This is a genomic window from Marinitoga sp. 1137, assembly GCF_001941525.1.
GTDB classification, from domain to species: domain Bacteria; phylum Thermotogota; class Thermotogae; order Petrotogales; family Petrotogaceae; genus Marinitoga; species Marinitoga piezophila.
In genome coordinates this window covers 806,013-863,683 of record NZ_CP009471.1, presented here as the reverse complement: position 1 = coordinate 863,683, position 57,671 = coordinate 806,013, and the positions used below count along the sequence as shown (strand labels likewise).

Below are 57,671 nucleotides of genomic sequence, written 5' to 3'. Positions count from 1 at the left end.
ATTCGCTATGTGGAAATGTACCAATTAAAGAACGGATTATAGGAATAAATATTGTCACAATAGGAACTGCCCCCATAAATGCTGCCAAAAATCCGGAACTCCATAATACTATTAAGAGCAATAAATATGGATGTGAAATAAAGTTATATATTAGATTCGTTATATCCTCTATAACATGAACATCTTCTAAGGCCTTTACAATGGCAAATAGTCCAACAAAGAAAAACAACGTATCCCATTCTATTTCATGCGATATTTCGTCAAAGTCCATTTTTGATATTAATAACATAATTGCACCGCCGGTTAAAGCAATTAAGGCTGCTTCGTAATCGAGATATTCATGTATAAAGAATCCAACAATTACCAGAGCAAAAACGATTAAACCTTTCTTTAAAAGAGGATAATTTACAATAGCCTTATTAGGATCTGCTTTCATAAGATTATCCAGCTTGCTTTTTTCAACATCTTTAAGTTCTTTATGAATATTCAAAAAGTATATTATAGATAAAAAGAGAACAATAAAAGAAGGAATGGACATTACAATTAAAAATTCCAGAAAGCTTTTTCCTGAAGCGCTTCCTACGAGGATATTTGGTGGGTCACCTATCATTGTGGCTGTACCGCCAATATTTGCAGAAAATATCATAGGAAAGAGAAAGGTTTCTGGTTTAACTTCAATTTCCTGACAGATATAAATAATTACAGGAGAAAAAAGAATTAAAGTCGTTACGTTATCAAGAAAACTTGAAAGTATAGCAACTGCAAGCATTGTAAAAATAAAGATAGAAATAACATTTCCGTTGGATTTTTTGACGATGTATATAGCGATAGCCTGAAACAAACCTGTTGTTTTTAAAATTCCCACAATAATCATCATTCCAAGCAAAATTCCCAGAGTGTTAAAATCGATAAAATCACCGGCATTTGAAACCCTGAGAGTATCAGAAACCTTTACAAGTGAAATTAATAATCCCATACTAAATGCAACAACAGCTTTATTTCCCTTTCCAAAGATAATTAGATAGTAAGTAAAAAAGAAAATAATCAAAGCAATAACTTTTGGTAGCATAAAATTCCCCCTAATTTTGTGAGTTGGATTAATTTTTCCATAATTAAATTATAGGAAAATATTAACACTAAGTCAAGGGGAGGTGAATTTAAAAATTAAAATAGTTAGATATACGAATATTTGTAAAATAGAGAAAAAAATAGTATAATTTATATGTATTTCATATTTATATTCTATATAAATAAAAGGAGGATGTTGCCATGAAGATGTTTCATAGATATCTACTTTATTTTTTGATTATTGGTCTTTTACCTATTCTTGCGCTTTTTCTTGTTGTATTAAATGGAAATAAGAAAGTAATGCATTTTAATTCCCAATCACGTTATGAACTCATTGAAAGTTCAGTTTCAAGGTTTTTTCAAAATGAATTTGAACAATTATCGGATATTGCAAAGAAATATGCACTGGATATTGAATTAAAAGAAGCACTAAAAAACGAAGATAGAGAAAAGGCAAAAGAAATTCTAGTAACAGCATTTGAAACTCTGAAACCTATTGGAATAAAGGTTCTTGAAGTTGAGGATAAAAATGGAGTGGTATTTTATAGAGGACATCATCCTGGAAAATTTGGAGATAACAAAAGTGAAGTTGTAGGTGTAAAACTGGCATTACAGGGAAAAGCAAACTATGGATTTGATTTTGGAAAAAGTGGATTTGGATTAAGAACTTTTGTACCAATAATGGATAATGGAAATGTTATAGGTGTTGTTCAAACTGGAATTCCATTTTCAAAAGAATCATTGGATTTATTTAAAAAGATGCTAACAACAGATATGGCAGTTTATACAAAAGATGGGTTATATGCAACAACAAGTGATGAATTTACGCTTAATAAGGATAAAATTCTACCGATATTCAATGAAATTGGTGATAAAAAATATGAATTAATACATAGCGATAAAAAAGGAATTTCATATTTAGTATTACCTTTAAGGGAACCAAATGGTAATTTAATAGGTGTTTTAAGTGTATTAGTAGATACAAGAAAAATAGATACATTAAATTCTAAAATAAGAGGAACAATTCTATTAACCATTTTTATAACTCTAATTCTTGTAGTAATTTTTGCTTATATAGTTACAAAGGTATTGCTTAAACGAATACATCATCTCATTGAAGGCCTTGAAAGAATGTCTGAAGGCGATTTAACAGTAGAATTAATTGATCATGGTAAAGATGAAATGAGCCATGTATTTAAAAGATTGGAACAGATGATGGATAACTTTAAAAGTATGCTAAAAACAGTAATTGAAACAGGATATGAGCTTGATAGCTCTTCAGGGAAATTAATAGAAGTTGCACAAAAAACAGAGAAAAATGCTGTATTTTTCCATGATGAATCAGCAGAAATAGAAAAAAATACAAATGATGTAGCTTCAGCAATGGAAGAAATAACCTCTGGTGTTGAAGAGATAGCATCTTCTGCACAAATGGTATCAGAAAATGCTCAGGAGTTATCAGCAATTGCCAGTGAGACAATACAAAATGCAGAAGAAGGCACAAAGAGCTTAAAAGAAATAGCAGAAATTATAGAAGAAGCTGTAAATCAGTCAAAAGTTACAGAAAATAAGGTTGAAGAACTGTTGAAATTAGCGGAGAATATAGGTGAAATTGTAGAAACAATTAATACAATAACAGAGCAAACAAACCTGTTGGCATTAAATGCAGCAATTGAAGCTGCAAGGGCAGGAGAAGCAGGAAAAGGTTTTGCTGTTGTTGCTGATGAAATTAGAAAATTAGCTGAAGAAAGTAAAAAAGCAACTGAAGAGATAGCCCAGATATTATCTCATGTACAAAATGGGGTAAAGGATGTTAATGGAGCCACATTAAAAACAGTAGATATAATAAATCAAATAGAATCTGGAACTCAAAAAGTTAATGAAAACTTTGATGTAATACTTGAAAAGATCGAAATAATTAATCAAAGAGTTGAAAGCTTAACAGCAAGTTCTGAAGAGCAAAGTGCATCAACAGAAGAAATGGCTGCAGCAATGGATAAAAGTATGAAAACAATACTTGAAATATCCAATAAAATAAGTGAAATAACAAGATTCTCACTTGAACAAAAAGATGATGCAAAGGTATTAAATTCAGTCTCTCAGGAATTAAAACAGCATTCAGAAGCATTAAAAGAAAACATAAAGAAATTTAAAATATAAAAATTAAAGGCGCGGTGAATTTCACCGCGCCTTTAATCATCTAAATTAATTTCGAACTTATCAACGAGTTTTTTGGTTAATTCAATCTCAGAAGGAGATAACTCTCCAAGTACAACTTCTTCTTCAAAAACATCTTCAAACCCTTTTTTGAATGCATTTGCCATTTCTTCGCAATCTACAGTTCTTCCAATAAGCGTATTAATATCAATAACCCTTTTTTCAAGATGTTTATAAAGTTTTTCCTTTTTATCTTCAGGCATTTTAAATAGATTAACATAATCCCTTAAAGGAAAGATTTGTGGAATTGAACCATGTTGCAATACATAACTTTCATTTCTATATTGAGCACTTCCAATGAATTTCTTTTTATCTACGGTAATTTCATAAATAGATGGTGCATCATAACATGCAGGAGTGTTGTTATGATTATTCTTATTCTTTTCCATATCGCATTTTATTCCTAATTCTTCCATACTTTTAATTAATGCCTCGGCTATTACTTTATAACTACCCACAACGCTTTTTGGCAATTTGGGATGATCTATATTTGCCGCAAAGAGATAGGTTATTTCTTTGTGATGCAAAACAGCACGTCCTCCGGTGGGTCTTCTAACAAGATCGATATATTTTTTCTTTAAATAGTCAATGTCAATATCTTCTATTTTTTGAAACCTTCCAATTGAAAGCGTTGCTAAATTCCAGCTGTATAGTCTAATAGTTGTTGGCTGTACTTTTTTGCCAACGTGTTTTGCAATAGCTAAATCACAAGCCATATTCCAGGAACCCATATGATAAGTATCAATAATAAGCCTGATCATAAAATACCTCCCAAAGGTTTTCTTACAGCCATACCAACTTTTCGTGGATATTTTTTAGGCGTCTCTATTTCTTTTTTCAATATGATAAAGTATCTTTCCTTATCAAACAATTGATAATTAATTTCTTTTTCTATTTTAAATCCTATTTTTTCTGCTGCAATTTCAAGATATTTTTTTTCTTCAGTAATATATGTTGGACCTTTATATAGGAATAACATTCCACCTATCTTTAAAAGAGGCGCTGCATACTCAAGAAGTATATCGCTTCTTGAAACAGCCTTGGCAGTTGCATAATCATATTCTTCTCTATGTTCTTTGGAAAATAACTCTACACGAGAATTAACAGAATTTGCATTATTGATATTGAGAGTTTTTATAAAATATTTCACGGCATTTATTTTCTTTTCAATGCTATCGAGCAAAGTAAAATCAACATTGTTATATATAATGCTTAAAGGAATTCCAGGGATGCCACCACCTGTGCCAATATCAATCATTTTCATATTATCTTTTAATTGATAATATTTTTCAAAAGGAAAAATACTATCAATTATCAAATGTTTTGAAGCCTCTTCTTTATCTTTTATTGCTGTAAGATTAACGGGGTAATTTATTATTAACTCAATAAAGGATTCCAGCTTTTTATATGAATTTTCATTCAAGAAAATTTCATATTTTTCAAGAACTCTCAACATAAAATTCATTGACTAATACCTCCTGATGTGGTATAATAATTCTCGGAGACGTAGCCTAATTGGCTAAGGCGTCGGTCTTGAAAACCGATGGGGTTGACGCCCCGTGTGGGTTCGAGTCCCACCGTCTCCGCCAATAATAAACCGCCCTTAATGGGCGGTTTTTGGTTTATTTTACGGAGCCAAATCTGCTTAATGGCCATATTCTTAAAAAAGGTCTTCCAATGATATTTTTTCCTGGTACTATACCAAAATATCTGCTATCAAAACTTTCTGTTGTATTATCTCCCATAAAGAAATAGAATCCTTCTGGAAGTATAATCTTAACATGGCCGTTTTCTTCAATGAAATATTTATTATAGTCTATTTTTGCAAGATATTTTTCATAATATGCAGTGTAATCTAACGTTTTATTGTAATATCTAAAAGCACCAAGATCAAACATAGGCTTTCTTAATTCAGTGAACTCACGATATATATCGCTGCTATATCTTTCAGGATATGCCATATATTTATAATAATTCTTTGAGGCAAAAATACCGTCTATATAATAATATCTGTTTTCAAATCCTTCTGGAATCTTTCCATTAACATATAATCTTGCCACTGAATCTTTTACACTTTTTGGAACTTTGTCGGCACCGCCATAATAATTTATAATCTTTTCCAGCCAATATGGGAGTTGAAAATCTTTATCATTTTTTATTTTTTCCCATATTTCAGTATCAGGAATTAATTCTAATGTATCTCCTGGAGTACCTACAAGCCTTTTTACATATTTTACATGACCATTAAATTCCTTTGGAGCAAATGAATCCATAAATTTATCAAATGGACCAAGTTTTTTTTCTGCACTTTTATCAACAAAAGGTGTCCAGAAAACTATTATATCTCCTTTTTGAGGTTCTTTATAATCATATGTAATTTTTTCAATGAATAAACGGTCCAACTCCTTTATGGTAGGCACCATAGAAGGAGTTGGAACCATCATTGTTTCAAATACAAATAAACGTATAATTGTTCCGAATATTACCGCATATATGAGTGCATTAATCCACTCATAGGTTTCCTTTTTTATTTTTTTCTTTAAATCGTCGTTAGGCAAGATCAGTCCCTTCTCTCCTTGATCTTAATCTTACCTCTGATATTTCTTAAGTAGTAAAGTTTTGCTCTTCTTACTTTACCTTTTCTTACAACCTGAATCTTTTCAATTGCTGGTGAGTGCATTGGGAATATTCTTTCAACACCTATACCGTTAGCTCCAATTCTTCTAACAGTGAATGTTTTTCCCATTCCGCCACCTTTGATTTTTATAACAATGCCTTCATAAGCCTGTACTCTTTCTCTTCCGCCTTCAACAACTTTAACATAAACTCTTACTGTATCTCCTGGTCTGAATTCTGGAATGTCTTCTCTTATATATTCTTTTTCAATGGCTCTGATATACTGATCCATGTTAAACCCTCCTTGAGTATATTTTTATTCTTATTTTTCACCAAATAATCTATCAAGGGTTATAGCTACAGCTGCTCTAACAGATAAATGATTAAATTCTGCATTTCCCCTGATAGGTTCAAGTTCGTAGTCACAAATTAACCTGATTTCCTCTGGCATGCCCCAACCAGTTCCAAATAGTATTAAATGCGGTTCATCATTATTAAATATTATCTCACTAATTTCTTTAAAACTCTTTGTTCTTTCTCTGATCTTTGCTGAAGTAAATATAAGCTTTGGCTTTTTACCTTCTATTTTTTCTATATCTTCTATTACATCTTCGAGATATCCTTTTAGCTTTACAATAGATAAAGCGTCATGTCTGTTAGGATTATATTGTTTTCCAAAACCCTCTGTCCAATATTTTAGAACATTTTTTACTATTTGTTGTTGAGCTGGTAGGTTTGAAACTACATAATAATTTTTAATATTATATGTTCTTGAAGACCTTGCTATATCGTGGATATCAAGGTTTGTAATAGCTGTTGAGATGATCTGGCCTTCACGTCCTAATATAGGATAATGAATTAAAGCTACATAAACATTATTTCTCATTAGAAATCAGCTCCCTGATTATATTAACAAGAACCCTTTTTTCAAATTCATCAAGGTCATGTTTTATAAATAAATCCGGTCTTTTTAAAATTGTTCTTAATAGACTTTCCTTTTTTCTATATTCGTCAATCTTTTTGTGATTTCCGCTTAATAAAACTTCGGGAACTTCCATGCCTCTATAATTACGGGGTTTTGTATAATGGGGATGATCGAGTAAAGTATTGTAGAAAGAATCATTCTTAACGCTTTCTATATCCCCAACAACACCCGGTACAAAACGCAATAATGCATCAATCATCAACATTGCTGGAAGCTCTCCACCAGTTACGACGAAATCGCCTATTGAAAGTTCTTCATCAACTATATTCATAACTCTTTCATCAATACCTTCATATCTTCCACAAAAAAACACTAAATTCTTTTTTTGTGCTAATCTTTCTGCATCACCAGTATCAAAATGTTTTCCTTGCGGTGAAGTTAAAATGACATATGGTTTTGTTCCTTTTTCTTCGATGTATTTATCGTAAAATTCAAAGAATGGTTCTGGTTTCATTACCATTCCAGGACCGCCACCATATGCATATAAATCAGTTACTTTATGTTTATCTTTTGTATAGTCCCTTAAATTATGTGCCTTGAAATGTACTATCTCATCCCTTATAGCCCTTGAAATAACTCCAAAGTCAGTTAGTGCTTTAAACATATCAGGGAAGATAGTAACAACATCAATCTCTATCTTCGGTATCATCTTCATACCATTCCAATCTCTTTACTGTAATATCATCTTTTTCTTTATTAAAAGAAATGAGATTTTCTTTTAATAAAGGATATAAGGTTTCGTCTTTTTCATATTTGTTTATTTGATTTTCAATGATCAAAACCTCATTGGCACCTGTTTCGAGAATATCCTTTATTTTTCCAATATATTCTCCATCTTCATAATAAACATTCTTGCCAAGAAGTTCAAAATAATAGAATTCATCATCATTTAATTCCGGTAATTCGTTTTTATTTATATATATTACAAAATCCTTATATCTTTGTGCGCTGGCTATATTTTCCACACCAGCAATCCTGATAATATACAGTTTATTTGCTTTTTTTATTTCGGTTATCTTTGCATACAGAAATTTTCTTGTTTTAGGATTGTATAATAATACATCTGTTAAATTTTCAAACAAACTTTCCTCATTTGATAGAGGAAATAATTTCATTCTTCCATCTAATCCATGAGTATTGGATATTTCACCAATAGCTATTCTATCCTTCAAGAGGTCTTCTAACCTCTTCATCTTATCACCTGATTACCTTTAAAAGGAATTTAGTGTTTTCGTCCTTTTTAGCAGCTGTTAATAATGTATTTATTGATTTAATAGTTCTTCCGTCTTTACCTATAATTTGTCCAACATCTGCTGGATCTGTATGTATTTCAAATATTATTTCATCACCGTTTTTTGATTCAGTAATCTTAACAGCGTCAGGATTTTTTACTATTCCTTTAATTATGGTTTCTAATAATTCTTTCATTTATATGCCTCCTGTGGCATTAAGCTTTCTTTTCAAATTTTATTTCGTGTACCTTTTTCATTACTCCAGCTTTTGATAATATTGATCTTGCTGTTTCTGTTGGTTGTGCACCTTTTAAAATCCATTCTACAGCTTTATCAACATCAACTTTGAAAGTGTCGTTTTCTCTTAGTGGATCATAAAATCCTAATGATTCAATATACTTTCCACTTCTTTTTTCCCTTGAATCAACTACTACAATTCTGTAAAAAGGTCTATGTCTTCTTCCCATCCTGTTCAATCTTATCTTTACCATGCTAAAAATACACCTCCTGAGTTTTTTAGTTTTTTATTTTAATTTTCTAATTAAAATCCAAATGGCATTTTTCCAAATAAAGACTTTTTATTTTTCATCTTTTTTACCTGCTTCATCATCTTTTTCATCTGTTCATAAGATTTAAGAAGCTTATTTATGTCCTGTAAAGTAGTTCCGCTACCTTTTGCAATTCTCTGTTTTCTTGAATAATTTATAATTCTTGGCTTTCTTCTTTCCTCTTTTGTCATAGAATTTATTATAGCTTCAATCTTTTTCAATTCTTCTTCACCTTTGTTAAAATCTATACCTTCTTTTGGAATTCCTGGTATCATTTCAAGAATTTTTGAAAGAGGACCTAATTTTCTTATTTGTTGAATCTGTTCAAGAAAATCATTTAAATCAAATTTTCCTTCAAGAAACTTATTAGCAGCCTCTTCAGCCTTTTCTTTATCAATTTCAGTTTCAACCTTTTCAATTAATGAAAGAACATCACCCATTCCAAGAATTCTACTTGCATATCTATCTGGATAGAAGAGTTCAAGGTCATCAACCTTTTCACCAACACCAACAAATTTAATAGGTTTGTTAGTTATCTGTCTAATGGAAATGATAACCCCGCCTCTTGCGTCACCGTCAAGTTTAGTGACAATAAATCCATCTAATTCAAGCCTATCATTGAATTCTTTTGCGGAATTAACAGCATCCTGACCAATCATTGCATCTACAACCATTAAGATTTCATCAGGTTCAACGAGTTTTTTTATTTCAACTAATTCATTCATCATTTCCTCGTCTATATGTAATCGACCGGCAGTATCAAGTATTACAATATCATGCAACAATTTTTCTGCATAGTCCATAGCTTCTTTAACTATATTTACAGCATTCTTTCTATCGCCGGTAAATACAGGAACACCAATGCTTTCGCCTAACTGTACTAATTGATCAATAGCTGCGGGTCTGTAAGTATCAGCAGCAACAAGTAAAGGGGACTTTCCCTGTTTTTTAAAATATTTAGCAAGTTTTGCTGCATGTGTAGTTTTACCGCTTCCCTGAAGCCCTACAAGCATTATATAACCAGGTCTTTTTGAAATATTTAACTTTGGTTTTTCATTTCCACCCATTAATTCGATTAATTCATCTCTAACAATTCTTATAAATTCCTGGTCAGGGGTTAAACTTTCAAGAACTTCTTTACCAAGAGCTTTTTCTTTTACTCTTTCGACAAAGTCCTTTACAACCTTATAATTAACATCCGCCTCAAGAAGAGACATTTTTACTTCTCTAACAGCATCTTTTATATTTTTTTCTGATAATTTTCCCTGTCCTTTTAAGTTTTTAAAAGCTTTTGATAATTTTTTTTGTATGCTATCAAACAAAACAGACACCTCCGGCGGATTACTTATAAATCTATAAAAAATAAAAAAATATCGTAGATTATAGCTCCATCCCCTTTTTGCTATAATCTTTTATTAGTTTAGATATAATCCTTGTTTAATGAATTAACATAAAAAATACATGTCTAGTATACTATAAAAATTCTTTTTTTTCATGAATTCTATTGAACAAAATGTGAGAACCTGGAAAATTTAATGTTACAATTTGATTTCTATAATAGAAAGAAAAATTTAATTCATTCTCAATGAAGTATTTACATTTAAAAGAGGTATAATTAAAAAAATCCATCTCCCTAACCTCTGAGAGATGGATACTTGAAATTTTAAGAACTATTATTGACTCTCTGGAAGGAATTTCCATAACATTATTGATATTTTTTATTTTTGCTTTAATAGCTTTTGTAATTACGAAAGCTTTTGAAAATAAAAAATCAGAAAATTAGCACATATAAAAGATGAGTAATAAACCCGGCAAGTATACCGGCGATTGTATGAGAAAGAATAGCTTTACTTGCAAGTTTTCTTGCTTTTAAAGAATCCATCATTGCAATATGTGTTGAAAGATAGCCGCTCCATGTCATTCCTATTGAGGTTAAAACCGCAATATCATTTGCGGTTATGGAGTTTGATTCAATAAATCTTGGCACTAAAGCCAATGCGGCACCTGTTGAACCAAGAGATGTCAAAGGAAATGCGATTAACTTTGGTGATTTAAATCCAAAAAGGAAATTTAGTATAAATTCCAATCTTTCGCCAATCCACTGTAAAACAGGAACACCTTCATAAGGCAAACCTTGATATCCAATTGAAGGATCTTTTGGACCGTTTGTGAACATCATAACCATTGTACTTATAATTAAAACGCCAGGTATTATAGAAAGTCCAAGATCAACCCCAACTTTTCCACCTTCAAGCAAAGCATCTATTAAACGTGAAACATAACCACCTTTTGTTGCATTCCAGTAATTTACATTTTCCGTTCCGCTAAAACTTTCACTATTTTTATAATATTTTTTAGTATAAATTGAAAAAATTCTTACACTTATAATACTTCCAATTACAGCGCCCAAATTCCCTAATAATACAGGACCTACAAGATTTGTTCCCATATTAGAAGATTGAGCAATCATAAATGTAGTAACTATTAAACCCATTCCAAAAGAAGTCCCTAAATTACATAATAAGGGAATCTGCCATTTTTCAAAATACTTTACAAATTGCTTATCCTGGGCAAGGGATAAAATAGCTGGATTGTCAGATAGATATGTTGTTAAAATTCCAAGTGAAGCTGCACCTGGAAGGTTGTAAAGAGGGCGCATTAATTTTGATAATAATTTATTCAATAGATATACAACGCCAAATTCTGAAAGGATGTTACCAAAAGCGCTTGTTAAAACAGCAACTGCCATAATAAAGAAAACAGTATTCAACAATAGATCATGTGCTGTAGACATTAGAGTTTTAAAAAAGTTGCTAACCCCCATAATATTCATTACAGGAATAAAAATGATAAGGGAAATAATAACAAAAAGTATGGGTTCTAAAAGATTGGTTTTTTGAACAATTTCTTTTTCTTCCATTTTATTCCTCCATATCTATTGAATTATTAAACAAATTATATTATAATAAATATGAAGTTTTTTTCAAACATTAAAAAAGGCAATTTTAAGTTTTCGATGCTAATTATTTATGATATAAGGCAATTAACATTTTAAATTTAATTATACCTTCAAATATAAATAACTTATTTCTGATATAATATAAATGTAACGGAGGCGTGTTCCGAATTGGCTAAGGAGCCGGTCTCGAAAACCGGTGAGGATAATATCCTCGTGTGGGTTCGAGTCCCACCGCCTCCGCCATTTTTTTATATATTCAAATTTTTATTGGGAGGGTTTATGATGAAAAATTTAAAGAATCTTTATCTTTTTTTAAAGGAAAAAATAGATTCGGGAAAGACAAATTATGCCATACCAAAAAGATGGATGCCTGATGATTATGAAGGAATTGTGAAAATCAGGGGGAGAAAGTTTGTAGTAAATCCTTATGAATATTTTTCAAGAGTAATTGAAAAAATTATGAAAAATGCAGATGAGAATATTGATTATTCAAAACCATTATCTTTAGTAACAGGAGAAAAATCCAGCGAATGGATAAAAAAAGCCATAGTATATAGTGCTCATGTAAGAATGACAACAGCATATCAACATAATGCAGATGCCCCATTTTTTATGCCTGTTGATGATTTAGGATTTAAAGAAAGTGGAACATTTTTAAAGATGATAGCGCTGCTGCCATATTTAAAACAATACAATGTAGATGCCATATATTTATTGCCAATTACACAATCAAGCAATAAATTTAAAAAAGGTGAAGTAGGTTCTCCATATGCAGTAAAGAGTTTTCATCACGTTGAAAAGGATTATCATGATCCTATTCTTGAAAAATTCAATGCAGATGAGGAATTTGCAGCCTTTGTTGAAGCAGCGCATATGTATGGCATGAGAGTTATACTTGACTTTATTCCAAGAACAGCTGCGAGGGATAATGATTTAATACTTGAACATCCAGATTGGTTCTATTGGATTGATATAAAGGAATTATCCTCATACGGACCACCAAAAATCGAAGGATTGGATTTTGAACAACCGTCAGCTGAAAATTTGCCTGTATTATATTCAAATGAAGAAGTAAAAAGGCATTTAAAGAAATTTAGATGGGCACCGAATATTACAGACCCGCAAAAATGGGAAAATTTTGTAAAGAAAAACAAAAATAATCCAGATTTTCTTGAAGAAATAGTAAGAGAATTTAAGGTTATTACAGTTCCAGGTTTTTCTGACTGGATAAATGATCCACAACCAACATGGGATGATGTTACATTCTTAAGATTATTTATGAGTCATCCAGAAGAATCAGAAAAATATCTTGAAAATCCGCAGGAACAACCACCATATGTGTTATATGACGTTGTGAAATCCAGCAAATTTCCTGGAAAAGAAATAAATTCGGGATTATGGGAAATGATTTCCAATATAATGCCATATTTCCAGAAAAATTTTGGTATAGATGGCGCAAGACTTGATATGGGACATGCACTTCCAAAAGAATTAGAACATCAGATTATATCAAATGCGAAAAATTATGATCCTTCATTTGCAATAATAGCAGAAGAATTATCAATGGATAATCATATAAAGGCAAAAAATAGCGGATATGATGCGATTCTTGGGAATACATGGTGGGCAGAGCCAAGACATAAAGAAAGCTGGTTTATAAAAACAACAAGAGATATAATGCCAGCATTATCTGTTCCATCATTTGCAACAGCGGAAACACCTGATTCTCCAAGGGCAGTAACAAGAGATGGCGGAGAATTATTCTCAAAACTTTCTGCAGTTGTTAATACATTTATGCCAAATGGAATAACATTTATAAATTCAGGAAGCGAAATTTTTGAAAAACAGCCAATGAATTTAGGGCTTGACTTTGAGAAACCAGAAGAAGAAAGATTTAAATACTTAGAACCTACAGATCAATTCTATGGAAAACTTGCGTTCTTTGATTATTATGCACTTCACTGGGATACAGACAGGCATATGGTAAGATTGCTTGTGGCATTGGGAAAAATAAAGAAAGAACATGCAGATTTAATTGCAAATATATCCAACTTCAGATATACCGATCATATGGATAAAGTATTTTCAATATTCTATTGGGATGGAAATAAAGGATTATTAATACCTGTAAACCTTAATTTTGATAAGTCTGTAAATTTTGCATATGATTTAGGGTATCATACATGGCGAGGACATCATAAAATAAGCCTTTTACTGGAAAATTATAGGCGCTGTGAATTCAAATGGGATGAAGGGGCATGGTTGAATATAACATTAAATCCAGGAGAAGCTAAAATATATCTTGTTGAATAACAATAAAAACGGACCAGCAACGGTCCGTTTTTATTACAATTTCAGAATCTATATTTATCTTGACTTTTTTATTTGTATGTGATATACTTTATGTGTAATTACACATCATACACAATAGAGGTGATTTATATGAGTTTAGAACGTCACAATATAATGATCGATCCGGAAACATGGAAGATTCTTCAAGAATTGAAACGTATACAAAACAAAAGTATAAGTGCTATTTTACGTGAAGCTGTTAACAGTTTTCTCGAAACTAATAAGTACAATAAAGTATATTTTAAAATGATGGCTAATGTGCCAGCATGTGATGATCAAGAAAATAAAGAGCTAACTGAAATGTTAGAAACATTGACCGAAGATGATCTAAAGGTTGTTGAAAGTTATGAAATACACCGTTAAATTAACAAAACGAGCTCAAAAAGTATTCAAAAAACTTGATACCAGAATGAAAAATCGTATATTTGATGCCATAGGAGATATGATAGATTATTATGATGGAAAAAGAAATGTAGCTATGCCCGATGTGAAAACTCTCCGTGGAAAATTTGAAGGATTATTGAGATTAAGAGTTGGAGATTATCGTGTGATTTTTAGTATGCATAACGATGAATTGATTATACTGGTTGTTGATATTGCGCCACGTGGTGGAGCATATAAGTAAGTTGAATAACAATAAAAACGGACCGTTGCTGGTCCGTTATTTTATTGTTATTTCATAGCTATATGATCTTTTGTCGTATTTGAGAGTAATTATATACTTTGATTCTGTTAATTTTCCAATTTTTTGAAAAACATAGCTTTTTCCACTTAAAATCTTAAATTCTGGATATGTCAATATATTCATTTTTCCATTGTTTATATTAATAATAGCCTTATTTGTGAATTGTGGATTACCGGCAAAAAGTAAATATACTTCCTCATTTTTTTCAAAGTTTTTAACAGGTATGTATTTATCTTCGGAAACCTTTTTATAAAAATAAAAAGTGTGGATTTTTATATCTTTTAATATCTCTGATAAGCTTTTTGCATCTGGAAATGCATAATATTTTTCTAAAGGAATATCATTTAAATAGATTTTAGCTTTTGATGGCATTATAATCAATTGCGGAGACAATTTTAATGATTTTTTATCTGTTCTATCAGGATATAATATTTTTTCATAAATTTCATTATCGATTATAATTTTCAATTTAAATACAAATTTATAATCTGGATCAAAAGAAATTTTATCAGCTCTTATTAAAAAAGCTTTGGAATTATTATCTTCGTATAATTTAATTATTTCAATATGAAAATTGTCATTATTTATAACATTAAAACCATTCTCTGGAAAGAAAGAGCTTTCATGAATGAGTATATTGGCAAATAAATTAATACTTAAAAGAGTAAATAATAATGCAATAATAATTTTTTTCATTTAAATCCCTCCAATAGAATATTCCGGGGCGAAAGGCCCCGGAATTAATGATTATTATTCTTTAGATTTATTGTAAAGATAAATCCATGTTGAAACATCGTCGCCTGTTATTTTACCATCTTTTGGATATCCAATATCACATTTTGAAATATCATCAGCATCTGTTGAGCCGACTTTGTTAACTAAAGCCTTAAAGTCGTCAAAATTAACCGTTCCGTCACCATTGATATCGAGGTTAACTCCTTCATGCTTTGCTTCTGAATCAAATACTAAAGCGTACATATTTCTTGAATTGATATTCCATTTTTGTACAACGCCATTATCGTATGCATCTTTTGTTATAGCTGGAATTACAAAGTATCCTCCGTCACCCCAGTCATATCCCCATGAATTCTTTACAATCCAGAATAAATTTGCTGTATATGTTGCATCAACTGTTGGGTCATAATATGTAATACTTGAAACTTCTGTGTCAAGAATTGGTGTTGCATTGGCGCTAATTTTACCTGCGAGAACTACATCATCAAGATCTTCAGCAGCAACCCAACCAACTAAAGTTACAGCATGTCCTCCAGATGGTGAAACAGTTGGTGTATAAATTCCTTTTGTGTAATAATAGAAATCGCCAGGGACAAGGTATGCAACTGACAATGAACCGTAATTTTTTAAGGCTGTTTTTATCATATTTATATAATCATCATAAGTATATCCTAATTCTTTTGAAGAAGCTGCGTCAGGAATTAGTATAGTTTTATTTGCTTTATATCTTGGAGCACCATATGCCTGTGGCGGAAGCGGGATTTGTTCTTCATCGGTTAAGAATATATCTGAATATGGTGCATTTTCTTCTTTTATCATACCGTATCTAATCATGTTATATGATGAAAAATAAACATTTCCACCTTCCAAAGAATTTCTATCCTGGATAACGTCACCACCTGAATATATTAAAACCTCCCAATCAATGTTATGATATGCTGCCCATCTTTCTGAAAAATCTATCAAATTATCCTTGTTTCCGTCTATTGTTTCTCCTAAAACCTGAACTGCATAATCACTTTCCATCATAGCTGCTGTAGAAAATGCCCAACAACTGCCATGATATTTTTGATCTCTTATTGGTTCTAATCTATAAAATGTTTTATCTATAATATTTTCTGGTTTAATCATTATAAAAGAAGACATTATTAAATCATCTGTTGTAACCATTTCATCTGGTGAGACTTTTCCACCGGGGAAATTGTTTAAGGATTTGAAATGGTTTAAAAGTTTTTCTTTAATGGCGTCTGGTAATTCCTTATAAGCGGCTAATTTTTTATTTACATCTTCTAATGTAACTCCGTCAAATCTTTCAAAGAATGAATAAAAGTCTTCATTTGTTCCTGGAGTCCATTTGAGATTTAATTTTTCTACATTGTTTTTAATTTCTGGAACTTTGCTTTTCATTTCATCTACAATATTTCCTGCAAAAAGATTTATTATCATTAATAATGAGATTGTGAGAATAATTAATTTTTTCATTCTTCATCACCTCCGCTTACAGCAACGGAAAGATCTGTATGATCTACAATAAATCCATCCACATTTGCATTATCCTTGTCTTTGAATATAGGATTTGGAACATCAATATATGTATCATAATCATCAAGATAGCCTTCATAAGCAAGATTAATTTTCAGCGTTCCAGTTGCGTCATTGCTTACTTTAAAGGTTAATACAGCGAAGTTTTCGCTTGCTGGTTCTGTTTCATCTGTATCAAGTGTGAAGCCTTTATAAAGGATTACAGATGTTGCACCACTTGAAATCTTATAAGATGAAAAATCTGCATAACCATCCATAAATTCAGGGAATTCAACATTTTCTAAGGTTAAGTATTTGCTGTATTTTACAGCTAATTGCATATATCTAACATCGTATAATTTAGCAAAATCAGCAACATTTTTAGCGTTTATTGTTACTTTTAATTCTGAATCTGTAGCAACCTCGCTAATATCTGATTTTAATGAAAATACAGGTTTATCATCTGAATTGTATCTTTCTCTTAGAATAAATTGTTTATCGATTTTTGTTGGTGATTTATAAATGTCATCTCCTAAATAGAGGTAGTATCTATAATATGTATTTAGTTCAAATCCTTTATAAACTAATGTTTGGGTGAAATAATATCCTTTATAATCACCATCTATACCTAAATAATAAACTTTAACATTATCTTCGGATAAAAATAATTTATCTGCTCGCCAAGTAGTATTTGTCTCCGTATCCTCTATATAAGATACAAAACTTATTGTTGCAGGTGCAGTTTCTAATGGAATTTCATTCCAATTATCATATATTTTATCATTGTTGGTATCAATAGGATTTAATCTTACCTGTTTACTAATTACTTCATTTGTTCCTTCGAGTTTTTCTTCGACATATTTATAAAATCTTAAATGTATTGTAGTTGGTTCTATAGTAGAGTAATATAAAAATTCTGAAGAGAAAGTCTCAATATGCCATGTTCCGCCATCCTGATATACTTCTTTTTCAAGATTTGTGACCTTAAATTCAAAGGTTTTTGTAACTGCAGAATCAGATGAAATTAAATTAACAGAATAAAAACCTTCATCAACTACTGTGATAAAGTGTTCAAAAGCTTTTTCTTCTTTTATAATCTTACCGTCCTTGTACAGCTTCAATGTACTTTCAACTATTTGGTTGTTGTTGTCTGTTAATTTAAATACAACTACTGAATTTGGAATAACCGTTGATCCGTTTTCAATGTTTGAGTGAATAGTGTATAACGGCAAAACTTCTTCATCTAATTTTTCAGAGTCAGGCTTTGTTAAACAACCTGTGAAAATAAACAAACTTAAAATAAGGATCAAAAATAACCCTATGTACTTTTTCACCACAACCCCTCCTTGATATAATATTTCACAACAATAAATTATATACTAATTTTAAATTCTTTTCAAGTTAAAAAAATGTAAATTTAAATATGAATGAAAAATTTTTCATTCACAAATTTTGAAAAAATTAATATAATTAAATGTAATCGGTTACATAGATAAGGATATAAATGCGACTGGTTGTAATTTGATTTTAATATTATTTGTTGAGGAAGAAACTATTTTGGAAATTTAAGAAATTTGTTATGTAATGTAGAATGATATATTGACGAATATAATAATAAGGGGTGATTTATATATGGGTAAAATATTTAAGAAAAAAATTCTTTATATATTTTTAATAGTAGTAATTTTATTTTTGCTAAATGGCTGTTTTTTTGTTAAACCGCCTAAAGCCATTCTGGATTATCCTTCACAACGGGATAATTTGCCGACGAGTTTTTTGTTGTCGTGGCATCTTGAAGGTAATGCGTCATCAGATGAATTTACATTTGAAGTTTATTATGGTAAATCAAAAGATAATTTTACAGGGACTATTTCAACACAGAATACATCTATAAATATTGAAGGTCTTGAGGATAATTCAACCTATTATTTTAAGATTAGAACGGTAAAGAAAGGTCAATTTACAGATTCTGATATATATGAGCTTAAAACTTCTGATATTCCAAAAATTGAATTTTTAATGGAAGATAATGTTATTGAAACAACGGAGTATGAAGTGAAATGGAAGGTTAGTGATAATAACGGTATAAAAAAAATTATGTTGTATTTTTCAGAGGATCCAGATTTTCCAGAAGATAAAACACAGATTAATGAATTTAATGCATCTGTTAATAGTTTTTTATTAAAAAATCTCGATTATGGGAAAACATATTATTTAAAGCTTGTTGCCTATGATACCAATGATATTTGGTCATATAAAACATATGAATTTTCTGTAAAGTCATATGTTTTTCAAATTATTTCCCCAGCTCCAGGAAGTAAAAGCGTTAATATTAACAATATAAAGTTACAGTGGAAATATTCAAAGCCTTCAAAGTTTGAAGTTGTTTATTCTCCAAATAATTCTATTGATAATAATGATGTTGTAAGAGTTTCAACATCAAATTCGTACTATATAATAGATAATCTTCCGCCGGGGTTAGAATTTTCATGGTATGTTATTGATACAGTGAAAAATGTTGAGAGTCCAATAGCAACATTTACAACATCGTATAAACCTGAAATAGAAATTACATATCCAGAAAATAATGAAGTAGGTGTTCCAGAAGGATTTTCAATAACCTGGAAGGCTACAGATGTGGATAATGATTCTCTTTCGTTTAATATAAAAATAAAGAAGATAAATGAAAGCGATATTTTAAAATATGTTGATTTTGATAATGGATGTATATATGAGACAACAACAAATCAAAAATCATTGGATACATCTAACATTCCTCTGGAAAAAGGAATGTGGTATGGTATTTTGTTAAAAGCAAATGATGGTAAAGGAAATGAGGTTGAAGAGAGAATAAAATTTAGAATGAATGTTGATCCGCAGGAACCGTATGATTTAAAACCAGAATCTGGAACAATAGATTATCCAACTAAAAATGCAACGTTATCCTGGAAAACATATGATCCAGACGGTAATTTAACCTTTATTGTTCATCCGTTTGAGAAATCAGCATCTTCAAAGGATTATGATGAAAATAAAGGTGTGTATTATTATGTTTTGAATATTCTTGAATATAATAAGGAATATTCATGGTGGGTTGAAGCAGTTGATAATACAGGAGCATCTACTATAAGTTCTGTAGCAACATTTATGACAAATGCAAAACCTGTTTTTAAGGATGCAACTCCTGTAAATAATGAAAATAATATTTCTTTATTACCTGAGCTTGAATGGGAATTTGAAGATTCCAATCTTTCATATTACCAGGTATATCTGGCTAAAAGTTCGGAAGATTTTACATTAATAGCTACTGTTACAGATACAAAATATAAAATAGAAGATTTATTGGATTCTGATTCTAAATATAAATGGAAAGTAATAGCCTATGACACATGTGGTGATTTTACTGATTCAGGGGAATTGTATTTTGAAACAACTAAAAAGCCTGATATTTCCCAAATGTCTCCTGCCGATGGAGCTCATAACATTTCTTTAAAACCAATATTGTCATGGTCTGCAGAAGATCCTGATAATAATGATGAAGATATGAGTTATAAGGTTGTTGTAAAGGATTCAGAGGAAAATGTTGTATTAACCGAAGAAACTACAGATACAAATATATCTGTAAACTTGTTATTGCAACCTGATAGTGAATATAAATGGTATATTGAGGTGGAGGATAGCAAATTTGCAACAAATGTTTCTGATGAGTTTTCATTTACCACATCTCAAGAACCAACAGTATCAAATCTTGATCCATCTGGAGTTGAAGGTGTAGCCGCATCAGAAAATTTAAGCTGGAATGCTTCTGATCCTGATGGTGATTCTTTGTTATATTATGTGTATCTTAATGACACTCTGGAAGGTACCACAACTGAAAAAGAGTATAGTCTTGAAGAGGTTAAGGATCTTGAACCAGATACAGAATATTCCTGGTATGTTGTGGCTGAGGATAGTAAATTTGCTACAGCAGTTTCTGATGTAGCAACATTTATAACAGCTCAGGCTCCAGAAAACTCTCCTGATATTATAGATATTTATGATTATTATGAACCAGATAAAAAATATACATTTAATGAAAGTAAATATCCATCAAAATTAAAGTTGATATGGAATCCAAGTAGCGATCCATATAATGGTTCTATTAAATACAGAATAGTGGGTGAATATTTAGATGAAAAAGAAATATTAGCAGATAATTTAACATCAAATAGCGCAATTGTTGAGTTTAAAGATGGAAAAACATATACAGTTTATGTGGAAGCAATTAATGATAAAGGAATGGTATTAAAAGGTAAGAGTATTAATTTAAAAATAAATGCTAATCCTAAAGTTATGGATTATTCTCCGCGATCGGATGATAATAATGTTAAGTTGAATCCAACAATAATGTGGATAGCTGAAGATAATGATTCTTCGTATGTTGATGTTTATATTTATTATGGAAAAGATGAAAATAATCTCAATAATTCTGTGAAGATAGAGAGACAATCAATGAATGGAGAATATACAATAACAGAAGATTTAGATCCAGGTGAAAAATATTACTGGAAATTAAAACTTGAAGATGAAATGTATGGTGTAACAGAAACTGATATTAGAAGTTTTACCACCACACATGCTCCTGTATTTAAGAGTATAACAGGAATTACAGATGGTTCAACAAATGAGGCTGTTAATGATGTTGAAATAAGCTGGGATTTTGAGGATCCAGACGGGGATTTGCTTGAATATCAAATTGAGGTATATAAGAATGGCGAAGGAACGCCTTATTATACAAAAGATCTTGGAACGTTAAATTATATAAAACTGGATTTTGAAGTGAATACCGAATATAAATTTGTAATTACAGCAGAGGACAATAAATCAGCAAAAACCACTAAGGAGATTTCATTTAAAACTACAAGAAGTCCTGTTATTTATAATGATTCATTATATCCTGATAGCACAGTTAATCATTTTACAAATGGTAGCAAATTTACATGGACTGCTTTTGATCCAGATGATGATGATTTAACATATAAAATTTATCTCGGCGAAAGTTCAAATTCTTTAAAGTATTTTGGCGAAACGGAAAATAATGAGTTAGTTGTTAATAATCTTGATTCCAATAAAACATATTATTGGAAAGTTAAGGCAATAGATTCAAAAGGAGCAGAGGTTGAATCTAATGTTGTTTCATTTAAAACTAATGCATTGCCTCAATTTGATAAAACAGCATTTAGTCCTCAGAATAATGAGGTTGGAATTAATAAAAATGTAACATTAAAATGGAAATGTAGTGATAGTGATGCTGTTTCTGGAGAATTGACATATGAAATATGGTTTGGTGATGCAATAGATTCTCTATTAAAGTTAGCAGATCAAAGTTTAGCATATTATAATCATTCTAATCTTGAAAACGGAAAGACATATTACTGGAAGATAATTGCAAAGGATAAATATGGTGGAGAAACATCATCAGAAATTTTGAAATTTACGGTAAATCGTCCTCCAGTAACACCGGAAATCGAAAATATAGATGAAGATTTACTGGAATTTAATTTAAAATGGTCTTCAAGAGATCCTGAAAATCAAAGTATAACATATGATGTATTGAAAAAGGAAGAGGGAGCAAGTGATTATAGCACAGTTGCATATAATATTAGCGATACTGAATATTTTATGGAAAGATTAACTCCAGCTAAGACTTATAGTTTCAAAGTTAGAGCTATAGATGATAAAGGAGATATAAGTGAAAGTACATATGAGTATAATACACCAACTGTTGATACAAATATATACACAAAAGAATCTGGTGATTCAGATAAAGTAGAAGAAATACTTGATATGATTGAATTAAGCGATGGAAATTTCGTTTATTTAGAGAAAATAGATTCCTCGTATGAATTAAAGAAAGTAGATTCTAATGGTAATAGTATAGATACTTATAATGTGAATTTATCAGAGCCGTGTAAGTTATTTGAAAATACTTCAAATCATATAGTTGTTGTTGGTAAAGATAGTAATGATAAAATAAGTTTTGAAGAGGTTGCATCAGATCTTTCAGGAACTACAAATCCGCCAGCAACTAATCCATATTCCACAACTGTGGATATTTCAGAAGTTCAGAGTATTTATATTAATTCTGATAATAAAATAGATATCGTAGGAACATATAATTCTGACTCTATATTGGTGGAATTCAACGAAGATTATTCAATATCTATTGCTGCTACAACAATTAGCGATACAACATTATATGATGTTATTAAAATTACCGATGAAGATGGTAATGAAAGATATATAGTAGCTGGAAGTAAAAGCAGCAAAGGATATATAGCAAAGTTAGATAATGCGTTTAGTGAGATAATATTTGAAAAAGAATTTGATGATATGGATAAAATAGTATCTATTGTGGATACAGATCCAGATTTCTGGATTTTTGGGTATAAGGATACGAATATTGTTCTTAAACAGATAAGTTATAGGGGAAATGAGTTGTACAGTCCAATTATAGAAAATAGTTATGGTTCTGAGAATGGAAATCTTTTAAAGAGTAATAATGGTTTTGTTATATTGTTAAATACAACAGATGGTGATATAGAAGTACTAAAAACAGACGATTCAATGAATATAGAAAAACAGGTTATTTTTGGAAGAACAGGAGAAGATGTGGCTAATGGAATTATAGAATCTTCTGATGACGGATATATTATATTTGGAAAAACGAAGTCTTTTGATGATAAGACTAACGGAAATTCATATATTATAAAGACAGATTCCAATTTGTTAGGTTGGAGCACTCCCGAATAAAAAGTTAAAATAAGGAGGATAAAATGAAAAGAATAGCAATTGCGGCATTTTTGATATTAGGAATAGTAATTTTTGGAAGATTGAGTAATATTTATACAGAATATGATTACACTTTTTATTCAAAAGATATTGTTAATCCCAATATGCATTTATTGCATATTGGGTTTGATGGTGGTAATATTCCTTTAAATATTGGAGGAGGATTTTTGTACGATAATAATTTTTATCCTCAAATTACTGTTGGGAGTATGATGGTATTAAAAAGCGTATATCTTGAACCTTATTTTAGATATATTTTTAATAAAGGGGTATATACAGGGATTAATTTAAGATATAAGAATTTATTGTTTTTTTCGGATATTTATAAAGAAGATAAAATTAATGTTTCCTTTGGTTTTGGATTGAAATTTTCCTTGATAAAGTTTGGAAATGAGAATTTCACATATATTGATACTCCGGATAATATAAGTGTAATTGCTGGAAGAAAGATATCTTTTTATGTAAAAGCGTATAATAAAACGGTTCCAGCTGAAGGGATTCATGTATTTTATAGTATTAATAATAATGAGAAGGTGTATTCAGGTAAGACAGATGAGAATGGAATGTTAAAAATATGGATACCTCCGGTATTTAAATCAGGAGAATATACTATTAATATATTTGCTGAAGATAAAGAAGTTAGAATGAAGGAAATAATTTTAAGAGTTTTTCCAGATAGAGTATATAGTTTAAAAATAGAATTTGATAAGGATATAATATATACAGAAATTCCTGAAATTTTGCACATAAAGTCTTTAAAAATGTATGATAAATATGGTAATTTAATTGAAATGCCAGAGTTAGATTTTTTAAGTTTTAAGGTACTGGGAGATTATAGGGAAATAAAATATTCTTATCTTGATAATACAGTATTTTTAAATGAATTTAAAAATTCCGGTGAATATACAATTGTGTATAGCGCTGAGATTGAAGGAAAAGAGATTGCCGGAAGTTCAAAAATTAAAGTAATTGATAATCCAAAAAATATATCAAATACATCTGTAGAAATAGAGTTTCTTGGTTATAATAACGATTATGCAGAGTTTTTATTGAAAAATCCAAGGATATATTTCTGGAATTCTGAAAGTGTTCAACCTGAGAGTGTATCAGTTTTTTATAATGGAAAAAAGGTTTATATTAAAAATAACAGATTTAGGGTTTTTTTAAAGGATAATTTAAAGAAGAAAGTTCAGTTTGATGTGGAATTTTTTTACTGTAATTTTTATAATACAATTTCAATTGATGTAGATCTTGAAAAAAATTAGGTTGTTCGTATGAACAACCTAATTATATATTTCATTATCTATGGAAATATTATGTTTCTTTTCAAAGTTTTCAACAGCTAAGGGTTTTTGTAAGTATAAAACCTTTAGTTCTGAAGGGGAAACAGATTTTTCATTGTTTTCAATTATTTGTTCAATAAGGCTTTCAGGATTATATTTAGCATATTCTAAGATATTTGGCAATTTTAATTTTTCTTTGAAATATTCAGCTTCTTCACCTAAAAGAATTGCACCATCGGTTATTTCAGGGATTTTTGAAATTTCAACTAATTCAGGACCAAATTCTGAGATACCGTTATTAAAAATATGTATATAAGCAGCGTCAACACGAGCTCTTTTTAATATGGCGATTTTTTGGTGAGTTAAATGAGAAGAGCTTTTGAATAAAATTTCAGTTGAAATAATTGGCACCACTTTTTTGTTTCTATTAAATAATAATCCCTGGATAGCGGCAATTGCGATTCGTATTCCGGTAAATGAACCCGGTCCTATTGTGCATCCGTAAAGATTTATATCATCTATTGTCAAATTATTTTCTTTTAAAATTTCATTTATCAGGGTTATAATATATGTACCGGAATTTTTTTCATATGATTCTTTCACAAAAATTTTGTTGTCTTTTTTTAATGCTATAATTATTCCTTTGTTTGAAGCATCTATTCCTAAAATATTCATTTTAATCACCACCATAGAAAGGAGTTTTTATATTGCCAAATTTTAGAACGCATGTTATTACAGGAATAATATTATATCCTCTATATTTCTTGCTTTTTTCTTTAATTGCTGATTTTTTTAGTATTGATTTTATTTCTTCATTAAAGGTTATTTTATCAGGATTTTTTATTTTTGTTTTAGGGAGCGATCTTCCTGATGTGGATCATAATTTTTCTTTGATAAATAAATTTTTTAGAATTTTACTCGTAGGCATAGGAATACAAATTGTTTTTAAGATCTCATATTATTATGATTTTCTCTCTTTTTTACATATGAGATTATATGTTCTGAAGACAATATATATTATTCTGGGAATTTTAGCAGGCGGAATTATGGGTATTTTGTTTAATAAAATAACAAAGCATCGTGGGAAATGGCATAGCCCCATAACCGGAATATTTTTGGGAATAATACTTTATGCATTAATAACCAAAAATTATTATAGCATAGATATTGAAAGTGTATATATTTCTACAGCTTTAGTATTTGGATTTTTTGTTCATTTATTTTTAGATGCTCATTTTAAGGAATCTTGAGATTGTCTTTTTTTATGAGCCATTTTATATGCCATCATTGCCTGATCAACTTCATTTAATTCTTCCAATATGCGTGCCATTAATATATAAGCTTTATAATCATCAGGATTTTTTATGACGAGCTTTTCAGCAAGTTTTAGAGCTGTTTTAAACATTTTTAATTTCATATAGAATTCTATACTTTTATGAGATACGAAGAAATATGGAATTGTTAATATTGATACTATAACGAGAATTGCAATTAAAATAATATAAGTTATTAAGCTATGCTTTTTTGTTGAGTTAGTATTATTATCGTTTTTGGATACGACGGTTGATTTGTTTTCATTTCCTTTTTGAGATGTAGTAGATTCTGTTGTGTTATTATTTTGACTTTTAGCCTTGCTACTTGCTGATGCTGCAACAATTACTTCTTTTAACTTTAATAATTCGCTTTTTAATGGATCAGAAGAACTGTCAATTAATTTATCGAGATTTTCTGGAACAGTATCGAAAATGATTTTATTTGAGCTTTCAATACGTATTCTAATAGTCTTTATAACACCATTTAATAGGGTGTATAAAGACTCTTTTTTTATATCGAGATTAATAACTTTATTGGTTAAATCAAGTACATTTATTGTAAAATCTTTTAGTTTATCGATATCTACAAGATATATGTTTGAAGCTAATTGCCCTATTTCTTTTTTTAAATCGAAATATTGTTTTAGCAAAGAATAAGTTTTTAATTCTTTTGAATCGATTATACCTTCTCTTTTTAAGAAATCCAGAAGTTTAAAACCACCAAGATAATTGTTTTCATCGAGAAAATAAGTGGAATTATTTAATATACTGTTTATATCCTGTAATTTTGAATGAGGTACAAATTTTGATACAAATTTTTCCATATCTTTATCCAAAAATACCGGTGATGTAATGGATTTATCAACAAAAAGTTGTAAAAAACCAGTATAAGAAAATGGCATTACATATTTTTCAAGGCCATTTAATTTGTAGAGGTATTTATATGCGTTTGATTCCATAATTCCTGTTTCCAGTGTTCTTTTGACAACCAATGGAATTTGTGGAAATATTTTTAGTATTAAATTTGTTTCATCTTCCGAGAATGTTGAGTTATAAAGTCCAAGAGAACTGCAAAATTTGTTAAACCTCTCTTCAATTAAAGGTTCTATAAAAGGAGCATTTTTATATTTGTTATAAAAATACTGTTTTGCAGATATTACTTCTCCAATAATTCCAATAGAAGGATCACCTGGATTTTCTGCCAGGTATTTTACAAATTCAGCCCATGCATCATCTAATGTAGAAGGCATTTTTGATAGATTTTTTATATCCTCAATCGATGTTGAAAAGGATAAGATAATAAATAATAATAAATAAATAATAATAAATAATTTCCCCCGCATTTTAGCTCCTTTCGAGTTCAGGTTTTATATAAACATCCCAGAATACACGGATTATCATTGCAGTTGGAACTGCAATTAAAGCTCCAGTTAAACTGATTATAGAACCTAAAATTAATAATGAAAATATTGTAATAACAGGATTAACCCTCCCATAATCTTTCATTATGCTAATAAATATAATAAATGCAATTCCGTGTATTATGGACATTGTTAGTAAAAATATTAGCATTGTAGTAAGTCCGCTGGATACCCCAACAATAATCATAGGGATAAATTCAAGAATAACCCCAATAACAGGAATAAAATTTGTTACTGCTGCCCAGAAACTTAAAAGTAATTGATATTTTATTCCAAGTATAGACATTGCAAAAAATGCAGATATTCCAACAAAAGCCGATGCTAATAAAGTAGCAACAACGTAGTGTTCAATTTGATTAAAGGTTTCATTGTAAAATTTACTGGCTGTGTCTCTTAATGATTTTGGATAAAGATATTGCAATTTTGCTTTAAATGATTCAAAGTAGAAAGTGAAATAAATGGTTCCAATGGTTAAAAAGAACAGGAATGTAAACGCTTTTTGACCGTATGTTGGAATAACTTCTATAAATCTCGATAGCATTTCTATAGCTTTGGGTTGAAGTGAATTCATAAATTCTTCTACATTATTCACAATGGATTCCGGTTGATTTTGTAAAAGTATTTTCCATTGAGCATTCTGGAAAAAGTCATTTAGAAATACGATAAAATTGCTTATTTCTCTTGTTACCGTTGGTATTAATAATACCAACAATAAATATAAAAAGAATAATGAAGCGATTAAGGAAATTATATTTGCCAATTTCATGGGGACTTTGATCCTGTGCAAAGCTTTTGCCATAAGGTTTATGGCAAGAACAAATCCTATGGTGAATATAATAATTGTAAAGACATCTTTTGAAATAAAGGCTATGCTTATAAACAGAGAAAAGTAAAATGCTGAAAATAAAGCCCCTTTTAAATTGGCACTTAGTTTCATGTTAATCATCTCCATTGAATTCAAAGTATTTTCTTAATTCCTCTATGTTATCTGTAATTCCAAGAGCAACTGTTAATTTTATTCGCGCTTTTTGACCGGATACTTCATTTCCAAAAATTGCACCCTTGTTTTTCAAATCTGCTCCACCGCCGTGATAGCCATAAACTCCTAAAACCCTTCCTTTAAAACATCTTGATACAACAATAACAGGGATGTTCTTTTCCTTTATTATCCATTCTATATTATCAGCCACCTTTGGTGGGACATTTCCTCTTCCAAAGCCTTCAATTACCACGCCTTTATATCCCAATTCAGGTAATACCCTTAATATTGAACCGTCATCACCTGTATATGTTTTTATAAGTGCAACCTTTTCTTCAACCCTTTCTGTGTCAAGATGCATTCTTAATAAAGATGTCCTATAAAAAATTACAGCATCTTCATCTACAATTCCTAAAGGACCATATCCAGGTGAATCAAATGTTGCAACATTGCTTGTATATGTTTTTGTTACTTCTCTTGCAGAATGTATTTCATCATTTAAACATACAAGAACACCTTTGTTTCTTGCATTTTTTGATTTTGCAACTCTTACAGAAGAGATTAAATTTGCAGGTCCGTCTGTACTTGGTTCATTCCAGTTTCTCATAGCTGCTGTTAGAACTATAGGTTTTTCTTCATTCATTACAAGGTCTAAGAAATATGCAGTTTCTTCAAGTGTATCTGTTCCATGTGTAATAACAACACCTGTAATATCATCACGTTTTATTATTTCTTTTATGAATTTTGACAATTCAAACATTACTGTTGGAGTCATGTGAGGACTTGGTATGTTGGTAAATTCAATTAGCTCTGTTTCTGCAATTTCTTTAAGTTGTGGGATTTCATTTAGGTGTTTATTTCTTTCATCTGAAGGAATCACGCCAAGTAATGGATCGTGAACCATTGCTATAGTACCGCCAGTTGTAATAATTGCCACTTTGCTCATAGTAATTCCCCTTTCTTTTATAATATCAAGTCCTCTCCCGTGTTTAATAATTAAGTTAAATGGAAATTGGTTATTTTTAATTAGTTTTTACAATTTTACACACATAGAAAGGAATTAATGTTTCATCAGGATAAAAATAATATCCATAGCCATCATAATAGCCCTTTATATTATACAACGATAAATCTATTTTTTCAAAGGTTATATTATTATATTTTTCAAATAAGTATTTCATGTTTTGTGTATTTTCTTCATTTGAAATTGTACATGTTGAATATACCAATGTTCCTCCAGGTTTTAAAAGATTTTCAATGGCATTTTCCAGTAATTTTTTCTGTATATTGGAATAATTAACAAAATCATCAATATTTATCCTGTGCAAAACTTCAGGATGTATTGACGAAGTGCCAGCCGATGAACATGGCGCATCTAAAAGGATTTTATCATATTTTTCAGCAATATATTCATCACCTGAGATAAGTTTTGTATTAATTATTTTAATTCCCAATCTTTCTGCGTTTTTTTCGACAAGCTCAAGACGGTCAATATCTATATCCAATGCATCTATTATTCCTGAATTATTCACAATTTGAGCTAATTCTGTGGTTTTTCCGCCAGGTGCGGAACACATATCTAAAATTCTTTCATTAGATTTTGGATTAAGTATTAAGGGTATTATTTGAGAACTTTCATGTTGTATATAAAAATATCCATTTTTATATAAGTCAGTTTTTTCAATGGCCATTCCCGCTTTATCTATTGTTATTCCGTATGGTGAATGTTTTGATTCTGTACTGTTTATATTAATCCCTTTTAATAATGAGATTAATTCTTCTCTGTTAGTTTTTAATGTGTTGGTTCTTAATGTAGTAGGATTTACAGAATAACTTTTTTTCATAAATTCCATAACATAATCTTCCGGGAAATATTTTTTTAGATAATTATAAAGCCATTCTGGAATAGAGTATTTTACCCATATTGGTTCTTTAAGAGCTAATTCAGCTTTTTTTCTTATGAGATTTTTCAGAGTGGCATTTACAAATCCCCTTATTCTCTTATTTTTTGCAATTTTTACCGTTTCATTTACAGCAACATATTCCTTGAAACCGTTTAAAATCTGATATGCACCCAACCTTAACATCCATTTTGAAGCTGGGGGTGTTTTTTTTAGATTTTTTACTAAAAAGCTTAAATACCAATCAATTTTTATTAAATTTCTAATGGTTCCCCATACGAGATTTTTTAATAATGCCATATCTTCATTTGAATATATTTTATTGAAGTATTCAAATGATGTTTGAGGAATATAATGTTTTTTTTCAAATTCTCGCAAGAGTATGTAAGCGTCTTTTCTAACCATATATTTCACCTATTCATATTATTTTGTCTTATTATTTTATCAATTCTTTTAATTCATCAATTGTATAAACCTTTGGTGGTTCTATACCGTTGAATGAAGAACCATACTCAACGGTGTATGCACCAGCGTTTATAAAATAAACAATATCTTCATAATCTATATCAGCAGGTAATAAAATATCTTCGTAAATTGTATCTACACTGTCACAGGTTGGCCCTGCAAGAGTGAATACTCCAGTTTTGTCATAACTTTTTCCTTCAACTTGAATTTCGTATTGAAAGTTTTCTATTGTTTCCATTAATCCGTGGAAAACGCCAACATCAAGGTATACCCATTGTTTTGCACCTTTTCTGCTTTTTAAAATAACTTTTGAGACAAGTATACCTGCATCGCCAACCATTGAACGTCCCGGTTCTGTAATAATCATCAAATCTTTATGTTTCCATAGATACTCCTGTATTGATTCGTCCACAACCTCTCCTATTTCCTCAACTGTTGGAATTGGTTTTGTATGTTTTACAGGAATGCCTCCACCTAAATTAAGCATTTTTAATTCAATTCCATTTTTCATTAATTTATTAAATACAACACTTGCTTCAAGAATAGCTTCCTGCCATTTATATTTGTTATATGATTGAGAACCAACGTGAAAGCTTATTCCATATGGAACAAGTCCATTTCTATTTGCCCACTTTAATATTGATATTACATGATCGATATCTGTTCCAAATTTTCCAGATAAAGGCCAATCACTGTCGTTTGAACTTGTTGCTATTCGTGCATATACTTTAGCTCCTGGAGCTCTACGTGCAACCTTTTCAACTTCCATTTCGCTATCAACGGAGAAATATTCAATGCCTAATTTCCAGGCGTATTCAATGTCTTTTTCTTTTTTTATTGGATTACCAAAACTCATTCTTTTTGGACTAACTCCAATGGATAATAATTTATCTATCTCTCCCACAGAAGCTACATCAAATGATGAACCAAGATCCCTTAATGCCTTTAAGATTTCAATGTGTGAGTTTGCTTTAACGGCGTAAAAGATATCAACCTTTTTCATGGAATTTTTTAATCTAATATAATTCTTTTTTACCTGCTCAATATCAAGAACCAAAAATGGTGTTTCAAGTTTTTTAGCAGCCTCTCTTATCAATTCGTTAACTTCCATAATTTTCCCTCCCACAAAAAATAATGTACATAAATGATAAAATATAAATGTTACTATTACTAACGCTTTTGTTTAACAATATATTCGAGTTATGAAAAAGGTCCCGAACGGGACCTTTAAGTTATATATAACTTTCTATTTTATTAAATTCGGAGCTTCCTTCGATAGCCACAACTTCTCCATATAATGGACCAGCTGAAATTTTATTGATTTTAACCTTTACAAACTTTCCGGAAAGCTCAGGATTGCTTTGGAATATTACAACTTTATTATTTATCGTTCTTCCTAAGTATGCTCCCGATTTTGTTTTATTTTCCTGTATAACGGTTAAAACTTTATCGAGATATTTTTCATTTTCTTCGTGGTTAATTTGTTTTTGAATATTCATAAGATATTGAAATCTTTTATTTTTAATCCTTTTTGGAATATTGTCTTCATAGTATTTTGCTGAAATTGTACCTTCGCGTGGTGAATATTCAGCAAGGTTTAATCGTTCATAACGTGCTTTTTTTACAAGTTCTACAGTTTCTTCGAAATCTTCATCTGTTTCGCCAGGGAATCCAACTATTATATCACTTGAGATGGTAACCTTAGGAACTGTTTTTTTAATTTTTTCCAATAATTCAAGATAATATTCTCTTGTGTATTTTCTGTTCATTGCTCTTAAGATATTGTTGCTTCCAGCCTGTACAGGTAAATGGAAATTTTTTGCAGCTTTTGGATTATTTGCAACTTCTTCGATTAAATCGTCTGTAATGTCTGATGGATATGAAGTTAAAAACCATATTCTTTCTATGGAATCGTATTTTGCAGCTTCTTTTATTAATATATTTAATTTTGGTTTTCCGTCTCCAAAATCTTTTCCGTAAGAATCAACGTTTTGACCTAAAAAGGTAATTTCTCTGTATCCATTATCGTTATAGTATTTTACTTCTTTTATAATATCTTCAACGGGTCTACTTTTTTCAAGATGTCTTGTATATGGAACAATACAGTATGTACAGTATTTATTACAACCGTATATTATATTAATCCAGCCATGATGTTTGCTGTATGGATGTTTTGGTAAATCAGCTGATATTTTATCAATTTCATCGCTTAAATCAACAAAGCGTTTTTTTGAGCGTTTTGCTCTATCTATGAATTTTTTGATATTCATGTAATTTCTTGTTCCAAAGACGAAATTTACTTCATGAAATCTCTGAATAATGTTTTCCTTTTCTTTTTCAGCAACACAACCTCCTACAGCAATAATAAGGTCTTCTTTTTTCTTTTTTAACTTTCCGTAACTTCCAATGGCGCCATATAATTTATTTTCTGCTTTTTCACGTACAGCACAGCTGTTTAAGATAATAACATCGGCTTCTTGTGGATTTTCTGTCCATTCGAAGCCTTCTTTTTCCAGGATACCAGTCATAATTTCTGATTCATTTACATTCATCTGGCATCCAAATGTCTTAATATAGAATTTCACTGTTTCACCTCCGTTTGAATTTTCTATTAATAATACCTTATTATTATTACCACTAATATTATCTGATTTTAAATTTATATAAAGGTTATGAAGTTGTTTATGTGATATAATAAAAGTATAGAAAATAATATTTGTGGAGGGAGATTATGCAAATAGTTATAGTTAAGAGGAATAAATTGGTTACAGCAAAGCTTATTGGTGAATTTACCCTTTATGATATTCATGACTTTAATAATGAAATGAATGAATTTGTGAATAAGAAAGATATAAACAGGGTTATAATAGATTTTTCAAATCTTATGACTATTGATAGCACTGGAATAGGACAATTGATTTCCTATCAAAAACGTTTGGAAGAACATGGTAAGGAATTGCTATTGATAAATATGGATGATAAAATTCAAAAACTTTTTGGGTTATTAAAACTTCAGGAAGTTTTTAATATTCAAAAATAGGGGGAGATTTTATGAGGTTATTATGGGTTGTAATTGCTTTGGTAATATCGTTAATAGGTGTTTTTTTCGCTACAATTCCAATATTGCCAATTATCATAGAAGCTCTTGCTGTTATTGCTTTTTCTATGGTTTTTGAAAAAGGTAAATGGTTGTATCTTGCTTTGTTTTTTATTATGATTTTGCTAATAATTACCAATTTTATGCCACCATTTGAGTTTATGCTAATATTAAAAAAATGAGGTGATTTAAATGTATAGAACATTGCGTTTTGTTTTTGAAAAAGAATTAAGGCAAAAACCATATATAATAATAATTATTTCTGCATTGTTATTTCTACCGGGAGATCTTGGTAATTTGTTTGCTGTTATTTTCGCATCAACAATTTTAACCAGGGAATTAGAAACAAAAAATTATGCTCTCATTTCAACTTTGCCAGTATCAAAGTATGAGATATACCTTTCTTATTATATTTTTGGAGCCAGTATATTTTTATTATCTAAGGGAATATATTTTGGAATTACCAAAAATAACGATTTAAAAACACTGATGCTTTCTTTGCTTTTTTTTGCTTTTTTTTATGGGTTAAGCGTTTTATCTTCAATAAAAGGACTGGGAGGAATATATGTTCCAATTGTAATATGGGTTATAGATCTCTTCTTGAAATCAAATAGTGTTATAAGCGATTATAGTGTAGTTATGCAAAAAAATATTTTTATAAATATAATTTCAGTATTTTTGTTTTTTGCGTCTATGTTTATTTTTCATTTTACCGATTCTTCAAATTATACAAGAAGTAAGAATAAAATTTTTACACTGCTGGGTATAGGGATAATATTAATAATTGTAGCGTGGTTTTTATTTAATACCTTAAAATAATAGAGGTGAAATTATGATAGAGGTTATAAATTTAGAGAAATCATATGGACCAAAACCGGCATTAATAGATGTGAATTTAACAGTAAATTCAGGAGATATATATGTTTTAGTTGGTCCAAACGGTGCTGGAAAAACTACAACATTAAAATGTATATATGGTGATTTAAAACCTGATAATGGAAAGGTTTTAATTGATGGAAAGACATTAAATAAATTTAGAAAAAGAAATATTTCTGTTTTGTTAGAAGACAGAGTGGTGTTTAAGGGGTTATACCCCTATGATTATGCAGAATTGTGGAAAATCCTTTATCCTAAATGGAATGATAAAAGATATAAGGAATTGATGATGGAGTTTAATTTGCCTATTACAAAGCCGCTCAATGCCTATTCTTCTGGGATGAAAACATTATTTTATATAATTCTCATGCTTGCATCAAATACAAAAATAATGATATTGGACGAGCCAACACAGAATATAGACCCTGTAAAAAAAGACAAAATACTTAAATTGCTGAAAGAATTTGTTTCTAATGGCGAGAATATAGTAATAATGTCAACCCATCATATAGAAGAAGTGGAACTTATTTCAAGTAGATTTGCAATTATAAACTCCGGAAAAACTACATTTGAGGGTGATATACAGGAGGCATTAAATGCGCATAAAATAGTTAAGCAAAGCGAAATGACAGAAGAAATGGAAATAATTATGCCACTTGATGATGGTATTCTGGTAAAAACCAATGAAGATATTGGAAGAACTCCTGATTTTAGAGAAGTCGTTCTTGGATATTTAAAAAAATAAGGCCCACTTTTAAAAAGTGGGCTTTTTGTTTGAGGATTCCAGAATGGTTAATTTATTAAACAGCTTTTTTTGATAATATTTCTACAATATCTCCCACTGTTTTTATATTTTCTAATTCTGAATCATCAATTGATATCCCCAATTCTGATTCAAAGTCCATTGTTAAATCAACCAATTCCAATGAATCAAGTTCAAGATCATCTGTTAATACAGCATCTTCTGTGATTTTTTCTCTGTCAATACTTAAACTTTCTGATATAATTTCTGCTACTTTTTCAAATAATTCTTTTCTGTCCATTTTTTATACCTCCTTGAAGTTATTCAAATAATTCTTTAATAATATTTTCAACTTTTTCTATTTTTGTTATTTTTTCAACCGATGCGCCTGTGAATACAAAACCATTTTCAAGATCACCAATTGCTGCATTATATAAAGCTTTTGCTATACAGTAAGGCGTTGTTTTGAAATCACAGGTTTTTATACAATGATATCTGCATTCAAAGGGTTTCTTTTCACCATTTTCAACAGCAACAATAAAATTATTTTTAATAGCTCTTCCAGGCATTCCTACAGGACTTTTTATTATTGTTATATCATCGGATTTTGCATTGATAATGGCCTTTTTGAAATTTTCATGTGCATCGCATTCTTCTGTTGCAATAAATCTTGTAGCCATTTGAACGCCATCTGCTCCAAGATCTAAAATTTTTTTTACATCGTCTTTTGAAAATAAACCTCCACCGGCAATTAATGGAATTTTTTTTCCGTATTTCTTTTCAATAGAAATCAAAAACTCTTTTAATTGTGGAACAATATTTTCAAGCGAATTTTTTTCTGAAAAGATTTCCTCTTTGTTTTTAAAACCGAGATGTCCTCCTGCCTTTGGACCTTCAAGGACTATTGCATCGGGAATATAATTATACTTTGAAACCCATCTTTTTATAATTACCTGTGCAGCTTTTACAGAAGATACTATAGGAACCAATTTTGTTTTTTCTGTTAAATATGAAGGTAAAGATAATGGTAATCCTGCTCCAGAAAATATAATGTCGATTCCTTCATCTATAGCTGTTTTTACCATGTCAGAATAATTAGTTAGTGCCACCATAATATTAACCCCAACTACTCCACCATTAGCTTTTTCTTTAGCACTTCTAATAAATTTCTTTAAAGCAATTTTACTTGCTTCTTTATAATTTTTCATATTTTCAAATAATCCTATTCCTGCTGTACCTATTACACCTATTCCTCCAGCTTTAGCTACTGCTCCTGCAAGATTATCCAGTGAAATTCCTACAGCCATTCCTCCCTGTACAAGCGGATATTTTGTTGTTAATTCTCCTATTTTTAAACCTTTGAAAATATTCTCACCCCTTTTTGATGACCGGTGGTCATTTATTTTTTAAAGAAAAAAGGGATTAATCCCTTGGTTCTAATGTTTTTTTCATAAAATCAATATAAAAATCCAGTATTGATTCTGCTACAAATTCATTCCAGTTTTCATATAATTTTTTTCTTAATTCATATTGTTGGACTATACCTATTGTTTGTAGCCATAGTAATGCAGCTAATTTATCTTTATCTATATCTTTTCTAATAGAGCCATCTTCAAGGCCTTTTAAAATAAGTAGTTTTAATATGTCATATATTTTTTCGCTTTTTTCATAAGTGGATACAACTTTTGGTTCTTCAGGGTCGAGATCTGCTTTTTCAGATTCATATTTTATTACAAAGCTATAATAGTCTGGATATTCTCTATAAAATTGAATGTATGCTCTACCCATGGATAAAATTTTATTTAGTGCATTTTTTTCTTTTTGAATATATGAAATTATTAATTTTTCAAGTATTTCAAGGCCTTCATATACAAGAGAAAAGTATAAGTCCTTTTTATTTGAAAAATACAAATAAATAGTACCTTTTGCCATTTTGGAAGCTTTAGCAATTTCAGACATCGATGTATTTTCAAAACCTTTTTCAAAGAAAAGTTTCTTTGCTTCATTCATTATTATTCTTTTTTTTCTTTGTATTTCTTCTTCGCTTAAATTTCTTCTTGGCATATTTTCACCTGACCATCAGTCATTTTTCTCGAAAATTATATCATGTTTTTTTAAAAGTGTCAAGTTTAGTTAATGGAGATGAGGTTGATAAATTCAATAAATATGATATAATAACTATATAAATAATATTTGTGGAGGTTGGTATTGATGGAATTGAAAAAGTTATTAAATGAAGATTTAAAAAAATATATGAAAGAGAAAAATACAAAAGCATTAAACGCTATAAAAATTTTAAAAACAGAAATAAAAAAGGCAGAGGTTGATAAAGGAGAAGAATTAACAGATGAAGAAATTCTTTCATTAATCAGAAAACAAATAAAAATGAGGCAGGATTCTATTGAACAGTATAAAAATGCTGGTAGAGAAGATTTAGTTGACGATGAAGTATATGAAATAGAGATACTGAAAAAATATTTACCACCAGAAATGTCAGATGAAGAAATTGAAAAGGTTGTTAAAAAGGTTATAGAAGAACTTGGCGAAGGAGCAAAGTTTGGTCAGGTAATGGGAAAGGCTATGGCAGAATTAAAAGGAAAAGCTGATGGTAAAAAGGTTAATCAAATTGTTAAAAAATTATTGGGATAATATATGAAGAAATTTTTATTAATTGTATTTTTTAGTCTGGTAGTTTTAGGATTTTCACAGATTTCATTTAAAAAAGAAATAGCAATTTTAGAGAGCAATTCAGATTCCTGGATTGCTTCTCGTGTTTTTGATTTGTTGAAGGATAAGTTATCGTATACATATAGGGTTTATACAAAGTCTATTGAAAAAGATACAAATAATATGACTTTGGATAATGTGGCATTAAAAATAGGTATTTCAGATGATGCATCTCAAAATATTATAAGAATAGTTGCGAATTTTGAAGATGAAGAAATTGATTTATCTGAAAGAATAAAGGATAACGATAAATGGTTGAATAATTTTGTTGTAAGGGTTTTAGAGAAAATTTCATTTGCACGTTATAAGAAAGATAAACGATGGCATATTTTACAATTAACTTATTGGGACGGAATAGACGAATATCCTAAGATGTCAAAAGATGGAAATAAACTGATTTTTATTTCAGATAGATATATTGGAAATAGAAATATCTGGGGATATGATTTTGAAAAAGAGAAATATTTTAATGTTTCACTTGATTTTTCTTCAGAGTATTTTCCGAATATTACTGAAGATGGAACTTTTATTTTTCAAACTTCTCTTTATGGAAAATGGGATGTTGTTATGTATAATCCGGATACAGAAGAAATTAAAAGAATTTCAAATGAATCTTTTAATGCATATAGTCCATATTACGAAAATGGAAATGTGTATTTTTCAATTGAAGAATTAAATGGTAAAATCTGGACGGAAATATATAAATATTCTATAAAAAGCAATGAGTTAGAAAAAATTACAAACCTGGAAGGTACAACAAAATATATTCCAGGAATATTGAATAATAAACTTATTTTTCAAATGGAAGATCCAAAAAGCGGGCAATTTGGAATATATGAAAAGAGAAAAGAAGGTATTTATCCATTAATTGATACAGATTTAAATGAAGTTGACCCTTTTGGAAATAAAGATAATCTGGTTTTTTCAAGATTGTATAAAGGTTACTATACTATAATTTTATATAACAATAAAACCAAAAAAGAGATTCCAATAACTCTTGGAATCTCTGATGACGCATTTTATCCGTCAATTTATAATGATATAGTTTTATTTTCTCTGTATTATAAAAATGGAGAACCGGATATCTTTGCAGTTAGAATAAAATAATTATTTTATTGCTTTTTCTATTTCGATTTTTTCTTCTTCTGTAAGTATTTTTTCAACATCGATTAAGAAAATCATACTGTCTTTTGTTTTTATAATACCTGTTATATAATTTGCTTTTGTTCCTCCAACTTCTGGTGCTTCTTCAATTTGTTCCTGAGTTATTGTCATAACTTCTTTTACTTCATCGACCATTAAACCATATTTTTTATCTTCAATTTTAACTACCAGAACTTTGGCTTTCAATTTATCTTCAAATTGTGGATAATTAAATTTAACCCTTAAGTTAATTATAGGAATTACTCCATCCCTGAAATTAACAATTCCTTCAATAAAATCTGAGGATTCAGGAATTTTTGTTGTTTTTTGATATTCGATAACTGTGTCGATGTGATTAATATCAATAGCAAATTTTTCATCATCAACACTAAAACTTACAGCTTTTAATTCAACAGACATAATTCTCCCTCCTTATATCCATGTTAGTTTCTATATTCATATTATATCATAATTTTACTGTATTTCATATATACCAATATAATTTTTATATCGTTTTATTTTTGTTGCATTTATATAACTTTTTCATAAATTAGTTTGGTAATCGAATTGTTTGAAAAAATATATTTTCTCTTAAAAAATAGTTATCATTAGGTTAACTTAGAAAGGCGGTTTTTTTTGTATAATGCGTAATGTAGAATAAAAAATTCAGGAAGGGTGTGATGTAATTGAATTTAAAGTATAAATTACTTTTGATTTTTCTTCTGGGAATATTGGTTCCTTTATTTATTCTGGGATACTTTTCCATAAAAAATTCTCAGGATATGATGACACAACAGATAGAAACAAATTTTGTTAATATTTTGGAATCGAGAAATTTTGAAATTTCCATGCTTATTGATAAATATAAAAATGCAATTAAGAGCATCGAAAATTTCCAGTATCTTCCAATTATGATTAAAAGTATGAATTCATATTTTAAAGGGTTTGAAGATATAAAAAATTTAAAAGATGTTTATGCAACATCCAATCCATATAAAATTGAAGAAAGATATAAATTGACTTCTGTTGATGAAGATAATCTTGAAAAATATGGCGATGATGAATTTTCAATTTCTGATTATAATCTTTTGCATAGAAAATATCATCCAAATTTAGTTCAATTTGCTTTTTCACAGTATATCACAGATATTTATTTAATAAACAAAGAAGGAGATATAATTTATTCCTTAAAAAAAGGTGAAGAATTTACAGAGAATCTCGAAAAGAATAACGAACTTTCAAATACTGCTCTTGGAAAGTTATATAAAGAATTAAAAAAGCAAAATGATGAAAAGACTTATATAGATTTTTCCAATATAGAAATTTATAAGTATAAACAAAATAAGCCTATTTTATTTATTGGTAAGCCATTTATTTATAGATATGCAAGGTATGGTTATATTGTTATAGCTGTGAATTTTGAAAAAGTTGTAAAGGATATTTTTGCACAATTAAATAATTCTCAGGACTTAAATATCTATATTGTAAATGCAAACAATATGCTTATAACTTCAATTGATGGATTGAAAACAGGAAGTATTATAGATAATAAATTGCTTCCAGGCCAGGAAAAGAAATTGGTTACATATAAGAATTTTGAGAATAAATCTGTGGTTGGTGTAAAAGGTGAGATTAAACTTAAAAATGAAAAATTGTATTTAATTATTGAAGAAAGCGAATCTGAGGCATTTCATATTGTAAATAAATTAAAGAGTATCTTAATTTCAATTATTTTAGTTACTATAGTATTTGCGGTTATTATTTCAATTGTTGTTTCAAATTCATTGACTAAACCAATAAAGAAAATAGAAACTAATGTTAAAAAGGTTACTACGGGCGATTTAAGAGATGAGTTGCATATTAAGCGTAAGGATGAAATAGGTCTTATAGCTAACTTATTTAATCAGTTAAAAGCTACAATAAAAAATATACTTGAATCATTTAATAAATATGCAAAAACATTAAGAGGCGTAGAGGATAATCTTGATGCTTCAGCAGGTGAGTTAAGCAAGATTTCAGAAGAAACATTTACATCGTTTAATAGAATTAAAGAAAATCTCGAAGTTGTTGCATCATCTGCAGAAGAAACAACTGCAAATATTGAAGAGATTACATCTGGAGCAGATATGGTTTCAAATGCTGCTCAGGATTTAAATAATAAAACACTTGAAATATCAAATAATGCGTTAAACAGTAAAAAAGATATACAGGTTATGATAAATGATATTGTAAGTATTGAAAAATTAATTGAAAAAAGTAATTCTATGATTATAAAGCTATTTGACAAGAGTAAAGAAATTGAAGATATTGTTGGTAAGATTACAGAGATATCAAAGCAAACTAATTTATTAGCATTAAATGCTGCAATAGAAGCTGCAAGAGCAGGAGAAGCCGGAAAAGGTTTTGCTGTTGTTGCTGATGAAATAAGAAAATTGGCAGATGAATCAAACCTTTCGGCAAATAGTATAACAGAAAATTTAAAAGAGTTAGTTGATGATGCAAGTGAAGCACTTGAAGAAAGTTCAAATATAACTAAAACAGTAAATACCATAGTTGAATCTGTAAAGAATATAGGTATGCAAATGGAAAATATTTTGACAGAGATTAATTCTATTTCTGAAATGGTTGAACACACTGCAAATATTTCAAATCAACAGAAAGTTTCTACTTCTGAAATAACAAAAGCAATAGAGGCAATTTCAGTTTCAATACAGAATATAACTGAAGAGGTTGAAGAAGTTTCTGGAATGATGGAAAAACAGAAGGTTAAAATAAAAGATTTTGATGCTTTAATTGATAATCTCGAAGATATGATAGATGAAATGAATTCTTTTGTTCAAAGATTTAAATACTAAAAAGTGCGCATTTATGCGCACTTTTTTATAATACCTAACATAATATATAAAGTTTTAAGTAAAATTTATGTTAATATTGAACTTTTTTTGGTATAATTAGTCTAAGGGTATAGGAAGAAATTAAAGGGAGGGATCCCATATGAGAATTGGTAATAATTATTTAAATCAAACAAATCAATTATCGACACTATCTAATTTGTTATTAAAAAAGTCACAACAATTAGCAAGCGGTAATAGATTGATTAATGCTGGAGTGGATCCAGCAGGTATGGCTATTGCTCAGAAAATGGATAATCAGATTAGATCAGGTTATCAAGCAGCAAGAAATATTTATGATGGTATTGGTGCAATGAATGTTGCAGATCAGGGAATTGGTTCGATTCAGGAAACTGTTGGAAGAATGAGAGAATTGGCTGTGAGAGCAGGAAATGGGACGTTAACTGCTGAAGAAAAGGATGCCATTCAGCAGGAATTTGAGCAGTTAAAAATGCAAATTAGAGATACCGTAAGAAATACACAATTTAATAATAAACAACTGCTAAATGGTGAGTTTAATGTTAATATTACTCTTTATCAGAATGGAAGTAATAATTTAAATGCACAGATTGCAGATTTAAGGCCTGAAGCACTTAATTTAAATGATTTGAAATTGGATACAACAGATGATATCAATACTACAATTAAAACGTTGGATCAGGCTCTGGAACAGTTGAATGGAACCAGAACTCAGGTTGGAACATATACAAGAAGATTAGAAGCAGCTGCAAATAATGTTTTAAGAAATGTAGAAGATACAACAGCTGCTAATAGCAGAATAGCTGATACGGAAATGGCAAGAAGTATGGCAGAATACATGAAAACTCAAAATTTACAACAGATGAGTACAATGTTGTTAGGTCAAACAGGTCAGATGAATGCAGCATCAGTATTAAACATATTGCAATCTCCTTAAATATAATGTAAAGCAAAAAGGGCAGATTTTCTGCCCTTTTTTGTTATTTATAATAAAGTTGTAGGAGGATTTACGTATATATAGCATTTCTTACCATATTCTTTTATTATTTCCATTAATTTTTCTTGATCATTAATATTATCTTTAATAATAACCTGATATCTATATAATCCTCTCAATTTAGGAATTAACGGTTCTGTTGGTTCAAGAATTTCAATTGAGTTGTCAAATAAGTCATTTATTTCTTCATAAAAATCAAAGGCCTCTTTATAAGCTTTATTTTTATCTTCATTTGAAAAGAGAAAGATAATTAATTGAGAAAAAGGTGGATAATTGAATTTTTTTCTATTGCTTAGTTCTAAATCTATGATTTTATCATAATCATGATTTTTGACAGCATCAAAAAAATCTTCTCCAGATTTAAAGGTTTGAATTATAACCTTTCCTTTTTCTCTTCTTCCAGAACGACCGGCAACCTGAATTAATAATGATGCGGTATGTTCAAATGATGTATATTCTGGAAAGCTCAAGTATCTGTCGCTGTCTAAAACTATTACCAATTTTATGTCACTAATATCCAATCCTTTTGTTATCATTTTTGTTCCAACTATAATCATAGGTTCTTCTTTTTTTATTTCGTTAAAAGCGTTTTCTAAGTCTTCGTGAGTTTTTATAATTTCTCTATCAATTCTAACTACTTTTCTTGAAGGGAAAAATCTCAATATTTCATTTACCACGCGTTCTGTTCCATATCCTCGTGATTGAAGAGTTGGAGAACCACATTTTGGACATACTGGTGGTACATTTGTTTCATATCCACAATAATGACATTTAAGCTTTTTGGTATGTTTATGATAGGTTAGTGAAATATCACAATGTTTACATTTAATTATTTCACCACAATTTGTGCAGATCAAATAGTTTGCATATCCCTTGGTGGGAGAAAAGATAAGCACTTTTTTGTTATTGCTTAGCGTTTTACTAATTTCTTTTATAACCTTTTTTGTAAAAATCCAGCTAACCTTTTCTTCTTTTTTTATGTCAATAATTTCTATGTCCGGCATTTGCGTAAATACACGTTCTTGAAGTTTGTGTAGATTTATCTTACCTTCAAAAGCGTTTTTCATTTCACGTATTGTTGGAGTTGCTGAAGATAATATAACCTTTATATCTTCTATTTTTGATCTTAAATATATTACTTCTATGGCGTCATAGGATAATTGATCAAATTGATAAAATGATTGATCATGTTCTTCATCGGCAATAACAAGTCCCAGATTTTTCAGGGGAATCCATACAGCACTTCTTGCTCCAACAAGTATATCAATTTCACCATTTACAGCTTCATACCATGTTTTGATTTTTTCTGCAGGAGAAATACCAGAATGATAAACTCCTATTTTTTTATCAGGGAATCTATTATTTATTCTTGAGATTAATTGTGGGGTTAAAGAAATTTCTGGTAATAATATCATGACTTTTTTTTCGTTTTTAAAGTATGATTCCATAGCTTCAAAGAATATTTCTGTTTTACCACTTCCGGTAACTCCATATAATAACTCTATATTTTTATTTGAATATAGTATTTTTTCAAGTATTTCCTTTTGTTTTTCAGTAAGTGAAACCTTAAAAGGTGTTTCCTTTTTATAATCTGTATAAGAAATAATTCCTTTTTTTATTAATGTTTTTAATGCGGTAGACCCAGGTTTTATTATATTATTTTGATATAATTCTTTTTCTATTACACAACCGTTGTTTTCCTGAAGAAAATTTATTATATTCATTCCAGCCTGAGAAACTTTTTGTTCAAGTAATTGATTTAAGTCTAAGTTTAAGGATATATACCTATCTTTTTTTTCGATTTTTCTTTTATAGTACAATTCAAGAGAAACTATATGATTTTCAAGCAATTGTTTTAATTTTTTGTTTGCTTCCTTTTTTGTTTTGAATTTTTTATAAAATTCGTTTATAAAAATAGGTTTTTCAATAGGAGCTAAAGGCGATTTTGGTATTATTTTAATGCGAGTTCTATCAGAAGAAATTGGCGGAAAAACAATTTTTGCAATCTCGCTTATTGGCATTAAAAATTTTATAGAAGCTTCTTTTATTAATTCAATATGTTTTTGCGAGATTAAAGGTTTTTCATCGAGTAATAATTCTATTTCTTTTACATTATAAGGTTTTTCAGAGGTTTCTGAAAGTATAACGCCTATTTTTTGCTGATTTCTAAAATCAACTAACACCCGTTGGCCGGGTGTTAGTTGATTTGTTGATTTATATGTATATGTGTTATATGTATATGTTCCAAATACGGCTATTTCATAATAGTGATACATATTTTCACTGCCTTATTAAGATTTTTATTTCCAATCCATTTACTTTATTGATTTTGGTAATTTTTTCTTTTGTAAAGTAATCTATATATTCATTATTAAGTTCTAGATTTATTTTTGCAGGTGTTTTTCTCGAATTGGTAATAACGATTACCTCGTTATTATTATAAACTCGTTTATAAATTAAAGTGCCTAATTTTTTCTTTAATATAATATAATCACCGTATCGCAAAGCAGGATTTTCTTTTCTTAATTTTATTAATGATTTATAGTAGTTTAAAATATCTTTGTTCCATTTGCTTTTATCCCATGGGAAAGGCTTTCTACACCAGGGGTCTCCACCACCATCAAGTCCAATTTCATCTCCATAATATATTAAAGGTGCTCCAATAAATGTCATTTGTAAGGCTACAGCTATTTTAAAGCGTTGCACATCGCCGTTTAATTCATGCAAAATTCTTGGTGTATCATGGCTATCAAGAAGATTCCATAATATATGCCATACCTGAGGTGGATATTTTTTTAAATAGTCATTGGTATTTTTTATAAAATTTGATGCGCTTCCACCTTTTGCATATAATATAGCAGCATCTCTAAACAGATAATTCATTACTGTATCAAATGCGGGTTTTTCAAAATAATGTGTGGAATCTTTCCAGTATTCACCGCTTATAAGTGCATTATCATTAATTCCTTTTACTAAAGGCCTAAAAAAATCTTCCCAGAATGAGTCTTTAATTTGTTCTACAGCATCAAGTCTCCAACCGTCAATATCAAATTCCATCCATTTGCCAATTATTCTTGAAAAATAAGCTTTTACTTCTGGATTGTCTATGTTTAATTTTGGTAAATCTGGATATCCCCACCAGCATTCATAACTTTCAGGTGATTTTATTACAGGAAATTTCTTTATATAATACCAATTGAGATATTTTGAATTATCCTGTTTTTTGAAAATATCTTCCATGGCAAAGAATTCATCACCCGAATGATTGAAAACACCGTCAAGAATAATTTTAATATCTTTTTCGTGAAGTTTATTTACAAGTTTTGCAAATAAATTATCATCGCCAAAATGCGGATCAATTTTTAAATAATCTTTTGTATCATATTTATGACTTGAAACTGACTCAAAAATAGGATTGAAATATATTCCTTCGATACCAAGTTCTGTAAGATAATCAATAGAATCTATAACTCCCTGTAAATCCCCGCCATAAAAACCATGTGAACCAAGTGATTCCTGAGTATATGGTCCATTCCAGTTATTTGTATATATCGGGTCATTATCTTTGTTGCCGTTTCTAAACCTTTCAGGAAATATTTGATAGAATATTCTTCCTTTTGCCCATTCTGGCACGTCAAAATATTTAATAGCAGGATTTTCAAAATCAAAGAAAAAATTATTTTCGGGAATTTGGATGGTTGTTTCTCCGTCTTTTATGAGAAAATGGTATTTTAATATATCTGAAGGGGTTTTTATGTGAAATCTATATAATAATGTATCTGAAAAATCTATTATTTCTTTATTTAAAATCTCTCCGTTGCCAACGAATATTACATCTTCAACATCATTTTTTTTAACTTCAACAGCTAAATATATTTCGCCTTTTTTTACAGGATTAATATATTTCCTTTTTAATTCATGTTTTGCCAGATTTATTATTCCATCACCAACTGCCACTATTTTTTCACCCTCTCTTTTTATAATCAATAATGAATAAATTTTTCCATTAAAATATTTTGTATTGATATTCTTATAATCCAGAGTTTCTTTTCCATCTATTATATAAAGATATTTATAAATGCCTTCTGATAAATTAAATGTAGTTTTCCATAAGCCTGTTTGGGTTTTATTTAAAGGAACAGGTGAAAAATTCGTAAAATCACCTGTTATATACACATTTGATGCATCTTGAGTATAATAAAAAGAAATTTTTATAGGAAAGACTATTAATGAAAGTAATAAAACTAAAATTATAAGAATATATTTTTTCACGTATTATCTCCTTTCAAATATAGTGCTCCAAATTTCATATCATTTTCAAAAGTAGAATATTCCTTATTTTTATAGTATAAAGAATAAACGTTAGTAGCCTTAAAATCGTATTTTATCATCTCAAAATATAATTTTTTGTCTATATTCCACATTCTTTTATTATTCGATGTATCTCTTTCGATTTTTTTTATTATAGAAATATAATTTGAAGGTGTTGTAATAATAGGGTATTTTACCTTTTTTTTCATAATTGAAAGTAATTTTCTTCCTTTTTCAGTAAATCCAAGAACTCTTAGATATTGTGGCCCTTTTTTATTTGCTTCTGTAATTAATTTCTCTTCTATTCCAAAATAAATATTTAATATGCTTCTTTTGATTCTTGTATAGGTGAATCTTTTTGCTTTTACATCTTCAAATAATCCTTTAATAGTATAATTATGTTTTGCTGCTTCGATGATTCTTTGCTCTAACCCTTCTTTTATACCATAGTATTTTTTTAATTTGTCCCTATCAAGTGTTCTAAGATGCGAAATAAAAGAGATTTCCATATCTTCAAGAAAAATAGGTGCCCTTCCATTTTTCTCTTCTTCCAATATTTTTTGAAAAGTAATATCTGGAACTGCATCTTTTATAAGATCATATTTTTTTTCATTCCATAATTTTCTTATAGCTGTAGCACTTGAAAACTTTCCTTTGAATTTATCTTCATTGTAATCTGCACCCTGTCTTTTTATTGTATGGGGAATGATTTTTGAATTATATTCTTTTAAAGCTCTTAAATATTCAACACCTAAAATATCATTGGATTTTTCTATTATAAGTATTTTTTCTTCTGATAATAAACTGTTTTTTATACAATAATCAATAAGTGCGTATTTTCTTGCATTTGGAAATGAATATCCTTCTTTTAATTTTATTTTTAAAAGTTTTTGATACTCTTCAGGTTGATTATGTAGTATATCAGCTATAACATTTAAAGTTTCTACATCAGAGGATTCACTTCCAAAAACAATATCTGTTACAACCTCTGTTCTATTAAGAGTTCCAATGGAGCCAAGAGCAAATCCGCCAGCATCCTGAATTGAATATAAAAATGGAAGTTCAAATACAATATCTATTCCCATTTTTAAGGCTATTTCTGCTCTTGAAAATTTATTCAAAATAGCAGGTTCCCCCCGTTGCACAAAATTTCCACTCATTACAGCAACGGTAAAATCGGGATTTATTAATTTTTTTGCCTGTTCCAGATGATAAAAATGCCCATTATGGAATGGGTTATATTCTACAATTATGCCAAGTACTTTCATTTATTTATTAACACTCCGTTTTTGGTTCTTCGTGATCCTTTAAAATTTTTGGATTATTATTATCATCAACAACAACGATTTTTGGTTTTGAATTCTCTCCTTTTTCATATAAACCATAAGCCATTATAATTACTTTATCCCCTAACTCAACCATTCTTGCAGCTGCCCCATTTAAACCAATGATTCTTGAACCTCTTTCTCCTTTAATAACATATGTTTCAAATCGAGCGCCGTTGTTTATATCAACTATTTGAACCAATTCGTTTTCTTCAATATCTGCTAATTCCATTAATTCTTCATCGATTGTTACACTGCCTTCGTAATGAATATTTTTTTCTGTAACTGTAGCTCTGTGAATCTTACCCTTTAAAAGAATTCTAAACATTCACAAGACCTCCTATCAATAATTTCTATTATATATTCTACCACTATTTCTTGTATTTAAAATTAAAATTACTATTGCAGAATAATTAATTGTGGTATAATATAAATAATAATCCAGAAAAAGGGGGAGATTTTATGCCAAGAACAGTTTTAATTGACGGTAGTGTATCATATTCGTCTAATGCTCAGATTGTTCATAGTAAAATTTTGAAAGAACTGCTTATTGAATATCTCGAAGATCTTGAAGAAAGAAACGAAAGTTTATTGACCTTTTTTATGTCTTTTTTGAAAAATGAAGATGCTGTAGATATTGAAGAAAGATATGATTTAGACCAAATTATAAAAATGCTATTTGCTCTTTCCGCTGAAAAAATTGATGAAATTGATTCATCGCCATTTTATAGCTTCCCAAAACTAAGCGATAAAAAGGATCAGATTATAAAATTTGTAGAAAGTATTTATAATCTCTGGAGAAATAAACACAGGTTTATGATTCAAAAAACTGCCTATGTATCAAATGGAATTCAAAAAATATATAAAGAAATGATACTTGTGAAGAATAATACAGATTTCAAAAGCCTTGTTACTAACTTTTATAGACAGATTTTGATAAACGTATCTGATGAAAGGTTAAAAGTTTTAAGACAATTGCCAAGTGGTGCTCAGGTAGCCTTTTCTGTTGATTATCCGCAATTTAAATCTGAAGTATTAAACGGTTCTAAATCATTATATAAAACACCATTTGTCTGGGGAGTTGTCTTTGAACCGCCTGTGATTTTTTATACTAAGTCAAATAAGCGTAAAGGATTATTTAAAGTCTTTGATAAACCAATTTTGAAAAATATAGAATTTGATAATCCTGAGGATTGGTTTGCATTTCCAATTCATGTGGGTAAGAAATATATTCTTGTATATGTATATAAAGAATTTCTTGCTATGGCTGCAGGATTAACAAATCTTTTTGAATTAGCTGGATATGGAATAGTTCAAAGAAGAAAACCCGATGGAATTTATTTTTATGGACTTGAAGATAAATATTTTGAAAAAGATGAATATAGAAATGGCATTATTTTTAAAGAAGAAGATGGAACATATGTTGGAATGGTTGGCCGAGATGATTATATAGATTATTTTGGATATATGAAAAAGATGATACTTACAATTCATAATTTAATAGTAATAGATTCAGGAAATCTTCCTATTCACGGAGCACTTGCAGAAATTGTATTGAGAAACGGTAAAAAAGCAAATGTAATGTTAATGGGAGATAGCGGTGCTGGAAAATCTGAAACGCTTGATGCGTTAAATAGATTATCTAAATATGTTTCAGAGGTTAATATATTAATTGATGATATGGGATCACTGGAAATAGATGATAACGGAAATGTGGTCGCATATGGAACTGAAACAGGGGCTTTTGTAAGATTGGATGATTTACAGCCCGGATATGCATATTCTGCAATTGATAGAAGTATATTTATGAATCCAAATGAAACAAATGCAAGAGTTATAGTGCCATATTCAAATTATAAGGAAATTATTATGCCAACAAAGATAGACTATTTCTTATATGCAAATAATTATACTAAAGTTGAAAATGATGAATACATTTCATTCTTTGAGGATTGCGATTCAGCGTATGAGGTACTTTCAAAAGGTGCAAGAATGGCAAAAGGAACAACAGCAGAAGTAGGATTAACCTATAGTTATTTTGCCAATCCATTTGGAGCAATACAAAGAAAAGAAGTACATGAAAAAATAGCCCAAAAATTCATAGAACAAATGATAAAAACAGGAGTAAAGGTTGGGGAAATAAAAACACAGTTAGGTGTTTCAGGTTTTGAGGATGATGGGCCAGTATATGCAGCAAAGGCTCTTTTGAAACTTATTGAAGAACAATAATGAATTTATCTTGCTATAACTAATAGGAGGGTATTAAAATGGATTTAACTGAAATACCAATAAATGAAGAAAAAGTATTTACAGGAAGATTACTCGATGTTAGAAAATATACGGTAAAACTTCCAAACGGTAAAGAATCAACAAGAGAAATAGTTGTACATCCAGGGGCTGTTGCAATGCTTCCGGTGGAAGATGATTATGTATATCTTGTGGAACAATATAGATTTCCAATAAGCCAAACATTGCTTGAAGTGCCAGCTGGAAAGTTTGATGAACCTGGGGAAGAACCTCTTGAATGCGGAAAAAGAGAACTCGAAGAAGAAATAGGAAAAACAGCAGAAAAATGGATATATCTTGGATATATTCATACAACTCCGGGTTTTTCAAATGAAGTAATACATTTATATCTTGTAAAAGATTTAAAAACGACACAAACAAATCCTGATGAAGATGAATTCCTTGAAATAAAAAAGATAAAGATAAAAGAGTTTGAAAAAATGATACTTGAAAATAAAATTACCGATGCAAAAACTATAGCCTGTTATAGTCGAGCTAAACTTTTAGGAGAAATATAATATAATAATAAAATAACCAGTGCTTAATTGCACTGGTTATTTTATTACGACAAATTCAAATTCGGCGCGTGCAAGGATTTCAAATTTTCCATATTTATCTTTCCAGACTTCTCCATAAACCTTTATTTTTTTATCTTTTAAATCATAAATATTTAAACTATCAAAAAAAGCATTGTATTCATTTCTTCTTATAGTTACATAAAAACTACTATCCTGGGATTCTATTTTTAAGAAACTTCCTGAACTACTTACATTTTTTACATTAAATATTACCCATCTAATTTTTCCAATGTCATCTTTTGATAACTGTGTGTCTAAAACCTCTCTATCTTTTGAATCATAAAAAGAAAAAATACCTTTTCTATTTTCAAAAGCACTTTTGTATGCTTTGATGAAATCTTCTTTATGTTTTGAGGTGTCGTCATAAAAGAGAGGTCTTGCATAGCCATTTTCCATTATTTCCTTATTTAAAAAATGCAAATTCCCTTCTTTATCTTTATAATACACATAAGCTAATAATCTTCCATAATATCCAGATTTATCAGAATCAAATTCAAGAAAAACACGTGATTTATTAAGGTTTTCAGTATTGATTTTATTTCTTGTAAACCAATAAGCCTTTTCACCTAATTCGCCAAGCGGTTTATCGCCACTGTGTGTTTCTGGTGTATCAATACCTATGAATCTAACAGATACTTCATCACCTTCATAAAATACTCTTATAGTATCTCCATCAATAATTCTTGAGACGTAATAACTTTTTTCAAAAGAAATATTTACTAAATTCGAAGAATTGCTGAAAGAAAGTATAAATAACAGTAATGAGAATAATATAAATATTCTTTTTTTAAAATTCAAGATAAATCACTCCCTTTTTATAAAGATATGTGGTAATATTTAGTGTACCATAAAAAGTAAAAAAGCTCAATATTAAAAAAATTAAATGTCAAAATAAATTTGGAGGTGATTCATGTGAAACAAAAAAAATGGATATATATTTTGTTTGTTATTATGTATACAACAATATTTGGAATGTTTGATGGTACTAAATTTTCTGTTTTTTCAAAATATACAATAAATTTTAATAGCACAGATAATTTTATTTCAATATTTCCAATAACATACTTAGATATAGGAATTACAAATAATATTTCTTTAAATTTTAATGATTATCCAACCATAGATTCTACAGCTATTTTTATAAAACTTAGAGATGATGAAGTGGTGAATTTTAAAGTTCCACAACATTATTATTTAAATTATCATAGCAATAATATATCATTACTATTTGGAAGATTTCAATTTAAAGATTATCCTTACGATATGAGAAGATATTATTCTTTTAGAATTGGAGGGTTTAGAGACGATTTAGGAGATAGTAAATATGATTTAGATCCTATGAAAATGGCAATTGGGGGATATATAAAACCGATAGGCGATTTGAAATTTGGAGGAGCATATAGTTTAGAAGATAAATCAATTTATGCATATTTGGGGTTAGATGAAAGATATAAAAAATATATGTTCTATCTTTCTCAGGATAATAAGCACGACAAACTTTCAGTATCATTAGCTGGATACAACTCAATTAGATGGAATAGAAAATTAATAACACAATTATTTTATAGTGCTGGATATGCTGTAAATTCAAGTGTTGAAAAATTTTCAGAAATTGTAAGCAACTTTGATAAAATAATTGAAATTTTACCAATACCAAAAGTTGTTGTAGGGGGTAAGGTAAATTATTATCCATATTATTTAAAGGGAATAGTATATTACAATATGGATGAAAATGGTGATAATCAATATTATTTAGATGTTGATGCAGCAACTAATAATCCTATAGGAAAAACATGGTTATATGAAGTAAGATTTGGATATTATTTACCAAAGCCATGGAAAATGGAAGTCTTTGCGCAGGGAAATTCATTAGATGAAGGAATACTTACAGATTATATAGTAAATTATGGTGTTCAAATTGAAGGGAAAAACATTTTGATAGAGTTTTATAAAAAAGATATAGATAAAATATCTGAAAATAATCAAAAGATATTTATAAAATTTATTTTGGAAAAAGACTTTAAATTGTTGGATAAAGCGATATTCGAATATTTTTAGATAAAATAAAGGAATAAATAAAAAAAGAAAAAATATAATCAAATGGTTAATTGATTAAAGAGGCAATAAAAAAGTATTTTAGAAAATAAGATAAGTTATTATAAACTAAAAAATGGTATTGATTCACTGATGCTTAACGAAATTAACGAAACTGTAAGTTGACAAAAGAGGAAGAAGGTGGTAATATATATACTCGGACGCGGGTGAGAGCGTCTGGAAGAAAAAGAGAGAAGGAAGAGAAGCTCCTTGACAAGTGAACAGAGACACCCAGCGGAAGTAGATTCAAAGAGTTAAGATCGAACTCGAAATCTTGGATGGAGGGTTTGATCCTGGCTCAGGGCGAACGCTGGCGGCGTGCTTAACACATGCAAGTCGAACGAGGAGGCAGCCTTCGGGCTGTAGTACTAGTGGCGAACGGGTGAGTAACGCGTAGGAAGGTGTCCTCCAGACCGGGACAACCACTGGAAACGGTGGCTAATACCGGATGAGCCCGAGAGGGGAAAGCGAGCTAAGGCTTGGCTGGAGGAGCTGCCTGCGACCCATCAGGTAGTTGGTAGGGTAAAGGCCTACCAAGCCGACGACGGGTAGCCGGCGTGAGAGCGTGGCCGGCCACAGGGGCACTGAGACACGGGTCCCACTCCTACGGGAGGCAGCAGTGGGGAATATTGGACAATGGGGGGAACCCTGATCCAGCGACGCCGCGTGGAGGAAGAAGTCCTTCGGGACGTAAACTCCTGAACTTACCGAACAATAAGGATGGTAGGGAATGGCCATCTGATGAGGGTAGGTAAGGAAAAGCCCCGGCTAACTACGTGCCAGCAGCCGCGGTAATACGTAGGGGGCGAGCGTTGCCCGGAATCACTGGGCGTAAAGGGGGTGTAGGCGGTCTAATAAGTCAGATGTAAAAGGCCCTGGCTCAACCAGGGAAATGCGTCTGAAACTGTTAGACTTGAGGTTGCTAGAGGGAGACGGAATTACCTGTGTAGCGGTGAAATGCGTAGATACAGGTAAGAAGGCCGGTGGTGAAGACGGTCTCCTGGGGCAAACCTGACGCTGAGGCCCGAAAGCTAGGGGAGCAAACCGGATTAGATACCCGGGTAGTCCTAGCCGTAAACGATGCCCACTAGGTGTGAGCGGTAGTACCGTTCGTGCTGAAGCTAAGGCGATAAGTGGGCCGCCTGGGGAGTACGTCCGCAAGGATGAAACTCAAAGGAATTGACGGGGACCCGCACAAGCGGTGGAGCGTGTGGTTTAATTCGAAGCTAAGCGAAGGACCTTACCAGGGCTTGACATATAGGTGGTACTCTGCAGAGATGCAGGGGACCCGGTACTTCGGTACCGGGAGCCTATACAGGTGGTGCACGGCCGTCGTCAGCTCGTGCCGTGAGGTGTTGGGTTAAGTCCCGCAACGAGCGCAACCCTTGCCGTTAGTTGCCAGCACTTAGGGTGGGAACGCTAACGGGACAGCCGCCGACGAGGCGGAGGAAGGAGGGGATGACGTCAGGTAATCGTGCCCCTTATGTCCTGGGCGACACACGCGCTACAATGGTAGGGACAGAGGGCAGCGAGGCCGAGAGGTGGAGCGAATCCCAGAAACCCTACCCCAGTTCAGATTGCAGTCTGAAACCCGACTGCATGAAGCCGGAATCGCTAGTAATCGCAGGTCAGCCACACTGCGGTGAATACGTTCCCGGGTCTTGTACACACCGCCCGTCAAGCCACCCGAGTTGGAAACGCCCGAAGATGGTGAGGCTAACCGAAAGGAGGCCAGCTATCGAGGGTGGAGTCAGCGAGGGGGGCTAAGTCGTAACAAGGTAGGTGTACCGGAAGGTGCGCCTGGATCACCTCCTTTCTAAGGAGAAAAAAGGAATGGGTGTCTCTGTTCAGTAGTGAAGGAGTAGGGGTAGTAGCTCAACTGGGAGAGCGTCTGCCTTGCACGCAGAAGGTTAGGGGTTCAAGTCCCCTCTACTCCACCAGCTCATTGACAAGTGCATAGTGAAAGATAAGGTCAAGGTAAAAAGGGCTTACGGCGGATGCCTAGGCGACGGGAGGCGAAGAAGGACGTGGCAAGCTGCGAAAAGCCACGGGGAGCTGCAAGCGAGCGTAGATCCGTGGATGTCCGAATGGGGGAACCCAAAAGATCCCGAAAGGGAGGCGAACCCGGGGAAGGGAAACATCTTAGTACCCGGAGGAAAAGAAATCAAGAGAGATTCCCTGAGTAGTGGCGAGCGAAAGGGGAGGAGCCCAAACCATACTGGTGTAAAAGGGTGCTGCCGTTGCCAGTATGGGGTAGCGGGACATAATCGGAGCCGACAGCACGAGGCTCGGTCACGAAGCATGTATAGCCGAAATACCTGGGAAGGTATGCCGGAGAGGGTGAAAGCCCCGTAGGCGAAATACATGTGAGTGGCTGGATTATGATCCCAAGTAGCGTGGGACACGAGGAATCCTGCGTGAATCAGGGTGGACCACCATCCAAGGCTAAATACTACCCGTCGACCGATAGCGTAGAAGTACCGTGAGGGAAAGGTGAAAAGGACCCCGGGAGGGGAGTGAAAGAGAACCTGAAACCGTAAGCCTACAAGAAGTGGGAGCTCGAGAGAGTGACCGCGTGCCTTTTGATTAATGTGCCCACGAATTGCATGTACTGGCGAGGTTAAGCCGGGAGAGGCGAAGCCGAAGTGAAAGCGAGCCTGAAGAGGGCGGATAGTCAGTATATGCAGACCCGAAGCCAGGTGAGCTATCCATGGGCAGGGTGAAGTTGCGGTGAAACGCAATGGAGGCCCGAACCGGTATGCAGTGAAACGCATTCGGATGACCTGTGGATAGGGGTGAAAAGCCAACCGAACCTGGTGATAGCTGGATCTCCCCGAAACGTGTGTAGGCACGGCCTCGTACAAGACTAACGGGGGTAGAGCACTGATAGGCGTAGGGGGGTAACCTCCGAAACTTGTCAAACTCCGAATACCGTTAGTTGATGTACGGGAGACAGACTGTGGGGGAAAAGCTCCATGGTCGAGAGGGAAACAGCCCAGACCGCCAGCTAAGGTCTCGAAGAGACGGCTAAGTGTGAAAGGTAGTGGACTGCCAGAGACAGCCGGGATGTTGGCTTAGAAGCAGCCATCATTAAAAGAGTGCGTAACAGCTCACCGGTTGAGGCGGACTGCGCCGAAAATGTAAGGAGGCTGAAGCCGTACGCCGAAGCTGCGGAATCTGCGGATTGGTAGGGGAGCATTGTGCAGTAGGGAGAAGGTAATTCGTGAGGATTACTGGACGAAGCACAAGAGCGGATGTGGGCATGAGTAACGAGAGGAGGGTGAGAATCCCTCCCCCCGAAAGCCCAAGGGTACCTGGGGAAGGGTCGTCCGCCCAGGGTAAGCCGGGACCTAAGGTGAATCCGAAAGGAGTAACCGATGGGAAACTGGTAAAGAATCCAGTGCCATGTATATACGAGATAAGAGGGGGGACGCAGAAGGCGAAGCCTCGTGAGCAAGTGGCACGCTCATCCAAGCGCAAAGGACAGAGAAGGTAGTAGGTAAATCCGCTACTG

At 30.8% G+C, this 57,671-nt stretch carries 49 protein-coding genes, 3 tRNA genes and 2 rRNA genes (2 of these 54 cut by a window edge); 23 read left to right on the top strand and 31 right to left on the bottom strand.

Going from position 1 to position 57,671, the window contains the following annotated elements:
- Positions 1-1,069 carry the 5' portion of an SLC13 family permease gene (locus LN42_RS04280; RefSeq protein ID WP_014296288.1) on the bottom strand. The gene continues 209 nt to the left of window position 1, outside the view, so only the first 1,069 of its 1,278 coding nucleotides appear in the window; its start codon is at positions 1,067-1,069; its stop codon lies off the left edge, out of view.
- A 200-nt stretch (positions 1,070-1,269) separates the two neighbouring features.
- On the opposite strand from LN42_RS04280, the gene LN42_RS04275 reads away from it, so the two are divergent.
- A complete protein-coding gene (locus LN42_RS04275; protein WP_075780412.1) occupies positions 1,270-3,228 on the top strand; it encodes a methyl-accepting chemotaxis protein in 1,959 nt (652 codons plus the stop codon).
- A gap of 32 nt (positions 3,229-3,260) precedes the next feature.
- Here LN42_RS04275 and LN42_RS04270 read toward each other — a convergent pair whose 3' ends face one another.
- Positions 3,261-4,046 carry a biotin/lipoate A/B protein ligase family protein gene (locus tag LN42_RS04270; RefSeq protein ID WP_014296286.1) on the bottom strand — a complete coding sequence of 262 codons (786 nt, stop codon included), beginning with the start codon at positions 4,044-4,046 and terminating at the stop codon, positions 3,261-3,263.
- The gene (rsmG, locus tag LN42_RS04265; protein ID WP_014296285.1) at positions 4,043-4,750 is read right to left on the bottom strand and encodes a 16S rRNA (guanine(527)-N(7))-methyltransferase RsmG; all 708 of its coding nucleotides are present in this window, start codon (positions 4,748-4,750) and stop codon (positions 4,043-4,045) included. Before rsmG ends, LN42_RS04270 begins: the two co-directional genes overlap by 4 nt.
- A 35-nt stretch (positions 4,751-4,785) precedes the next feature.
- Here rsmG and LN42_RS04260 point away from each other — a divergent pair.
- Positions 4,786-4,874: transfer RNA gene (locus tag LN42_RS04260), tRNA-Ser, on the top strand.
- A 33-nt stretch (positions 4,875-4,907) separates the two neighbouring features.
- Here LN42_RS04260 and lepB read toward each other — a convergent pair.
- The 9 genes from lepB to LN42_RS04215 all read right to left on the bottom strand — a co-directional run bounded on the left by lepB (position 4,908) and on the right by LN42_RS04215 (position 11,586).
- Positions 4,908-5,843, bottom strand: a complete 936-nt coding sequence (gene lepB, locus LN42_RS04255; RefSeq protein ID WP_014296284.1) for a signal peptidase I — start codon at positions 5,841-5,843, stop codon at positions 4,908-4,910.
- Positions 5,844-5,845: 2 nt separating this feature from the next.
- On the bottom strand, positions 5,846-6,193 hold the full coding sequence (gene rplS, locus LN42_RS04250) for a 50S ribosomal protein L19 (protein ID WP_014296283.1): 348 nt from the start codon (positions 6,191-6,193) through the stop codon (positions 5,846-5,848).
- Between the two features lie 30 nt (positions 6,194-6,223).
- Complete coding sequence (locus LN42_RS04245; RefSeq protein ID WP_014296282.1) at positions 6,224-6,787, bottom strand: RNA methyltransferase; 564 nt, start codon at positions 6,785-6,787, stop codon at positions 6,224-6,226.
- Positions 6,777-7,541, bottom strand: a complete 765-nt coding sequence (gene trmD / locus LN42_RS04240; protein WP_083635644.1) for a tRNA (guanosine(37)-N1)-methyltransferase TrmD — start codon at positions 7,539-7,541, stop codon at positions 6,777-6,779. The genes LN42_RS04245 and trmD overlap by 11 nt, the downstream gene beginning before the upstream one ends.
- Positions 7,513-8,079, bottom strand: coding sequence for a ribosome maturation factor RimM (gene rimM, locus LN42_RS04235; protein ID WP_014296280.1), 567 nt, complete (start codon positions 8,077-8,079; stop codon positions 7,513-7,515). The genes trmD and rimM overlap by 29 nt, the downstream gene beginning before the upstream one ends.
- A 4-nt stretch (positions 8,080-8,083) precedes the next feature.
- A complete protein-coding gene (locus LN42_RS04230) occupies positions 8,084-8,314 on the bottom strand; it encodes a KH domain-containing protein (RefSeq protein WP_014296279.1) in 231 nt (76 codons plus the stop codon).
- Between the two features lie 19 nt (positions 8,315-8,333).
- Positions 8,334-8,609, bottom strand: coding sequence for a 30S ribosomal protein S16 (gene rpsP / locus LN42_RS04225; protein ID WP_014296278.1), 276 nt, complete (start codon positions 8,607-8,609; stop codon positions 8,334-8,336).
- Positions 8,610-8,659: 50 nt separating this feature from the next.
- Positions 8,660-9,988 (bottom strand): signal recognition particle protein, encoded by a 1,329-nt coding sequence (gene ffh, locus LN42_RS04220; RefSeq protein WP_014296277.1) that lies wholly within the window; start codon positions 9,986-9,988, stop codon positions 8,660-8,662.
- Positions 9,989-10,437: 449 nt separating this feature from the next.
- Positions 10,438-11,586 (bottom strand): hypothetical protein, encoded by a 1,149-nt coding sequence (locus LN42_RS04215; protein ID WP_075780411.1) that lies wholly within the window; start codon positions 11,584-11,586, stop codon positions 10,438-10,440.
- 191 nt (positions 11,587-11,777) lie between these two features.
- Between LN42_RS04215 and LN42_RS04210 the strand changes: the two genes are divergently transcribed.
- The 4 genes from LN42_RS04210 (at position 11,778) to LN42_RS04195 (ending at position 14,602) form a co-directional block, all read left to right on the top strand.
- Positions 11,778-11,868: transfer RNA gene (locus LN42_RS04210), tRNA-Ser, on the top strand.
- A 39-nt stretch (positions 11,869-11,907) separates the two neighbouring features.
- Positions 11,908-13,938: an alpha-amylase family glycosyl hydrolase gene (locus tag LN42_RS04205; protein WP_014296275.1), complete on the top strand. Its 2,031-nt coding sequence runs from the start codon at positions 11,908-11,910 to the stop codon at positions 13,936-13,938.
- A gap of 129 nt (positions 13,939-14,067) precedes the next feature.
- Positions 14,068-14,340, top strand: a complete 273-nt coding sequence (locus LN42_RS04200; protein ID WP_014296274.1) for a ribbon-helix-helix protein, CopG family — start codon at positions 14,068-14,070, stop codon at positions 14,338-14,340.
- On the top strand, positions 14,324-14,602 hold the full coding sequence (locus LN42_RS04195) for a type II toxin-antitoxin system RelE/ParE family toxin (protein WP_075780410.1): 279 nt from the start codon (positions 14,324-14,326) through the stop codon (positions 14,600-14,602). The genes LN42_RS04200 and LN42_RS04195 overlap by 17 nt, the downstream gene beginning before the upstream one ends.
- 36 nt (positions 14,603-14,638) lie before the next feature.
- Here LN42_RS04195 and LN42_RS04190 read toward each other — a convergent pair whose 3' ends face one another.
- Genes LN42_RS04190 through LN42_RS04180 form a run of 3 tightly spaced genes read right to left on the bottom strand, consistent with a single transcriptional unit; the run spans position 14,639 to position 18,252 of the window.
- Positions 14,639-15,358, bottom strand: a complete 720-nt coding sequence (locus LN42_RS04190; RefSeq protein WP_075780409.1) for a hypothetical protein — start codon at positions 15,356-15,358, stop codon at positions 14,639-14,641.
- 54 nt (positions 15,359-15,412) lie between these two features.
- A complete protein-coding gene (locus LN42_RS04185; protein WP_075780408.1) occupies positions 15,413-16,879 on the bottom strand; it encodes a C1 family peptidase in 1,467 nt (488 codons plus the stop codon).
- The gene (locus tag LN42_RS04180) at positions 16,876-18,252 is read right to left on the bottom strand and encodes a cohesin domain-containing protein (RefSeq protein ID WP_014296270.1); all 1,377 of its coding nucleotides are present in this window, start codon (positions 18,250-18,252) and stop codon (positions 16,876-16,878) included. The genes LN42_RS04185 and LN42_RS04180 overlap by 4 nt, the downstream gene beginning before the upstream one ends.
- Before the next feature lie 298 nt (positions 18,253-18,550).
- On the opposite strand from LN42_RS04180, the gene LN42_RS04175 reads away from it, so the two are divergent.
- Together LN42_RS04175 and LN42_RS04170 are read left to right on the top strand one after the other, a co-directional pair.
- The gene (locus tag LN42_RS04175; RefSeq protein WP_014296269.1) at positions 18,551-23,710 is read left to right on the top strand and encodes a fibronectin type III domain-containing protein; all 5,160 of its coding nucleotides are present in this window, start codon (positions 18,551-18,553) and stop codon (positions 23,708-23,710) included.
- A gap of 23 nt (positions 23,711-23,733) precedes the next feature.
- Positions 23,734-25,014, top strand: coding sequence for a hypothetical protein (locus LN42_RS04170; RefSeq protein ID WP_014296268.1), 1,281 nt, complete (start codon positions 23,734-23,736; stop codon positions 25,012-25,014).
- An 18-nt stretch (positions 25,015-25,032) separates the two neighbouring features.
- On the opposite strand, the gene tsaB is transcribed toward LN42_RS04170, so the two are convergent.
- The gene (gene tsaB, locus LN42_RS04165; RefSeq protein ID WP_014296267.1) at positions 25,033-25,707 is read right to left on the bottom strand and encodes a tRNA (adenosine(37)-N6)-threonylcarbamoyltransferase complex dimerization subunit type 1 TsaB; all 675 of its coding nucleotides are present in this window, start codon (positions 25,705-25,707) and stop codon (positions 25,033-25,035) included.
- 32 nt (positions 25,708-25,739) lie between these two features.
- Between tsaB and LN42_RS04160 the strand changes: the two genes are divergently transcribed.
- Positions 25,740-26,282 carry a metal-dependent hydrolase gene (locus LN42_RS04160; protein ID WP_014296266.1) on the top strand — a complete coding sequence of 181 codons (543 nt, stop codon included), beginning with the start codon at positions 25,740-25,742 and terminating at the stop codon, positions 26,280-26,282.
- On the opposite strand, the gene LN42_RS04155 is transcribed toward LN42_RS04160, so the two are convergent.
- The 6 genes from LN42_RS04155 to miaB form a co-directional block, all read right to left on the bottom strand.
- Positions 26,264-27,688 (bottom strand): lipopolysaccharide assembly protein LapB, encoded by a 1,425-nt coding sequence (locus LN42_RS04155; protein WP_075780407.1) that lies wholly within the window; start codon positions 27,686-27,688, stop codon positions 26,264-26,266. The genes LN42_RS04160 and LN42_RS04155 overlap by 19 nt on opposite strands.
- Before the next feature lies 1 nt (position 27,689).
- Positions 27,690-28,703, bottom strand: coding sequence for an AI-2E family transporter (locus LN42_RS04150; RefSeq protein ID WP_014296264.1), 1,014 nt, complete (start codon positions 28,701-28,703; stop codon positions 27,690-27,692).
- A 1-nt stretch (position 28,704) separates the two neighbouring features.
- Positions 28,705-29,691, bottom strand: coding sequence for an asparaginase (locus LN42_RS04145; RefSeq protein ID WP_014296263.1), 987 nt, complete (start codon positions 29,689-29,691; stop codon positions 28,705-28,707).
- Between the two features lie 76 nt (positions 29,692-29,767).
- Positions 29,768-31,051 (bottom strand): transcription antitermination factor NusB, encoded by a 1,284-nt coding sequence (locus tag LN42_RS04140; protein ID WP_075780406.1) that lies wholly within the window; start codon positions 31,049-31,051, stop codon positions 29,768-29,770.
- 31 nt (positions 31,052-31,082) lie between these two features.
- Positions 31,083-32,222: a type III PLP-dependent enzyme gene (locus LN42_RS04135; RefSeq protein WP_014296261.1), complete on the bottom strand. Its 1,140-nt coding sequence runs from the start codon at positions 32,220-32,222 to the stop codon at positions 31,083-31,085.
- A 121-nt stretch (positions 32,223-32,343) separates the two neighbouring features.
- Positions 32,344-33,696 (bottom strand): tRNA (N6-isopentenyl adenosine(37)-C2)-methylthiotransferase MiaB, encoded by a 1,353-nt coding sequence (gene miaB, locus LN42_RS04130; RefSeq protein WP_075780405.1) that lies wholly within the window; start codon positions 33,694-33,696, stop codon positions 32,344-32,346.
- 146 nt (positions 33,697-33,842) lie between these two features.
- Between miaB and LN42_RS04125 the strand changes: the two genes are divergently transcribed.
- Genes LN42_RS04125 through LN42_RS04110 form a run of 4 tightly spaced genes read left to right on the top strand, consistent with a single transcriptional unit; the run spans position 33,843 to position 35,829 of the window.
- Positions 33,843-34,151 carry an STAS domain-containing protein gene (locus tag LN42_RS04125; protein ID WP_014296259.1) on the top strand — a complete coding sequence of 103 codons (309 nt, stop codon included), beginning with the start codon at positions 33,843-33,845 and terminating at the stop codon, positions 34,149-34,151.
- Positions 34,152-34,162: 11 nt separating this feature from the next.
- Positions 34,163-34,390, top strand: a complete 228-nt coding sequence (locus LN42_RS04120) for a hypothetical protein (protein ID WP_014296258.1) — start codon at positions 34,163-34,165, stop codon at positions 34,388-34,390.
- A 10-nt stretch (positions 34,391-34,400) separates the two neighbouring features.
- The gene (locus LN42_RS04115) at positions 34,401-35,027 is read left to right on the top strand and encodes a hypothetical protein (protein ID WP_014296257.1); all 627 of its coding nucleotides are present in this window, start codon (positions 34,401-34,403) and stop codon (positions 35,025-35,027) included.
- A 13-nt stretch (positions 35,028-35,040) separates the two neighbouring features.
- Complete coding sequence (locus tag LN42_RS04110; protein WP_014296256.1) at positions 35,041-35,829, top strand: ATP-binding cassette domain-containing protein; 789 nt, start codon at positions 35,041-35,043, stop codon at positions 35,827-35,829.
- 55 nt (positions 35,830-35,884) lie between these two features.
- Here the strand turns inward: LN42_RS04110 and LN42_RS04105 are convergent, their stop codons facing one another.
- Genes LN42_RS04105 through LN42_RS04095 form a run of 3 tightly spaced genes read right to left on the bottom strand, consistent with a single transcriptional unit; the run spans position 35,885 to position 37,890 of the window.
- The gene (locus tag LN42_RS04105) at positions 35,885-36,127 is read right to left on the bottom strand and encodes an acyl carrier protein (RefSeq protein WP_014296255.1); all 243 of its coding nucleotides are present in this window, start codon (positions 36,125-36,127) and stop codon (positions 35,885-35,887) included.
- A 19-nt stretch (positions 36,128-36,146) separates the two neighbouring features.
- Positions 36,147-37,229 carry a nitronate monooxygenase family protein gene (locus LN42_RS04100; RefSeq protein WP_083635640.1) on the bottom strand — a complete coding sequence of 361 codons (1,083 nt, stop codon included), beginning with the start codon at positions 37,227-37,229 and terminating at the stop codon, positions 36,147-36,149.
- 19 nt (positions 37,230-37,248) lie between these two features.
- Positions 37,249-37,890, bottom strand: a complete 642-nt coding sequence (locus tag LN42_RS04095; RefSeq protein ID WP_075780403.1) for a TetR/AcrR family transcriptional regulator — start codon at positions 37,888-37,890, stop codon at positions 37,249-37,251.
- A gap of 147 nt (positions 37,891-38,037) precedes the next feature.
- Between LN42_RS04095 and LN42_RS04090 the strand changes: the two genes are divergently transcribed.
- Together LN42_RS04090 and LN42_RS04085 are read left to right on the top strand one after the other, a co-directional pair.
- Positions 38,038-38,475 carry a GatB/YqeY domain-containing protein gene (locus tag LN42_RS04090; protein ID WP_075780402.1) on the top strand — a complete coding sequence of 146 codons (438 nt, stop codon included), beginning with the start codon at positions 38,038-38,040 and terminating at the stop codon, positions 38,473-38,475.
- A 3-nt stretch (positions 38,476-38,478) separates the two neighbouring features.
- The gene (locus LN42_RS04085; protein ID WP_014296251.1) at positions 38,479-39,660 is read left to right on the top strand and encodes a PD40 domain-containing protein; all 1,182 of its coding nucleotides are present in this window, start codon (positions 38,479-38,481) and stop codon (positions 39,658-39,660) included.
- Here the strand turns inward: LN42_RS04085 and LN42_RS04080 are convergent, their stop codons facing one another.
- Complete coding sequence (locus LN42_RS04080; RefSeq protein WP_014296250.1) at positions 39,661-40,116, bottom strand: chemotaxis protein CheW; 456 nt, start codon at positions 40,114-40,116, stop codon at positions 39,661-39,663.
- A 266-nt stretch (positions 40,117-40,382) separates the two neighbouring features.
- Between LN42_RS04080 and LN42_RS04075 the strand changes: the two genes are divergently transcribed.
- Together LN42_RS04075 and LN42_RS04070 are read left to right on the top strand one after the other, a co-directional pair.
- Positions 40,383-42,551, top strand: coding sequence for a methyl-accepting chemotaxis protein (locus LN42_RS04075; RefSeq protein ID WP_041638481.1), 2,169 nt, complete (start codon positions 40,383-40,385; stop codon positions 42,549-42,551).
- A 139-nt stretch (positions 42,552-42,690) separates the two neighbouring features.
- Positions 42,691-43,503 carry a flagellin gene (locus LN42_RS04070; RefSeq protein ID WP_075780401.1) on the top strand — a complete coding sequence of 271 codons (813 nt, stop codon included), beginning with the start codon at positions 42,691-42,693 and terminating at the stop codon, positions 43,501-43,503.
- Positions 43,504-43,550: 47 nt separating this feature from the next.
- Here LN42_RS04070 and priA read toward each other — a convergent pair whose 3' ends face one another.
- The 4 genes from priA to panD are packed head-to-tail and all read right to left on the bottom strand — an operon-like array spanning position 43,551 to position 49,527.
- Positions 43,551-45,839, bottom strand: a complete 2,289-nt coding sequence (gene priA, locus LN42_RS04065; RefSeq protein WP_075780400.1) for a primosomal protein N' — start codon at positions 45,837-45,839, stop codon at positions 43,551-43,553.
- A gap of 4 nt (positions 45,840-45,843) precedes the next feature.
- Positions 45,844-47,835 (bottom strand): alpha-amylase family glycosyl hydrolase, encoded by a 1,992-nt coding sequence (locus LN42_RS04060; RefSeq protein WP_075780399.1) that lies wholly within the window; start codon positions 47,833-47,835, stop codon positions 45,844-45,846.
- Positions 47,832-49,142, bottom strand: a complete 1,311-nt coding sequence (locus LN42_RS04055; protein ID WP_014296245.1) for a nucleotidyltransferase — start codon at positions 49,140-49,142, stop codon at positions 47,832-47,834. Before LN42_RS04055 ends, LN42_RS04060 begins: the two co-directional genes overlap by 4 nt.
- A 7-nt stretch (positions 49,143-49,149) precedes the next feature.
- Entirely contained in the window at positions 49,150-49,527 is a 378-nt protein-coding gene (gene panD, locus LN42_RS04050) for an aspartate 1-decarboxylase (protein ID WP_014296244.1), read from the bottom strand.
- A 134-nt stretch (positions 49,528-49,661) separates the two neighbouring features.
- Here panD and LN42_RS04045 point away from each other — a divergent pair, with 134 nt between their 5' ends.
- A complete protein-coding gene (locus LN42_RS04045; protein WP_014296243.1) occupies positions 49,662-51,428 on the top strand; it encodes an ATPase in 1,767 nt (588 codons plus the stop codon).
- Positions 51,429-51,466: 38 nt separating this feature from the next.
- Positions 51,467-52,003: an NUDIX domain-containing protein gene (locus LN42_RS04040; RefSeq protein WP_014296242.1), complete on the top strand. Its 537-nt coding sequence runs from the start codon at positions 51,467-51,469 to the stop codon at positions 52,001-52,003.
- Positions 52,004-52,039: 36 nt separating this feature from the next.
- Here the strand turns inward: LN42_RS04040 and LN42_RS04035 are convergent, their stop codons facing one another.
- Positions 52,040-52,861: a thermonuclease family protein gene (locus LN42_RS04035; RefSeq protein WP_075780398.1), complete on the bottom strand. Its 822-nt coding sequence runs from the start codon at positions 52,859-52,861 to the stop codon at positions 52,040-52,042.
- A 114-nt stretch (positions 52,862-52,975) separates the two neighbouring features.
- Here LN42_RS04035 and LN42_RS04030 point away from each other — a divergent pair, with 114 nt between their 5' ends.
- The 4 genes from LN42_RS04030 to LN42_RS04015 form a co-directional block, all read left to right on the top strand.
- The gene (locus tag LN42_RS04030; RefSeq protein ID WP_075780397.1) at positions 52,976-54,121 is read left to right on the top strand and encodes a hypothetical protein; all 1,146 of its coding nucleotides are present in this window, start codon (positions 52,976-52,978) and stop codon (positions 54,119-54,121) included.
- A 311-nt stretch (positions 54,122-54,432) separates the two neighbouring features.
- Positions 54,433-55,973, top strand: a 16S ribosomal RNA gene (locus LN42_RS04025).
- Between the two features lie 48 nt (positions 55,974-56,021).
- Positions 56,022-56,097 (top strand) — tRNA-Ala (locus LN42_RS04020).
- A 30-nt stretch (positions 56,098-56,127) separates the two neighbouring features.
- Positions 56,128-57,671: ribosomal RNA gene (locus tag LN42_RS04015) — 23S ribosomal RNA — on the top strand (it continues 1,375 nt past the right edge of the window).
- The 16S and 23S rRNA genes sit together here with 1 tRNA gene alongside, the layout of an rRNA operon.

Bases quoted from the DNA above. Each gene is read 5' to 3' on its own strand.
- LN42_RS04275 (WP_075780412.1), top strand. From the start codon at position 1,270: ATGAAGATGTTTCATAGATATCTACTTTATTTTTTGATTATTGGTCTT.
- LN42_RS04270 (WP_014296286.1), bottom strand. From the start codon at position 4,046: ATGATCAGGCTTATTATTGATACTTATCATATGGGTTCCTGGAATATG.
- rsmG (WP_014296285.1), bottom strand. From the start codon at position 4,750: ATGAATTTTATGTTGAGAGTTCTTGAAAAATATGAAATTTTCTTGAAT.
- rplS (WP_014296283.1), bottom strand. From the start codon at position 6,193: ATGGATCAGTATATCAGAGCCATTGAAAAAGAATATATAAGAGAAGAC.
- LN42_RS04245 (WP_014296282.1), bottom strand. From the start codon at position 6,787: ATGAGAAATAATGTTTATGTAGCTTTAATTCATTATCCTATATTAGGA.
- trmD (WP_083635644.1), bottom strand. From the start codon at position 7,541: ATGAAGATGATACCGAAGATAGAGATTGATGTTGTTACTATCTTCCCT.
- rimM (WP_014296280.1), bottom strand. From the start codon at position 8,079: ATGAAGAGGTTAGAAGACCTCTTGAAGGATAGAATAGCTATTGGTGAA.
- LN42_RS04230 (WP_014296279.1), bottom strand. From the start codon at position 8,314: ATGAAAGAATTATTAGAAACCATAATTAAAGGAATAGTAAAAAATCCT.
- rpsP (WP_014296278.1), bottom strand. From the start codon at position 8,609: ATGGTAAAGATAAGATTGAACAGGATGGGAAGAAGACATAGACCTTTT.
- LN42_RS04215 (WP_075780411.1), bottom strand. From the start codon at position 11,586: ATGGAAGAAAAAGAAATTGTTCAAAAAACCAATCTTTTAGAACCCATA.
- LN42_RS04205 (WP_014296275.1), top strand. From the start codon at position 11,908: ATGAAAAATTTAAAGAATCTTTATCTTTTTTTAAAGGAAAAAATAGAT.
- LN42_RS04200 (WP_014296274.1), top strand. From the start codon at position 14,068: ATGAGTTTAGAACGTCACAATATAATGATCGATCCGGAAACATGGAAG.
- LN42_RS04195 (WP_075780410.1), top strand. From the start codon at position 14,324: ATGAAATACACCGTTAAATTAACAAAACGAGCTCAAAAAGTATTCAAA.
- LN42_RS04190 (WP_075780409.1), bottom strand. From the start codon at position 15,358: ATGAAAAAAATTATTATTGCATTATTATTTACTCTTTTAAGTATTAAT.
- LN42_RS04185 (WP_075780408.1), bottom strand. From the start codon at position 16,879: ATGAAAAAATTAATTATTCTCACAATCTCATTATTAATGATAATAAAT.
- LN42_RS04175 (WP_014296269.1), top strand. From the start codon at position 18,551: ATGGGTAAAATATTTAAGAAAAAAATTCTTTATATATTTTTAATAGTA.
- LN42_RS04170 (WP_014296268.1), top strand. From the start codon at position 23,734: ATGAAAAGAATAGCAATTGCGGCATTTTTGATATTAGGAATAGTAATT.
- tsaB (WP_014296267.1), bottom strand. From the start codon at position 25,707: ATGAATATTTTAGGAATAGATGCTTCAAACAAAGGAATAATTATAGCA.
- LN42_RS04155 (WP_075780407.1), bottom strand. From the start codon at position 27,688: ATGCGGGGGAAATTATTTATTATTATTTATTTATTATTATTTATTATC.
- LN42_RS04150 (WP_014296264.1), bottom strand. From the start codon at position 28,703: ATGAAACTAAGTGCCAATTTAAAAGGGGCTTTATTTTCAGCATTTTAC.
- LN42_RS04145 (WP_014296263.1), bottom strand. From the start codon at position 29,691: ATGAGCAAAGTGGCAATTATTACAACTGGCGGTACTATAGCAATGGTT.
- LN42_RS04140 (WP_075780406.1), bottom strand. From the start codon at position 31,051: ATGGTTAGAAAAGACGCTTACATACTCTTGCGAGAATTTGAAAAAAAA.
- LN42_RS04135 (WP_014296261.1), bottom strand. From the start codon at position 32,222: ATGGAAGTTAACGAATTGATAAGAGAGGCTGCTAAAAAACTTGAAACA.
- LN42_RS04125 (WP_014296259.1), top strand. From the start codon at position 33,843: ATGCAAATAGTTATAGTTAAGAGGAATAAATTGGTTACAGCAAAGCTT.
- LN42_RS04120 (WP_014296258.1), top strand. From the start codon at position 34,163: ATGAGGTTATTATGGGTTGTAATTGCTTTGGTAATATCGTTAATAGGT.
- LN42_RS04115 (WP_014296257.1), top strand. From the start codon at position 34,401: ATGTATAGAACATTGCGTTTTGTTTTTGAAAAAGAATTAAGGCAAAAA.
- LN42_RS04110 (WP_014296256.1), top strand. From the start codon at position 35,041: ATGATAGAGGTTATAAATTTAGAGAAATCATATGGACCAAAACCGGCA.
- LN42_RS04105 (WP_014296255.1), bottom strand. From the start codon at position 36,127: ATGGACAGAAAAGAATTATTTGAAAAAGTAGCAGAAATTATATCAGAA.
- LN42_RS04095 (WP_075780403.1), bottom strand. From the start codon at position 37,890: ATGCCAAGAAGAAATTTAAGCGAAGAAGAAATACAAAGAAAAAAAAGA.
- LN42_RS04090 (WP_075780402.1), top strand. From the start codon at position 38,038: ATGGAATTGAAAAAGTTATTAAATGAAGATTTAAAAAAATATATGAAA.
- LN42_RS04085 (WP_014296251.1), top strand. From the start codon at position 38,479: ATGAAGAAATTTTTATTAATTGTATTTTTTAGTCTGGTAGTTTTAGGA.
- LN42_RS04080 (WP_014296250.1), bottom strand. From the start codon at position 40,116: ATGTCTGTTGAATTAAAAGCTGTAAGTTTTAGTGTTGATGATGAAAAA.
- LN42_RS04070 (WP_075780401.1), top strand. From the start codon at position 42,691: ATGAGAATTGGTAATAATTATTTAAATCAAACAAATCAATTATCGACA.
- priA (WP_075780400.1), bottom strand. From the start codon at position 45,839: ATGTATCACTATTATGAAATAGCCGTATTTGGAACATATACATATAAC.
- LN42_RS04055 (WP_014296245.1), bottom strand. From the start codon at position 49,142: ATGAAAGTACTTGGCATAATTGTAGAATATAACCCATTCCATAATGGG.
- panD (WP_014296244.1), bottom strand. From the start codon at position 49,527: ATGTTTAGAATTCTTTTAAAGGGTAAGATTCACAGAGCTACAGTTACA.
- LN42_RS04045 (WP_014296243.1), top strand. From the start codon at position 49,662: ATGCCAAGAACAGTTTTAATTGACGGTAGTGTATCATATTCGTCTAAT.
- LN42_RS04040 (WP_014296242.1), top strand. From the start codon at position 51,467: ATGGATTTAACTGAAATACCAATAAATGAAGAAAAAGTATTTACAGGA.